Origin of the sequence: Actinoallomurus sp. NBC_01490, assembly GCF_036227085.1 — a bacterium.
Classification (GTDB): Bacteria; Actinomycetota; Actinomycetes; order Streptosporangiales; family Streptosporangiaceae; genus Actinoallomurus; species Actinoallomurus oryzae.
The window spans coordinates 6,806,072-6,863,742 of record NZ_CP109433.1; the positions used below are offsets into that span (position 1 = coordinate 6,806,072).

At 72.1% G+C, this 57,671-nt stretch carries 43 protein-coding genes and 1 pseudogene (1 of these 44 cut by a window edge); 16 read left to right on the forward strand and 28 right to left on the reverse strand.

Annotated elements, in window-relative coordinates; genetic code table 11:
- Positions 1-151 precede the first annotated feature (151 nt).
- From OG417_RS31810 to OG417_RS31820, 3 genes are all read left to right on the forward strand, one after another.
- The gene (locus tag OG417_RS31810) at positions 152-1,555 is read left to right on the forward strand and encodes an FAD-binding oxidoreductase (RefSeq protein WP_329236363.1); all 1,404 of its coding nucleotides are present in this window, start codon (positions 152-154) and stop codon (positions 1,553-1,555) included.
- Between the two features lie 27 nt (positions 1,556-1,582).
- Positions 1,583-2,536: a YhfZ family protein gene (locus OG417_RS31815; protein ID WP_329236365.1), complete on the forward strand. Its 954-nt coding sequence runs from the start codon at positions 1,583-1,585 to the stop codon at positions 2,534-2,536.
- A gap of 137 nt (positions 2,537-2,673) precedes the next feature.
- Complete coding sequence (locus tag OG417_RS31820) at positions 2,674-3,732, forward strand: 4-oxalomesaconate tautomerase (RefSeq protein WP_329236367.1); 1,059 nt, start codon at positions 2,674-2,676, stop codon at positions 3,730-3,732.
- Between the two features lie 34 nt (positions 3,733-3,766).
- Here the strand turns inward: OG417_RS31820 and OG417_RS31825 are convergent, their stop codons facing one another.
- The 10 genes and pseudogenes from OG417_RS31825 to OG417_RS31870 all read right to left on the reverse strand — a co-directional run bounded on the left by OG417_RS31825 (position 3,767) and on the right by OG417_RS31870 (position 13,052).
- A complete protein-coding gene (locus OG417_RS31825; protein ID WP_329236369.1) occupies positions 3,767-4,432 on the reverse strand; it encodes a GntR family transcriptional regulator in 666 nt (221 codons plus the stop codon).
- Positions 4,433-4,513: 81 nt separating this feature from the next.
- Positions 4,514-5,386 (reverse strand): ABC transporter ATP-binding protein, encoded by an 873-nt coding sequence (locus tag OG417_RS31830; RefSeq protein WP_329236371.1) that lies wholly within the window; start codon positions 5,384-5,386, stop codon positions 4,514-4,516.
- Positions 5,383-6,171 carry an ABC transporter permease gene (locus OG417_RS31835; RefSeq protein ID WP_329236373.1) on the reverse strand — a complete coding sequence of 263 codons (789 nt, stop codon included), beginning with the start codon at positions 6,169-6,171 and terminating at the stop codon, positions 5,383-5,385. Before OG417_RS31835 ends, OG417_RS31830 begins: the two co-directional genes overlap by 4 nt.
- A complete protein-coding gene (locus OG417_RS31840; RefSeq protein WP_329236375.1) occupies positions 6,168-6,986 on the reverse strand; it encodes an ABC transporter permease in 819 nt (272 codons plus the stop codon). Before OG417_RS31840 ends, OG417_RS31835 begins: the two co-directional genes overlap by 4 nt.
- Positions 6,983-7,702, reverse strand: coding sequence for an ABC transporter substrate-binding protein (locus OG417_RS31845; protein WP_329236377.1), 720 nt, complete (start codon positions 7,700-7,702; stop codon positions 6,983-6,985). The genes OG417_RS31840 and OG417_RS31845 overlap by 4 nt, the downstream gene beginning before the upstream one ends.
- Positions 7,703-8,262: 560 nt before the next feature.
- Positions 8,263-8,523, reverse strand: a pseudogene (locus tag OG417_RS31850) (ester cyclase); the annotation flags it as partial.
- 588 nt (positions 8,524-9,111) lie between these two features.
- Positions 9,112-10,110 (reverse strand): helix-turn-helix transcriptional regulator, encoded by a 999-nt coding sequence (locus OG417_RS31855; RefSeq protein WP_329236379.1) that lies wholly within the window; start codon positions 10,108-10,110, stop codon positions 9,112-9,114.
- Positions 10,032-11,027, reverse strand: coding sequence for a hypothetical protein (locus tag OG417_RS31860; RefSeq protein WP_329236381.1), 996 nt, complete (start codon positions 11,025-11,027; stop codon positions 10,032-10,034). The genes OG417_RS31855 and OG417_RS31860 overlap by 79 nt, the downstream gene beginning before the upstream one ends.
- Positions 10,961-11,941 (reverse strand): ATP-binding protein, encoded by a 981-nt coding sequence (locus OG417_RS31865; protein ID WP_329236383.1) that lies wholly within the window; start codon positions 11,939-11,941, stop codon positions 10,961-10,963. The genes OG417_RS31860 and OG417_RS31865 overlap by 67 nt, the downstream gene beginning before the upstream one ends.
- Positions 11,942-12,230: 289 nt before the next feature.
- On the reverse strand, positions 12,231-13,052 hold the full coding sequence (locus tag OG417_RS31870; protein WP_329236385.1) for an oxygenase MpaB family protein: 822 nt from the start codon (positions 13,050-13,052) through the stop codon (positions 12,231-12,233).
- Positions 13,053-13,128: 76 nt separating this feature from the next.
- Between OG417_RS31870 and OG417_RS31875 the strand changes: the two genes are divergently transcribed.
- A complete protein-coding gene (locus tag OG417_RS31875; protein WP_329236387.1) occupies positions 13,129-13,755 on the forward strand; it encodes a TetR/AcrR family transcriptional regulator in 627 nt (208 codons plus the stop codon).
- A 15-nt stretch (positions 13,756-13,770) separates the two neighbouring features.
- Here OG417_RS31875 and OG417_RS31880 read toward each other — a convergent pair whose 3' ends face one another.
- The 3 genes from OG417_RS31880 to OG417_RS31890 all read right to left on the reverse strand — a co-directional run bounded on the left by OG417_RS31880 (position 13,771) and on the right by OG417_RS31890 (position 16,518).
- Positions 13,771-14,193, reverse strand: a complete 423-nt coding sequence (locus OG417_RS31880) for a hypothetical protein (RefSeq protein ID WP_329236389.1) — start codon at positions 14,191-14,193, stop codon at positions 13,771-13,773.
- Positions 14,194-14,365: 172 nt separating this feature from the next.
- Complete coding sequence (locus tag OG417_RS31885; RefSeq protein WP_329236391.1) at positions 14,366-15,538, reverse strand: amidase; 1,173 nt, start codon at positions 15,536-15,538, stop codon at positions 14,366-14,368.
- A 14-nt stretch (positions 15,539-15,552) separates the two neighbouring features.
- Entirely contained in the window at positions 15,553-16,518 is a 966-nt protein-coding gene (locus OG417_RS31890) for a DMT family transporter (RefSeq protein WP_329236393.1), read from the reverse strand.
- A 117-nt stretch (positions 16,519-16,635) separates the two neighbouring features.
- Between OG417_RS31890 and OG417_RS31895 the strand changes: the two genes are divergently transcribed.
- The gene (locus OG417_RS31895; protein WP_329236395.1) at positions 16,636-17,220 is read left to right on the forward strand and encodes a CGNR zinc finger domain-containing protein; all 585 of its coding nucleotides are present in this window, start codon (positions 16,636-16,638) and stop codon (positions 17,218-17,220) included.
- 77 nt (positions 17,221-17,297) lie between these two features.
- Here OG417_RS31895 and OG417_RS31900 read toward each other — a convergent pair whose 3' ends face one another.
- A complete protein-coding gene (locus OG417_RS31900; RefSeq protein WP_329236397.1) occupies positions 17,298-18,722 on the reverse strand; it encodes a glycoside hydrolase family 28 protein in 1,425 nt (474 codons plus the stop codon).
- Between the two features lie 165 nt (positions 18,723-18,887).
- Between OG417_RS31900 and OG417_RS31905 the strand changes: the two genes are divergently transcribed.
- Positions 18,888-19,946: a LacI family DNA-binding transcriptional regulator gene (locus OG417_RS31905; RefSeq protein WP_329236399.1), complete on the forward strand. Its 1,059-nt coding sequence runs from the start codon at positions 18,888-18,890 to the stop codon at positions 19,944-19,946.
- A gap of 171 nt (positions 19,947-20,117) precedes the next feature.
- Positions 20,118-23,978, forward strand: coding sequence for a glycoside hydrolase family 2 TIM barrel-domain containing protein (locus OG417_RS31910; protein ID WP_329236401.1), 3,861 nt, complete (start codon positions 20,118-20,120; stop codon positions 23,976-23,978).
- Positions 23,979-24,177: 199 nt separating this feature from the next.
- Here OG417_RS31910 and OG417_RS31915 read toward each other — a convergent pair whose 3' ends face one another.
- The 3 genes from OG417_RS31915 to OG417_RS31925 are packed head-to-tail and all read right to left on the reverse strand — an operon-like array spanning position 24,178 to position 31,588.
- Entirely contained in the window at positions 24,178-27,861 is a 3,684-nt protein-coding gene (locus OG417_RS31915) for a glycosyl hydrolase (RefSeq protein ID WP_329236403.1), read from the reverse strand.
- Positions 27,862-27,891: 30 nt separating this feature from the next.
- Positions 27,892-29,109, reverse strand: a complete 1,218-nt coding sequence (locus tag OG417_RS31920) for a hypothetical protein (RefSeq protein ID WP_329236406.1) — start codon at positions 29,107-29,109, stop codon at positions 27,892-27,894.
- Positions 29,110-29,113: 4 nt separating this feature from the next.
- Positions 29,114-31,588: a pectinesterase family protein gene (locus tag OG417_RS31925; RefSeq protein ID WP_329236408.1), complete on the reverse strand. Its 2,475-nt coding sequence runs from the start codon at positions 31,586-31,588 to the stop codon at positions 29,114-29,116.
- 422 nt (positions 31,589-32,010) lie between these two features.
- On the opposite strand from OG417_RS31925, the gene OG417_RS31930 reads away from it, so the two are divergent.
- From OG417_RS31930 to OG417_RS31940, 3 genes are all read left to right on the forward strand, one after another.
- Positions 32,011-33,480: an ABC transporter substrate-binding protein gene (locus OG417_RS31930; RefSeq protein ID WP_329236410.1), complete on the forward strand. Its 1,470-nt coding sequence runs from the start codon at positions 32,011-32,013 to the stop codon at positions 33,478-33,480.
- A 153-nt stretch (positions 33,481-33,633) separates the two neighbouring features.
- Positions 33,634-37,029: a hypothetical protein gene (locus OG417_RS31935; RefSeq protein WP_329236412.1), complete on the forward strand. Its 3,396-nt coding sequence runs from the start codon at positions 33,634-33,636 to the stop codon at positions 37,027-37,029.
- A gap of 80 nt (positions 37,030-37,109) precedes the next feature.
- Positions 37,110-38,681, forward strand: a complete 1,572-nt coding sequence (locus OG417_RS31940) for an FAD-binding oxidoreductase (protein WP_329236414.1) — start codon at positions 37,110-37,112, stop codon at positions 38,679-38,681.
- A gap of 25 nt (positions 38,682-38,706) precedes the next feature.
- On the opposite strand, the gene OG417_RS31945 is transcribed toward OG417_RS31940, so the two are convergent.
- From OG417_RS31945 to OG417_RS31995, 11 genes are all read right to left on the reverse strand, one after another.
- Positions 38,707-41,241, reverse strand: coding sequence for an amylo-alpha-1,6-glucosidase (locus OG417_RS31945; RefSeq protein ID WP_329236416.1), 2,535 nt, complete (start codon positions 41,239-41,241; stop codon positions 38,707-38,709).
- A gap of 66 nt (positions 41,242-41,307) precedes the next feature.
- Positions 41,308-41,709 (reverse strand): cupin domain-containing protein, encoded by a 402-nt coding sequence (locus tag OG417_RS31950; protein WP_329236418.1) that lies wholly within the window; start codon positions 41,707-41,709, stop codon positions 41,308-41,310.
- Positions 41,706-42,119: a cupin domain-containing protein gene (locus OG417_RS31955; protein WP_329236420.1), complete on the reverse strand. Its 414-nt coding sequence runs from the start codon at positions 42,117-42,119 to the stop codon at positions 41,706-41,708. Before OG417_RS31955 ends, OG417_RS31950 begins: the two co-directional genes overlap by 4 nt.
- Before the next feature lie 11 nt (positions 42,120-42,130).
- Positions 42,131-42,952 (reverse strand): phosphoenolpyruvate hydrolase family protein, encoded by an 822-nt coding sequence (locus OG417_RS31960; protein WP_329236422.1) that lies wholly within the window; start codon positions 42,950-42,952, stop codon positions 42,131-42,133.
- Positions 42,949-44,190: a Tm-1-like ATP-binding domain-containing protein gene (locus tag OG417_RS31965; RefSeq protein ID WP_329236424.1), complete on the reverse strand. Its 1,242-nt coding sequence runs from the start codon at positions 44,188-44,190 to the stop codon at positions 42,949-42,951. The genes OG417_RS31960 and OG417_RS31965 overlap by 4 nt, the downstream gene beginning before the upstream one ends.
- Position 44,191: 1 nt before the next feature.
- Complete coding sequence (locus tag OG417_RS31970) at positions 44,192-44,593, reverse strand: carboxymuconolactone decarboxylase family protein (RefSeq protein ID WP_329236426.1); 402 nt, start codon at positions 44,591-44,593, stop codon at positions 44,192-44,194.
- 21 nt (positions 44,594-44,614) lie between these two features.
- Complete coding sequence (locus OG417_RS31975) at positions 44,615-45,394, reverse strand: SDR family NAD(P)-dependent oxidoreductase (RefSeq protein ID WP_329236428.1); 780 nt, start codon at positions 45,392-45,394, stop codon at positions 44,615-44,617.
- A gap of 10 nt (positions 45,395-45,404) precedes the next feature.
- Positions 45,405-46,217 carry a carbohydrate ABC transporter permease gene (locus OG417_RS31980; RefSeq protein ID WP_329236430.1) on the reverse strand — a complete coding sequence of 271 codons (813 nt, stop codon included), beginning with the start codon at positions 46,215-46,217 and terminating at the stop codon, positions 45,405-45,407.
- Positions 46,214-47,155, reverse strand: coding sequence for a carbohydrate ABC transporter permease (locus tag OG417_RS31985; RefSeq protein WP_329236432.1), 942 nt, complete (start codon positions 47,153-47,155; stop codon positions 46,214-46,216). Before OG417_RS31985 ends, OG417_RS31980 begins: the two co-directional genes overlap by 4 nt.
- 37 nt (positions 47,156-47,192) lie before the next feature.
- Positions 47,193-48,509, reverse strand: a complete 1,317-nt coding sequence (locus OG417_RS31990; protein ID WP_329236434.1) for an ABC transporter substrate-binding protein — start codon at positions 48,507-48,509, stop codon at positions 47,193-47,195.
- Positions 48,506-51,220: an alpha-L-rhamnosidase gene (locus OG417_RS31995; protein WP_329236436.1), complete on the reverse strand. Its 2,715-nt coding sequence runs from the start codon at positions 51,218-51,220 to the stop codon at positions 48,506-48,508. The genes OG417_RS31990 and OG417_RS31995 overlap by 4 nt, the downstream gene beginning before the upstream one ends.
- Before the next feature lie 181 nt (positions 51,221-51,401).
- On the opposite strand from OG417_RS31995, the gene OG417_RS32000 reads away from it, so the two are divergent.
- The 6 genes from OG417_RS32000 to OG417_RS32025 form a co-directional block, all read left to right on the forward strand.
- Positions 51,402-52,406 carry an aldo/keto reductase gene (locus tag OG417_RS32000; RefSeq protein WP_329236438.1) on the forward strand — a complete coding sequence of 335 codons (1,005 nt, stop codon included), beginning with the start codon at positions 51,402-51,404 and terminating at the stop codon, positions 52,404-52,406.
- A 25-nt stretch (positions 52,407-52,431) separates the two neighbouring features.
- Entirely contained in the window at positions 52,432-54,255 is a 1,824-nt protein-coding gene (locus OG417_RS32005) for a hypothetical protein (protein WP_329236440.1), read from the forward strand.
- A complete protein-coding gene (locus tag OG417_RS32010) occupies positions 54,248-55,294 on the forward strand; it encodes an NAD(P)-dependent oxidoreductase (RefSeq protein WP_329236442.1) in 1,047 nt (348 codons plus the stop codon). The genes OG417_RS32005 and OG417_RS32010 overlap by 8 nt, the downstream gene beginning before the upstream one ends.
- A 2-nt stretch (positions 55,295-55,296) precedes the next feature.
- Positions 55,297-56,055 (forward strand): HpcH/HpaI aldolase family protein, encoded by a 759-nt coding sequence (locus OG417_RS32015; RefSeq protein WP_329236444.1) that lies wholly within the window; start codon positions 55,297-55,299, stop codon positions 56,053-56,055.
- Entirely contained in the window at positions 56,048-56,467 is a 420-nt protein-coding gene (locus OG417_RS32020) for a VOC family protein (RefSeq protein WP_329236446.1), read from the forward strand. The genes OG417_RS32015 and OG417_RS32020 overlap by 8 nt, the downstream gene beginning before the upstream one ends.
- A 64-nt stretch (positions 56,468-56,531) precedes the next feature.
- Positions 56,532-57,671 carry the 5' portion of a four-carbon acid sugar kinase family protein gene (locus OG417_RS32025; RefSeq protein WP_329236448.1) on the forward strand. 99 nt of this gene lie beyond the right edge of the window, so 1,140 of the gene's 1,239 nt are visible here — the first part of the coding sequence; it begins with the start codon at positions 56,532-56,534; its stop codon lies beyond the right edge, outside the window.

Genomic DNA, 57,671 nt, shown 5'->3' on the forward strand with positions numbered 1-57,671 from the left:
TCTGCCAGTGTCAAGTACTGGGCTGATGTCGGTTTTTTCCACCGATCGGCATCTGCTTGACAACTCAGAAAGTTGAGTATTAGCTGCCTGGCGTGCCTCGTCCGCAGGCACGTCGACATCGAAGGCCCGCCTCATCGAACCGGGAGCCGCCATGCCTGAGTCCGCCTTGGTCGAGCACCTCCGCCGTGCCGTCGGCACCGAGGCGGTGCGGACCGACGCCGCCGAACTCGACGCGCGCAGCCACGACACGTGGCCGGTCGCGACGGTGTGGGCCAGGCTCGGCCGGCATCCCCACCGGCCCGACGTCGTCGTACGCGCCGACAGCGTGGAGGCGGTCGTGGCGACGGTACGGACCGCGACCGAGCACCGGACGCCCGTCACGCCCTGGGGCCTCGGATCGTCGGTGACGGGGCAGCCGCTCCCGGTGCGCGGCGGCATCGTGCTCGACCTGTCCGGGCTCGTCGGTGAGCCGTCGCTCAATGAGATCGACCACACGGTCACCGTGCCCGCCGGAGTGCGGGGCTCCGACCTGGAGGCCTGGCTGGACCGGCGCGGCTACACGCTGAACCACTCGCCGCAGTCGCTGGCCCGCTCCACCGTGGGCGGCTGGCTGGCCACCCGCGCCACCGGCCAGTTCTCCAGCCGCTACGGCGGCATCGAGGACCTCGTCGTCGGCTACCAGGTGGTCCTGGCCGACGGCACGGTCGCCCAGGTCGAACAGCGGCCGAGGGCCGCGATGGGGCCGGACCTGCGCGCCGTGTTCCTCGGCTCGGAGGGCACGCTCGGCATCATCACCGCGGTGACGCTCAAGATCTTCTCCCGGTCGCCGTACCGGTCGCTGGAGGCGTTCACGCTGCCCTCGGTCACGGCCGGTCTCACGGTGATGCGCACCATCGGCCAGGCCGGTCTGCGCCCCGCGCTCGTACGGTTCTACGACGCCGCCGAGGCGCGTCACGCGGTGCCGCACGGCCCGGACGGCTCACCGGTGCTGTTCCTCGGCCACGAGGGGATCGGCGACGTCGCCCGCGCCGAGCACGCGGCGTCGGCCGACGTCGTCCTGGCCGCCGGCGGCGTGAGCCTCGGCACGGAACCGGTCGACGCCTGGATGGCCCGCCGGTACGACTTCTCCACCATCGAGGCACGTCTCGCCGAGCCCGGCGGGTACGCCGAGACGATCGAGGTCGCGAACCTCTGGTCCCGCCTGGAGCCGATGTACGACGACCTCCGGCGCGAGCTGACCCCCCTGGCGGAGGAGACCCTCGGCCACTTCTCCCACATCTACGACCAGGGCTCGTCGCTCTATCTGATCCTCCTCGGCCGCGCCGAGGAGGATCAGGCCGCGCTCTCGCGGCTGGAGGAGATCTGGGCCCGCGCGATGAAGGTCGTCGTGGCGCACCACGGTGAGGTCTCCCACCACCACGGCGGAGGGCTCGCCCGGCAGCCCTGGGTCGTGCGGTCACTGGGCGGCGGACATGAGATCCTGCGACGTATCAAGGACGCGCTCGATCCCGGTCATCTCCTCAACCCCGGCAAGCTCGGCCTTGACTCGGAATAGGAAACGACGCCAGCCACGATGAGGTCCATGACCACCCGGAAGACCGCGAACTCCTTCACCAAACCCGATGTCGTCGTCGCCGTCGCGCGGATGCTGCTGACCCGCGAGGTCGGCCAGCGCATCCCGACGCTCGCCGAGCTGCAGACGCGTGCCGGAGCCGGCACCGGCACCGTCGTGAAGGCTCTGCGGGCCATGGAGGACGACGGCGCCGTCCGGCTGGAGCCGCGCGGCCGCCACGGCACCATCGTCGTCGGCCGGGACGTCGGCCGGCTGTGGAACGCCGCCGACCTCGGCAACTTCCGGCTGGTGATGCCGCCGCCCGGCCCCGTCGAGCAGCAGGGCACGCTCGAGGTCGTCCAGGACACACTGCGTCGCCTCGGCGTGGCGCTCGTCGTCGACTTCCTGCGCGGCGCGGAGAACCGGTTGACCGAGGTCCACCAGGAGCGGGCGCACGCGACGCTCACCTCGGCCGGCGCGCTGGAGCACCACCGCGAGACGCTGCCCGGGCTGCTCGGCGCCGACCTCGGGCCGAACACCTTCTACTCCCCCGGCTCACTGGTCGTCGTCGAGCACCGTGACCGGCCGCCGCGCGACCCGCTCGTGGTGGGCATCGACCGCTCCTCCTACGACCACGAACACCTCAGCCGCCAGGCCTTCGCCGGACGCAGCGTGCGGTTCGCCGACTGCTCGTTCGTGCGCGCCCCGGCGGCGGTCCTCGCCAGCGACATCGACACGGCGATCTGGCACGCCATGCCCACCGTGATCCCGCCCGAGCTGGCCGGCCTGACGCTGCGTCCGCTCGACCTCGGCGGCGGCCAGGAGGGTTCGGACCGCATCTGCCGCGCCGTGCTCGTCACCCGCGCGAACGACGCTTGCACGAACGCCCTGCTCCGGGCGGTTCGCCCGGCGTCGATCACCCGGCGCCAGAACGAGCTGCTCCAGGCCGCCGACGACGAGCCCGGCCGCCTCTGGCCCCGCTGACCCCAGGACCCGGCCTCGTAGCGGCCACCACCGACGCCAGGATCGCGAGCAGGATTGTTGACAATTTTGCAGCCAGATTGGCATCATGAGCCGGGACGCTCGGCCTGTCCCGGACCTGTGGCGAGGAAGGGGTCGCGATGTGTGCCGACGGCATCCGTTGCATGGTGATGCGCGGCGGGACGTCCAAGGGCGCCTACTTCCTGGCCGAGGACCTGCCCGCGGACCCCGCCGAACGTGATCGGCTGCTGCTGCGGGTGATGGGCACGCCCGATCCCCGGCAGATCGACGGCATCGGCGGCGCGCACCCGCTGACCAGCAAGGTCGCGGTCGTGTCCCGGGCCGGTGAGCCCGGCGTCGACGTCGACTACCTGTTCCTGCAGCTCGGGGTCGACGAGCCGACGGTGTCCGACCGGCAGAACTGCGGCAACATCCTGGCCGGCATCGGGCCGTTCGCGGTCGAACGCGGGCTGGTCGCGGCCGGGCCGGAGCGTACGAGTGTGCGGATCCGGATGGTCAACTCCGGCGGCGTCGTCACCGCGACGTTCCCCACGCCCGGCGGCTCGCCCCGCTACGACGGGGACACCGCGATCTCCGGCGTACCCGGGACGGCGGCCCCGATCATCCTGAACTTCGAGAACACCGAGGGCTCCGCCTGCGGCGCGCTGCTGCCGACCGGGAACGTCCGCGACGAGGTCGACGGCGTCCAGGTCACCTGCGTCGACAACGGCATGCCCGTCGTCGTCGCCGCGGCGTCCGATCTGGGCATCACCGGCCATGAGGCCGCCGACGAACTGGCGGCCGACGCGGCACTGCGCGAGCGGATCCAGTCGCTGCGGCTGCGAGCCGGGAGGCTGATGGGGCTGGGTGACGTGTCCGCCGGTTCCGTCCCCAAGACGACGCTGGTGGCGCCGCCCCGCGAGGGCGGGATGATCTGCACGCGCACCTTCATCCCGCTGCGCGTGCACACCTCGATCGGCGTGCTGGGCGCGGTCACGGTGGCGACCGCGCTGCTGATGGACGGCGCCGTCGGGCACGACCTCGCCCGGCCGCCGGCACCGGGAGCGCCGATGAGCATCGAGCATCCCACCGGCCGGCTGGACGTCGAGGTCGAGCTCGACGGGACGTCGGTACGGCGGTCCAGCATCGTCCGCACGGCCCGCAAGCTCCTGGACGGCACCGTCTTTCCCCGGAGGTAGACGCCGGCGGACACGCGCCGATCGGCGGATCCGGTCAGGCCGGGACGGAGCGCAGCGCCTTGATGACGCTGGTCAGGTGGGCACGTGCCGCCCGCTCGGCCGCCTCCGGCGCGCGGGCGCAGATCGCTTCGATGATGGCGTGGTGCTCGGCCAGCGAGACGTTCGGGCGGCCGGGCACCAGAGCCAGCTGGAACTGGTGCCGGACGTTCTGTGCGCGCAGCCGCCGCAGCACCTCGGCGGCGGTGTGCTGACCGCTGATCTCGATGATCCGCCTGTGCAGGGCCTTGTTCAGCTCGGAGTACTGCAGCACGTGACCGTCCGCGACGGCGACGCGCATGGCCTCGTCGATGCCGCGCAGGTCGGCGATCTGCTCGTCGGTGGCGTGCTCGGCGGCCTTGGCGGCGCACAGGCCCTCCACGACCCTGCGGACTTCGGAGATCTCGATCGCCTCGTCGAGGGTGACGGCGCGGACGCGGGCCCCGCGGTGCTGGATCCGCTCGACCAGGCCCTCGTTGGTCAGCTCGAACAGCGCCGCGCGTACGCCGCCCCGGCTGACGCCGAACTGCTCGGACAGGTCCGCCTCGACCAGGCGCTGGTTGGGCGCGAAGTCCCCGCGGACGATCGCCGTCCGGATCGCCGCGGTGATGTCGATGCGTTCGGCGTTCCGGTCGGCGGCCGTGGTCTGCTCGTGCGTTGGCATGCTTCCTCGCTCGCGGGCACGTCAGCGACCCGCCCTGTGTCCACCACGTGGGCCGTCGGAGGTCTCGAAGATCGAAGGCGATTATAGGAACCGGCCGCTCCGGCGGAGCCCGCCGTCGTTTCCGGGCCTTCGGTCCGCCGGCCGATGGCCTTCCTTCGCCTGCTGGATGAGTTGGTAGATGTGGGCCCGCAGTTCGGCGAAGCGGGGGTCGGAGCGCGTGGTGAGCTGGTCACGCTCGTCCGGCAGATCGATACCGACCTCCTCCAGTACGACCGTCGGCGAGCTCGACAGCACGATGACGCGCCGCGCCAGGTAGACCGACTCGTCGATGTCGTGGGTGACGAACAGGACCGTGACTCCGAGGCGCTTCCAGAGGGCGCGTACGAGGTCTTCGAGCTCGGCGCGGGTCTGGGCGTCCACGGCGGCGAAGGGCTCGTCCATCAGCAGGATGCGGGGTTCGTAGGCGACCGCCCGCGCGATGGCCACGCGCTGCTGCATGCCTCCCGACAGCTGCCAGGGGTGGGCGTCGTGCACCTCGGCCAGGCCGACGGCCTCCAGCGCCTCCCGTACGAGCCGCTGCCGCTCGGCCCTGGGGACCTTCTTCTCCTTCAGCGGACGCTCGACGTTCTGGCGCACGGTCATCCAGGGAAAGAGGCTCCGGCCGTACTCCTGGAAGACCACGGCCATTCCCACCGGCGGGGCGGTCACCTTCCGCCCTTCGAGCACCACCTCTCCGGACGTGCAGTCCAGGAGGCCGGCGACGCATCGCAGCAGGGTGGTCTTGCCCGCGCCGGACGGCCCGACGATGCAGACCAGCTCGCCCGCGCCGACGGTGAACGTCAGGTCGCTGACCGCTTCGACGCCGCGGCCCCTGCCCGGGTAGACCTTTCTCAGCGCGCGGACGTCCAGCAGCGTGGAGGTGCCCTCCGCGGTCCCGGTCGGTGTGGTCGTCATCTCGGACCCTTTCGCTGTGCGCGGCGCAGACCGGTGTACCAGCTCAGCACCCGGGCCTCGATCACCTGGAAGACGGCCGACAGGGCGATGCCGATCAGCCCGAGCAGGATGATCCCGCTCCACATCTGCGGGATCGAGAAGCTGCGCTGGAACTGGATGATGGTGAAGCCCACGCCGTTGCTCGCGGCGAACATCTCGCTGATCACCATCAGGATGATCCCGATGGACAGCGCCTGCCGCGCGCCGGCGGCGATCTGCGGGCTCGCTCCCCGCAGGACCAGGTGGACGAGCCGCGCGTGCGGGCGCATCCGGTAGCAGCGGGCGGTGTCGCTCAGGACCTCGTCGAGCGCGCGCACGCCCTCGACGGTGTTCAGCAGGATCGGCCACACGCATCCCGAGACGATCACCAGGACCTTCATCTCGTTCCCGATGCCGGCGAACAGCATCAGGATCGGCACCAGGACGGGCGAGGGGATCGCCCGGAAGAACTCCAGCACCGGCTCCAGCAGGGCGCGGAGCACGCGCACCGAGCCGATCGCGACGCCGAGGCCCACCCCCAGCACCAGCGCCAGGGCGTAGCCGGCGAGCAGCCGGAGCACGCTGGGCAGCACGTCGGTGGTGAGCCGGCCGTGGAACCAGGTGTCGTCGAACGTGCCCAGGATCTGGCGCAGCGGCGGCCAGAAGAAGTCGGTGCTGTGCGCCGTCGCCAGCCACCACGCCGCCACGAGGAGCACCGGGACGGCGAGCAGGAGGACGCCCCTCCGCGCCAGGCTCACGACACTCACGAGACCACCTCCCGCCGGACCGACGGATGCCACCGCAGCACCCGGCGCTCGACGGCGCGCACGCCCACGTTGACGACGACGCCGATCAGCCCGACGACGATCACCAGCGCGTACATCGTGGGGACCGCGTCCGAGCTCTGCGCCACGGCGATCCGCTTGCCGAGTCCCGGCGACCCGATGACCAGCTCGCCGGTGATCTCCAGGATCAGCGCGACGGCCGCCCCGAGCCGGAACCCGGTCATCGCGTACGGCAGGGCGGTCGGCCAGATGACCGTGCGCACCTGCGTCAGCGGGCGGAAACGGTAGGAGCGCGCGGTCTCGCGGGCCACCGGGTCCACGTCCCGCACGCCGTACAGGACCTGCACGAGCACCTGCCAGAAGGAGGCGTAGACGACCAGCAGGAGCGTCGAGCGCATGGCGGTGCCGTAGAGCAGCACGGCCAGCGGAATCAGCGCCACCGACGGGATCGGGCGCAGGAACTCGATCGTCGAGGTCATCGCCGCCCGCACTCCCGGAAGGCCGCCGATCAGAATGCCCAGCACCACGCCCGCGACGGTGGCGATCACCAGTCCGATCGCCCAGCCGCGCAGCGTCTCCAGCAGGGCGCGCCAGAACCCTCCGGTCCCGGCCTCGTCGGCCAGCGCGGAGACCATCGTGCTGAACGGCGGCAGGAACCGCTCGCGCACCAGGCCCGTCCGGGGCACCAGCTCCACGACCGCCATCAGCCCGGCGAGGCCGACCGGGCCGAGCGCCCAGGCGGGCACGGAGCGGTGACGGCGTCCGCCCCGGCCGTCGCCCGTCGCGTCCGCCGTCACGGCAGCAGGTCCTTGACGTCCGGCGTCTTGGTGATCAGCCCGTCCTGGGCGGCGAGCCTCTCCAGGGTCTGCAGCCCGGCGCCGTTGACCTGCGCCGGATACTTCGGCAGCGTGAGCGCGCTCGCCACCGACGGGTCGATCTTCGTGTAGCCGCCCAGGACCTTGCGCACCGCGTCCGGATTCGCGTCCGCGTACCGCAGGGACTTCTGCATCGCCGCGGTGAACCGCTTGACCAGGTCGGGCTTTGACCCGGCGGTCTTCTGCGAGGTGAAGTACGCGGCGATGGTGAGGTTCGGGGCGGTGTCGACGTAGTTGGAGGCGACCAGCCGCCCGCCGTTCTTCAGCGCGGTGGTGAGGAAGGGCTCGACGACCTGGATCGCGTCGACGTCGCCCTTGTCCAGGGCGGCCTGCATGTCCGGGAACGCCAGCTCGGTGAACTTCACGTTGTTCGCGTCACCGCCCGCGGCCCGGATCGACGCCCGGACGGTGGTGTCGTTGATGTTGTTCAGGGTGTTGACCGCGACGCGCTTGCCGACGAGGTCCTTGGCCGTCTTGACCGGGCTGCCGGACTTCACGACCACCCCGCCGAAGTCCTTGCCCTTGACGCCGGTCGAGGCGTTGCCCGACGCGACGACCTTGAGCGGCAGCCCCTTGGACCGGGCGATGATCAGCGACGTGTAGTTGCTGAACCCGAAGTCGACCTGCCCGCTGACCACGGCCGGCACCATCGCCGCGCCCCCCCTGGGCCGTCTCGATCCGGAGTTTCAGCCCCTGCTCGGCGAAGAACCCCTGCTGGTTCCCCAGGTAGACCGGCGCCACGTCGACGATGGGAATGACGCTGACCTTCACCGTGGTCGGGCCCTTGCCGGAAGAGTCGGAGCCCTCCCCCGATCCGCACGCGGCGAGGAGGAGTACGGAGGCTGCGGCCAGAGCCGCGCGGATTCTTGTCACGGTGCTCTCCGGGACGTCGGTCGAGAGGAGTGTTGACGTCGGCAGTCGGCACGACCGGACCTCCGGGTCGGCGTGTCGTCGGCCGCCCCACCGGCACGGAGCGGCCTCAGCCGGACGGCCGGCCCGCGAGAGCCGATCGACCGGCGGCCGCCCTCCCCGATGGCACCGTTGGCGTGACGATGATGCTAGAAATCTCCAACAGGATTGTCAACGATCTATTCGCCAAAGTGGTACGCCAGCTTGGCGTAACGAGGTCGCCGGACGAATTCGCAGCTCACCGGCTCTGTCGCCGAACTCGACGCCGCCGGGAACGGCGGCGTCTTCCTCACCGAGGTTCGACCGTCCGCACGCCGAGTTGGGTGAGCAGCTCCACCTGGTCGTAGTACAGCCGGATGGAGGAGACCACGTCGTCGCGGACCACCCAGCGCTCGGCGTAGTGCAGAACGACCCGGTTGCCGGTGGGCGCGACGACCCGGCCGTCGGCAAGCTTCAGCTCGCCCCGGTGGGTGCCGCTGAACGTCCCCTCGACGAAGCCCTGGTCGCCGTCGGTGACCATGTTCTCCGGCCGCAGTTCGCAGTCCGGGAACGCCGAGTGGGTAGGTGTCGTAGAAGAGCGCGGCGCCCGCCACGCCGCTCAGCGTGGACCCGCCCGGGCCGGTGAACCCGGAGCCGGGGCCGTACCGGGTCAGGAACGACTCCTTGTTCCCGGCGTTCCAGTCCTTCACCCCGGCCAGTACGAACTCGCGGAACTCCATCCGCTCCTCCCTCTCGGTCAGGCCCGATCGTGCTCATGGACGATCACGTTGCGGACGCCGTGCCCGCGCGGTCCTCGATAGCCCTCGCTGATCTCGGCGAGCCGGTACCGGCCGCCGACCAGGTCGTCCAGCCCGCCACGGCCACGTTCCGCCCCCGTCCGTCGTCCCGACCCCGCGGCATCGCCCGGGATCGCGACAAAGCCGATTTTCGACCTGCCGCCGGACCATCGTGTTCGTGCGCCCCGGCCTGTGCATCGGGGACCGTCCCGTAGTTCTAGACGGCGTTCGCGGCCCGGCCCGGCCCCGGGCCGAGCGGCACGAACCGGCCGTACGACCACCGGGCCGACGTCCACGTCCTCCGGGCCACGGGCTTCGATGCCCATGGAGTGCGCCGGCGCGTCGGGGTCAACCCCTGATCCTTAGCCGAGCCCGGACCGGCGATCGGCGTGCTCCGGCCGAGCGAGACGGGCCCGCAGCTCTCGCTTGGAGCGGACGCTGAGCTTGCGGTAGATCCGGGTCAGATGCGTTTCGATCGTCTTCACCGACACGGACAGCCGGTGGGCCACCTCGGCGTTGGTCAGACCCTGTGCGGCCAGCGACGCCACTCGCGCCTCCTGGGCCGTAAGGTGCCCGCGCGGCTCCCGCCGCGTCCGGCGACGCCCGCCGGCCACCCGCAGCTCGGCCGCGGCACGCGTGGCGAGTCCGAGCGCACCGGCCCGTTCCGCGATCTCCAGCGACTCGGCGAGGGACTCGCGGGCCGCCAGCGGCCGGTTGACGCGCCGCAACCAGGACCCGTGGTCCAGCAGCACGCGGGCACGTTCCAGCGGCAGCGGAACAGGAAGGGCCGCCGCCTCGGTGTACAGCGCCATCGCGCTCTGCCGATCGCCCCTGGCCGCGGCCAGCCCCGCCCGCCCGGCCAACGCGGTCAGGCGGGGCCACGTGCCGGGCAGATCGCGCGTCACCGCCTCGATCCGGCCGCAGACCCGCTCGGCGGCCTCGTGGCGGCCCGAACGCAGGTGGGCACGGATGGCGAACGGCGCCCACGGAACGACGCACGGGTCCCGTACCCCCAGCTCGTCGACCACGCGCTCGAGCTCGAGATAGGCCGCGGAGGCCGCGTCGGTGTCCTCGTCGGACAGCCTGATCACGGCCTCCAGGTGCGCCGCCCACAGCCGGCTCATCCACATCAGATGCGACGGACCGGTCAGGAGTGCGCGGGCCGGTTCGATGTCCCCGACCTCACAGGCGAGGGCGGCACGGCTGAGGTTGATCGTCTCGTGCATCAGGGGCACCACGTCCGCGACCCGCTCGACGTCGTCGAGCACGTCTCGCGCCTCGGTCAGCCGGCCCTGGCGTACCAGGCTGTCGACCTTGGAGATGTCCAGGGCGACCTGCGCGTGGATGAGCCCTCCGGCCACGGCCCGCTCCCGGGCCCGTCTCCACACCCGCTCCTCGTCGTCGAACCGCTCGCTGAGGCGGTGCCGAGGTAGAGCAGCGCGGGGTCGAAGGGTGAGTTCGGGTCATCGCCCGCGCTCGGCTCCGTATCGTCGCCCACGAGCGCGCTGAGCTCGTCGAGCGCGCCGGCGTCCGCACGCGCGTAGTAGTTGACGTAGCTCCGCACCGCGCGCAGCCCGGCGTCGCGAAGCTCGCTCTCTCCGCAGAGCGTGTCGATCAGCACGGACGCCGGCGCCGGCCCGGTGGTCTGCCACACCGCGTGCACCTGCTCGACGATGACCGGGCCCACCGCCTCGGGAGCCGACCGGCGGGCGTACACCAGCGCCTCCCTGGCGGCCCGCCCGGAGCTCGGGATGTCGCCGGCATAGGCCATCGCCCTCGCGAGAAGCCGCAACGCGCGCACCCTGGGCGCGCCGGTCAGGTCCGGGGCCGAGGCGGCCGCGCGGAAGCGTCCGGCGGCTCGCGCCGGCCGCCCGGCCGCCAGCCACGCCTCCCCGAGCCGCAGCCAGAGCATCCCGGGAACCTCGCCCGCGCACAGTTCGACGGCGGCCTCCAGGTGCTCCACCGCACGGAGCACCGCGCCGGCGGCCATCGAGGCCTCACCGGCCGCGGTCACCGCCGCGATCGCGGCCGGGTCGCCCACCAGGTCGGCCGCGACCGCGTGGTGCGCGGCGAGAGAGACCTCACCCAGGCCGGCCAGACGTTCGAAGGCGCGCGTATGGAGCCGGACCCGACGCACCGGGGAGAGGTCCTCGTAGACGGCTCGCGCGATCAGTGGGTGCACGAAAGCCGCCCAACCGCGTCGGGTCTCGGTCAGCAGGCCGCTCCCGAAGAGCGCCTCGAGACCGTCGGCCGTCCGCTCGGGGTCCAGGTTCGCCACGGGTGGTACGAGGGCCATCCGGAACTCGGTGCCGAGCACCGAGGCGGCACGCGCGTACTCGATGGCCTGCGCGGGCAGCGCCGCGAACGTCGACAGCAGTAACACTCTGCGGAACTCGCCGAGATCGAGGCCGTCGGGCTCGGGCAGGCCGCCCTCCGCGACGACGATCTCGGCCAGCCGCTCGATGAGGAACGGATTCCCCCGGCCAGGGTCCACGCCCGGTCCGCGAGGTCCCCGCCCTCCGGCCCGTCGACCCCGACGCGAGGTGACCCGCCGTCGCGCCGGACGTCCGGATCATCCGGCCGCCGTGAGAGCAGCTCCGCGAGCATCCAGCGCGCGCCGGGCCGCGACAGCGGTGCCAGCTCGACGGCGTCCGCGGCGCCATCGGCCACCAGCCGATCCACCAGCTCCCGCGCGGCGGGCGGCCACGGCCGCAACCCGGCGATGATCCCGACCGGGGCCGCCCGGATCCGCCGGCTGAGGAACGCGACCAGCTCCAGTGAGTCCGGGTCGGACCACTGCAGGTCGTCCAGGAGCAGCAGAACCGGGGTGGCCGACGCGGTCGCCTCCAGCCATTCCCGCACGCGAACCCATACCGCCACGCGGGACTCGGCCGGCTCCGCCGCGCTCCCGGCCCGGCAGAGGCGCGGCCCGCCCAGCGGTTCGAGGGCCTGGGCGGCCAGCCCGAGCGGGAGCTCGACCTCCATCGCCTGTCCGCGTGCCCGGCCGACCCGCACCCGCGGCCCGGCGTGGTGCGCCGCGAGACTGAGCAGCGTGGTCTTGCCGAGCCCGGCGTCGCCGGTGAAGAACAGGGCGCCGCTGCCGCCCTTCCCGAGCTCCTGGAGCAACCGGTCAATCGCACGAAGGCCGGTCGACCGCTCATACAAGCGGGCCGGTGAATCCGATTGATCCATCAGCTATAGATTCTGCACCCGATGCCCGGTGCGGTTAAGATCACATCTCGGGTTTGTTGTGCCCGGCGCAAGCGAATTGCCCTTTATACACGAGAATGTCATCGTCTCGGGAATTCACCCGGCAAATATCGACGTTCCGGCTTGGTGCACACCGACAGGCCGGACGGTAGAGGTGAATTCACGCTCTGCCGGGATGCTCATCACGCACTGACGCAATAGCGTATTCCCACCCAGGAGGGCGCGTATCCGGCCGGTTCCCGGCGCTCGTACGAGCAGGTGCGCGCGGCGGTCACACCAGTGGACGGCCCGTGCGGATGCGCCGGCGTACGTCCCACAGCAGCAGGTCGAAGGGGAATCGCCGGACCGGCGGAGGCTGCACGCGCACCATCGCCCGGACGGCGGCGATGAACCGGTCGAACCACCGCTGGTCCCGCTCGCTCCAGGAAAGACGCATCTCCTCGCGGAAGTCCGGGGGCAGGAACCCGGTCGTGACGAACCGGTTGAACCCCCCGAACGCCATGCTGATCGGCCGGGGCAGGAACCGCAGGTCGGCGATTTCCAGCAGATATTCGCGGACCGGCTCGTCGATCGAGACCTGTTTCATCTCCTCGCGCCAGTAGTCCTCGAAGGCCTCCCGGTCGGCGGGCCAGGCCTCCGGCGGCACCTGCAGCGTCGTGCCCAGGGTCGCCGCCGCCTTGTACAGCCGTTCCTGGTCGGCGGGCGCCAGCGGGCCGACGAAGGCCCGGTACGTGTCCTCGAACCCGCGGTAGAGACACGCGGCGACCCAGAGTTGCAGGCCGGAGTCGAACGCGTTGTACCGCACCGGACTGGACGGGCCCGAGCGCACCCGGGCATGCGACCGGTTCACCGCCTTGCGGTAGGCCGCCTTCTCCTCCGGGCTGCCGAGCAGGGCCACGGCCAGGTAGCCGAAGGTCGTCCGGGATCGCTTGATCGGGTGACGGTGCAGCTGCCCGCTCTCCACCTTGCTCTCGATCACGCCGTGGCCGACCCCTGGGCGGGCCAGCTGCATGATCACATTTGCGGCGCCCGCCATGAGGGCGGCGCCGACGATCACCTTCTTGTCCAGCGGATCCGGCTCGGTGGTCGCCATGGCATCTCCGGGGGGAGTATCTGACAACGCTTGTTATCAGATTCCTCGCCACGGGACGAGCTGTCAAGATGGCCGCATGGCTGCTGCGGAGATGCGCACCTACGGAGGGGTCAGCGGCGCCGACCGCAAGGCGGAGCGGCGGGCGCAGCTGATCGAGGCCGGCCTGGACCTGCTCGGCGGAGCCGAGGGCGACCAGCTCACCGTGCGCCGCGTCTGCCAGCGGGCCGGGCTGACCGCGCGCTACTTCTACGAGAGCTTCGCCGGCCGTGACGAGCTCGTGGCGGCCGTCCACGAGCACGTCGTGCAGACCGTCGCCGCCGCCGCGCTGTCGGCGGTGGAGGCCGCCGGGCCGGAGAGCGACGCGAAGATCCGCGCCGGGCTCGAGCACCTGCTCCGCGCCGTGGCCGGCGATCCGCGGCACGGGCGGGTGCTGTTCTCGGTCACGCTGACCGACCCCCTGCTCGCCCGGCGACGGCTGGAGTCCTCCACGTTCTTCGCGCGGCTGCTCAGCGGGCAGGCGCGGGAGGTCTACGGCATCGGGGACAGCCCGGGACTCGACCTCGCCGCCCAGTTCGTCGTCGGCGGCCTCGCGCAGACGCTGACCGCCTGGCTGTCCGGCACTCTCACGATGACCGAGGAGGAGCTCGTGGCCGAGTGCGCGAAGATCTTCATCGCCATCGCCGACCGCGAGGGCCCCGGCTGATCGGGCGGCCGTCCCTCATCGGGCGTGCGTGTCACCCTCGCCGGCGATGACCTGGGGCAGCACGGTGGAGATGATGTGCAGGAGCGTCTCCTCCAGCAGCAGGTGGGCCTGGCGGCGCGTCACGCGCCCGCGCCTGAGCCCTTCCTGGGAGATCGACTCCGCCATTCCGGTATAGCCGCGCAGGACGGCGTCGACCTCCGAATGCTCCGCCGCCAGTGCGGTCACGCCCACGAGTGGCGGTCGAGGAGCTCCAGCCAGCCGTCGACGCTCGCCGACACGCGTTCCCGTACGCCGGCGCCCTCCACGTACGGCGTTGGAGACCTCTTCGTAGGGCCGGTCGCGGAACGGCGCCCTGGCGCAGGCCAGGATCTGCCCGCGCCGCTCGTCGTAGTCCTTGTGGACACAAGTGCGTGGCCGCTCCGTCCCCTCGTCGCCCACGGCGTTCCCCGTCGCGCGAAATGGGACCGAGCGGTCATGCGCTCGGTCGCGAAAAGCACGTCCTAGTCATGCCGTCCGCTTCGTCGCACCCGAGGCGCCATGCTCATCACGGATGTCCCCGTGGCGATCGTCGGAGGCCGGCCGCGGCGGCCGGGCGATCACGACGCGGTGCTCACCGGCGCGTGCGCCGCACGGCGGTGGCGTCGAAGCCGAGCACCCGCTCGCACCAGACGCCGGCTCCGAGCAGCCTCGCCTCGGCGTCTCTGGCCGCGACGAGCTGGACGCCGAGCGGAAGGTGCCCGGCCATGCCGGCCGGCAGCGCGAGCGTCGGCAGGCCGCACAGGGTCCACGGGATCTGGAGCCGGGAGTCACCCGTGGTCTCGCGCGCGGGCGCGGGCTCGGACGTCGCCAGGACGAGCAGGACGTCGAGGCCCTCCAGCAGCGCGCCGAGCCGTTCGGTGGCGTCCCGCCGCACCCGGTCGGCCTCCAGGTAAACGTGCGCGGGCGTGCTCAGTCCCCGTTCGATCAGCTCCCGGGCGCGCGGGCCGTAGCGCTCGGCGTGGTCGCGATGGCGGCTCAGATGCCGGGTCGCGCATTCGGCGAACGTGAGGACGCGGTGCGCGGCGTGCACGGCGGCGAGGTCGACGCCGGTCGAGACGTCGTTCACCTCGGCGCCCTCGGCGGCGAGCGCGCGGACCACCTCGGCGAGGCTCGTCCTCACGGCGTCCCCGACCTGGTCGGTGAACGGGTCGCGCAGCAGACCGACGCGAGGCGCCGCGACCGGCCGCGCCACCCCGAACCGGGCCGGAGCGTCGGCCATGGCGGACGCCACCGCGGCGGCGTCCGAGACGCATCGGGCGAGGACGCCGAGCGTGTCGATGCTCGGCGCCACCGCCCGGCTACCCTCGGCCGGCGCCCACCCGGCCGTCGGTTTCAGCCCGACGATCCCGTTGTAGGCGGCGGGCCGTACCACGTCACCGGCGGTCTGGGTGTCCACGGTGGCGGTGCAGTCGCCGGTGGCGACGGCGACCGCGGATCCCGCGCTCGACCCGCCCGGCGTACGGGCGGGATCCCAGGGGTTGATGGTGGGGGCCGGGTCGTTCAGCGCCCACTCGGTGCACCGCGTCTTGCCCACGATCACGGCTCCGGCGGCGCGCAGGCGGGCCACCGCCGGAGCGTCCGCGGCGGCCGGAGCGCCGTCGGTGAGCGGTGACCCGCACCGGGTGGGCATTCCGGCCACGTCGATGACGTCCTTGACCCCCAGCACGAACCCGGCCGGCGGGCCGTCCGTTCCGGCGGCCGGCGGCGGTTCCGGTCGCCACGCCCAGGCGTGCAGGTCGTCCACTGCCCTCTCCTCCCTCAGTGGCGGACGGATTCTTCTCTGGGGCGCCGCGCCCCGGCTTCCTTCCCGGGCGGTTCCGCGGCGCGCGCCTCCTCCGTACGGTTCGCTCCGGCGCGCAGCACCAGCACCACGCCGGCTCCCGACACCGCCATCCCGGCGAAGACACTCCAACCGGCGCCCTGGCCGAGCAGCGGCATGCCGAGCAGGGCCGTCACCGGCGGAACCAGGTAGAGCAGGCTGGTGGCGGCGCCTCCGCCCCGCGTTCGCAGCAGGACGAACAGGAGCGTGAAGCTCCCGATCGAGTTCACCGTCGCGAGCCAGGCCAGCGAGCCGATGGCGGGCGCGGTCGGCGGAAGGCGCATCCCGCCGTGCAGCAGGGCGAGCGGAACGCCGGTCACCATCGCGCCGAAGAGCTGAACGGTGGTGCCCGTGCGCAGATCCGTCGTGAGGCCGACGGCCTTCTGGTAGAGCGTCCCCGCGGCGAAGGCCGCCAGCGCCAGTCCGACCAGCGCGTACCCGGCCGGCTCGCCACCGCCCGCGAGCTTCTCCGTCAGCGAGATGCCCACGCCGGCAAGGCCGAGCGCCAGCCCGAGCCACTGCGGTCCGGTGAGCCGCTCGCCGAAGAGCGGGACGGCTACGGCGCCGACCACCAGCGGGCACGCACTGATGACCAGCGAGGACAAGCCCGCCGGGACTCCCCTGCCGAGGGCCAGGTAAAGCGTGCCGAACTGAACCGTCTGCAGCAGGATCCCGATCGCCAGCAGGTGCAGCCAGGTGCGGGGCTCGGACGGCCAGGGCGCCCGGGTCGCCAGCGAGATCGCGGCGAGGACGGCGAAGCCGATCGTGAACCGCCATGCCAGCAGGCCCAGCGGCGGCCCGGCGTGGGCACCGACCGTGCCGACAAGGTAGCCGCTGCTCCAGATCAGCACGAAGGCGACCGGGAGCGCCAGGCCGGCCATGGATCGGATCTTGGCAGTGATCACCGCGCGCCCTCCTTGTAACAGGTTGAGCTGTTACATGAGGAACCTACCCGGGCGGAGAGGCTTATGCGCGGCCGTCGCCGGCACGACCCGTAACGGTTCGAGGCGTATCATCGGACGATGGCGTCCGGAGACGGGGGCACGCGCATCAGACGGCTGCGCTTCGACACCGGGGCGACGTGGCTCGACCTCGTCGCCACGGTCGGCGACGCCTACGGTGAGACGCCGGTGGAACGCCTGTACGACCTCGCGCGACTCCGCGAGTGGCTCGGCGCCGAGGGCCTGCTCCCGCGGCACGACCCCGGCGAGGACGACCTCGTCCGTGCGCACGCGCTGCGTGAGTCGCTGCGGAGCCTGGCGCTCGCCACCGTACGGGGAAACGCGTGGCCGGCCGGCGACGTCGCCCGCGTCAACGAGTTCCTTCGCGCCGACGAGCCCGTCGAACTCCAGGCCGAGCCGGCCGGGCCGCGCGTGCGGCCACCGGCGACCGTGCGGGAGTCGCTGGGCCGCGTCGCGCGGCAGGCGGCCGAGCACCTCACGGGCCCGGAGGCCGCGATGCTGGGCACCTGTCCCGACCACGACTGCGGAATGCTGTTCCTGGACCCCACCGGCCGCCGCGTCTGGTGCGCGGCCGAGATCTGCGGCGTCCGTCACCGCGTACGCGAACACCGCCGCCGCCGCGCCGAGGGACGCGACGACAGCTGAGCCCCTCGGTCTCGATCGGCCGTCGGCGAATGAGATGACACGGCCCGGCACCGGCGAGGCCGGTGCCGGGCGGTGGGTCAGCGGACCGCTTCCTCCAGCGGTTCGCCGTTGACGGTGACGTCCTTGAGGACGAGCCCTTCGACGTCCTCCACGATGTCCGTGCCGGTCCGCTTGTCGAACGTGCAGTGGGTGAGAGTGATGTCCCGGATCGGGTCGTCGGGGTATCCCCGCATCTCGAACACCTTGTTGGTGGTGCCGACGTGCAGGTTCTCGACGTTGATGCCGCTCACCGACGGGTTGAACGGGTGGCCGGGGCCCTCGTCGTAGTAGAAGTCGATCTGTATCGCGGCGTCCGCGATCTGGGTCACCTCGACGTCGCGCATGTGGACGTCGTGGATGTAGCCGCCGCGTACGGAGTTGGTCTTGAGCCGTAGGCCGTACCCGAGGTTCGGGCTGGTCATCCGCAGGTTCTGGGCGAAGACCCCGCTGATGCCACCGGTCTCCTCACTGCCCATCGTGACGCCGCCGTGGCCGTCGCGCATCTCGCAGTCCTCGACCAGGATGTTCCGGCTGGGCACGTTGACCCGGCGGCCGTCGGCGTTGCGCCCGGACTTGATGGCGATGCAGTCGTCGCCGGTGTCGAACGTGCTGCCGGTGATGACCACGTCGGTGCACGACTCGGGGTCGCAGCCGTCGTTGTTGGGCCCGTGGCTGGAGACCGTGACGTTCCGTACGAGCACCCGCTGCGAGAGCACCGGGTGGATCTCCCACATCGGCGAGTTGACGATGGTGACGCCCTCGATGAGCACGTCGCGGCAGCGGTACGGCTGGACCATGTTCGGGCGGAGGTAGTGCCCGGGGCCGAAGACGCGTTCGCGCACCGGGACGCCGCGGTCGGCCATGTCCTGCAGCGCGTCCCAGTCGTCGCCCTGCGTCGGAATGCCGTCCGTCCATCCGTAGCGCGTGTTGCCCGTCCAGGGCCACCAGGCGTTGTTGCCGGCCTGCCCGTCGAGCGTGCCCTGCCCGGTGATCGCGATGTTGCGGGCGCCGTACGCGTAGATGAAGGGCGAGTAGTTGTAGCACTCGATACCCTGCCAGCGGGTGAAGACCGGGGGGTACTTCGCGGGGTCCGTGCTGAACAGGATCGTGGCACCCGCGCTCACGTGGAGGTCGATAAAGCTTTTCAGGTGGATCGGCCCGGTCAGGTACCGGCCGGGAGGCACGATCACGTGCCCGCCGCCGCGGCGGGCGCAGGCGGCGATCGCCGCCTGGAACGCCCGCGTGCAGTCGGTGACTCCGTCGCCCTTCGCGCCGAAGTCGGTGATCTTGTACTCATGGTGCGGGAACCGCGGCGCGCGGACCCTCCGCCGGATGGCGTCGGCGGCCTTCCAGGGGTCCTGCTGGGCGAAGGCCGGCCCGCCGACCGTCGCGGCCAGCAGCCCACCGCCCAGTATCGCCCCGCTCATCCCAATGAACCGGCGTCGTGGCCAGTTTTCGGTCATCGTGTCCTCCTGAGACGCAGGTTGCCGGTCTTCGGGAGATCATGGGCCTCCGCCGGAAAACCTTTTCCCAAAAAAATCACACGGAGGGCCGCAGTCGTCAACCGTCCACCTTCAGATGACCGGCCGCATGCGCCAGGTGGGCCCGCCGTGTGGTCCAATGCCGCCATGGACAGGGTGCGAACCGACGCGGGGGCGCGGCCGCCCCGAGCGACCATCATCGATGTCGCGCGGGAGGCCGCCGTATCGCCGGCAACCGTCTCACGAGTCCTGACCGGCACCAAGCCGGTCTCGGCCGACCTCGAACAACGGGTGCGCGCCGCGGTGAACCGGCTCGGGTACCGGCCGAATCCGGCGGCGCAAGGACTGCTGCGTGGCGCCACCCACGCGGTCGGCGTCGTCGTTCCGGACGTCGGCAACCCGTACTTCGCCGAGGTGCTCAAGGGGGTGACGAACGCCGCGGAGGAGTCGGATTTCCGCACCCTGGTCGCGGACACCGGCGAGAAGGGGGGCGCCGAGCACGACGCGGCACTCGAGCTGTCCCGATGGGCGGACGGCGTGGTCCTGTGCTCACCGCGGATGCCCCAGCGGGAGCTGGCGAAACTCGCGCAGGCCGTGCCGCACCTCGTCTGCGTGAACCGCGTGGGCCGCGGCGGCCAGGTGCCCGCGGTCGTGGTGGACTTCGAGGCGGGCATGGCCGCGATCTGCCGGCATCTGCGGGAGCTCGGCCACCGCCGGATCGCCTACCTTCGCGGCCCGGCGCGGGCGTGGTCGGAGCGGGCCAGGCAGCGGGCACTGCGCACGGCGTCCGGCCCGGACTTCGAGGTGCTCCAGGTGCCGTGCGGCTCCAGCAGCGCCGACGGGCGCCGCGCCGCCGACGCCGCCCTCGCCACCAGGGCGACCGCCGTGATGGCGTTCAGCGACTACGTCGCTCTCGGCGTGCTCGCCCGGTTCGACGAGCTCGGGGTCTCGGTGCCCGGTGACGTCTCGCTCACCGGCTTCGACGACATCGCGCTGAGCGAGCTGTTGCGCCCCCGCCTCACCACGGTGAAGGTGAGCAAGCAGGACCTGGGCCGCCGGGCCTGGGAGCTGTTCGCCGCGGGCGGCGACGTGGGCGGCGGCGAGTCCGGCCGGGTCGTCACGGCGATCCCGGAGCTGATCACCCGCGACTCGACGGCCCCGCCGGCGACCGCCACCACCCCGCTTCCGAAGACCGCGAAGGCCTGACGGACCGACACGCCTCCGCCGCACGACGGCCCCGGCCGCGAGCGGACGCGCCGCCGCGCCAAGACGGTGCCGGATGACTGTTGACCGTGCGTTCGTCTCGGGCCTAATTTGAGGAAAACCTTTTCCCGCGCACGGCCGGGATGCCGACGGGCCACCCGGAGAGGACGGCGGATGTTCAGCCGGAGGACGGTACTCAAGCTCGGGGCGCTCGGCGTCGCGGCGACGCCGCTGGCCGCGCAGGGACGGGCGTCGGCCGCCGCCGACGGCGACGCGTCGGCGACGAGGTCCGAGGTCGCCTACCTGTCGGGCACGGACAAGGATCACGTGGTCGACTGGCGTTTCATGCTGACCAGCGGGCGGAACTCCGGCAAGTGGACCACCGTTCCCGTGCCGTCGAACTGGGAACCCCAGGGCTACGGGACCTACGACTACGGGGACTTCGTCGACGACCACCCGGACCAGCCGAACGAGCAGGGCGTGTACGAGCACACGTTCACGGCCCCCGCGGCCTGGCGCGGTAGGAAGGTGTTCATCGTCTTCGAGGGCAGCATGACGGACACCCGCGTGTGGATCAACGGGTCGTCCGTCGGTTCGGTGCACCAGGGCGGCTTCGTCCGCTTCACCTACGACGTCACCGACGTGCTCACCTTCGGTGGCCGGAACCGGCTGAAGGTGACCGTCGACAAGGAGTCCGCCAACGCCTCGATCAACGGCGCGGAGCGCAGGGGCGACTACTGGATCTTCGGCGGCATCTACCGGCCGGTCTACCTGCTGGCGCACCCCGCCGAGTTCGTCGACCGCGTGGCCGTCGACGCGCAGGCCGACGGGTCGCTGTCCGTCGACGTCTTCCTGGGCGCCATAGCCGAGGCCGACGGTCTCCGGGCGCAGGTCAAGTCCATGGACGGGAAGAAGGTCGGTCGCGCCTTCTCGGCGGACCTGCGCGCCGGCGCGGACAAGGCGACGCTCTCCACCCGGGTGGACGGCCCGCGACTGTGGACCGCGGAGACCCCGAACCTCTACCAGCTGGAAGTGACGCTGACCAAGGGCGAGGAGGTGCTGCACCTGGTCACCGAGCGGTTCGGCTTCCGCACCGTCGAAGTGCGCCCGGGCAAGGGCATCTTCCTCAACGGCAAGCGGATCATGCTCAAGGGCATCACCCGGCACGCCGAATGGCCGGACTCCGGCCGAACGACCAGCCCGACGATCAACCGCGACGACATTCTCCTGATGAAGGAGATGAACATCAACGCCGTCCGGCTGTCGCACTACCCGCAGGACCAGAACTTCTACGACTACGCCGACGAGCTCGGCCTGTACGTGCTCAACGAACTGCCCGGCTGGCACAATCCGTACGACACGCCGAGCGCGAAACGGATCGTCGAAGAGATGGTCGTCCGGGACGTCAACCATCCATGCGTGATCTTCTGGGACAACGGCAACGAGGGCGGCTGGAACACCGCCGTGGACGGCGACTTCGCGACCTACGATCCGCAGCGGCGGACGGTGCTGCACCCGTCGAGCGAACCGTTCAACGGCATCAGGACCACCCACTACCCGTCGTACGCGGACACGCAGGGCTACCTGGAGAACGAGCCGGGTTCGATCTACCTCCCGACGGAGTTCCTCCACTCGATGTACGACGGAGGCGGCGGCGCCGGGCTGGCGGACTACTGGAACCTCATGACGAGCCGGCCGAACTCCGGCGGAGGATTCATCTGGGCGCTCTTCGACAGCGGCGTCGTCCGTACCGACCAGGGCGGCCGGATCAACGTCGCGGCCGACCGCGCCCCGGACGGCGTCGTCGGGCCCTATCGCGAGAAGGAGGGCAGCTTCTCCGCGATCAGGGAGATCTGGTCACCGATCCTCGCCACCCTGCGCGGCTCCGACACCGGTCACACCCCGGCGGTCTTCGACATCGAGCTCACCAACAGGTACGAGTTCACGAACCTCGGCGAGTGCCGGTTCGGCTGGAAACTGATCAGGTTCCGCGGGCCGTACGAGGACTCCACCGGGCACACCGTGGTGGCGAGCGGCACGGCGAAGGGCGTACGTGACGCCGGGCCGGGCGAGAGCGCGACGCTGACGCTCCGGCTCCCCTCTCCGACGGTGAAGCGGTCCGACGCCCTGGCCCTGACCGCCGTCGACCCCGCGGGCCGCGAGGTGTGCTCGTGGGTGTGGCCGATCACCCGGGCCGCGGACCTCAAGGACCGCATCGTGTCGGCGGGCACCGGCGCCGTGACGGCGACGGAGACGCCGGACGCGATCACCATGACCGCCTCGGGAACCGAGGTCACGATCAGCAAGCGCACCGGCCTGCTGACCGGGGTCCGGAAGGACGGCTCCGCCCTGTCGCTCACCAACGGGCCCGTGGCGACCGCCGGGAACCCGGCGCTCTCGGGCATCACCCATCGTCAGGACGGCACCGCCCACGTCGTCCAGGCCGACTTCGCCGGCGATCTGTCGTACGTCACCTGGCGCATGCTGGCGAGCGGGTGGCTGCGGATGGAGTACCGGTACCGCGTGACCGATGACCGCGACTTCTCGGGCGTCTCATTCGACTATCCCGAGAACCAGGTGGGTGCCGTCAAATGGCTCGGAAAGGGGCCGTACCGCGTCTGGAAGAACCGGATGCAGGGCCCGGTCACCGACACCTGGTACAAGAAGTACAACGACACCTCGACCGGCGCCGACCTCTGGAGAGCCGATCACTGGAAGTACCCGGAGTTCAAGGGCTACCACGCCGCGACGTGCTGGGCGGTGCTGAACGCCCGCGAGGGCGACATCACGATGGTGGCGGAGGAGGACATGTTCCTCCGCCTGTACACGCCCCTGTTCGGGCCCAATCCCGGCCACGCGACGGCGGCCTTCCCGGGCGGGAACATCTCGTTCCTCGACGGCATCGCCCCTATCGGCGACAAGAACCATGAGCCGCCCCAGACCGGGCCTTCGGGGCAGCCGAACTCGGGGGCGGGAGACTACCGGCGAGCGGTCTGGTTCTCCTTCGAGCGCAAGACGGCGCAGCTGGCGGTCGACGACGTCGGCGAGGTCGGCCTCAACAAGTCCGCGCAGATCACCGCCAGGTTCTCGAACGACGCCAAGGGATCTCCCGCCCGCGACGTCCGCCTCACGCTCGACGTGCCGCGCGGGTGGACGGTCAAGCCGCGCACGCCGGATCGCTTCGGCCGGGTCGCCCCCGGCACGACCGTCAAGACCACCTGGACCGTCACGCCGCCGGCCGGCGGCTTCGGCAGGTTCTCCCTGAAGGCCGAGGCCGACTACGCCGACCAGGCGGCTCACCGGCGACTCCAGGTCTGGAGCGAGCCGGCGGACGTGGTCGTGGCCAGCGGCCCCGAGCCGCCGGAGACGGTCGCCTGGTACAAGTTCGACGAGACCGCCGGGCGGACCGCGGGCGATTCGAGCGGCCGGCGTGACCGGGACATGACGGCGACGCTCGCCGGCGACGCCACCTGGGGCGCCGGCCGGATCGGCAACGCCGTACAGCTCGGTGGCACGGACTCCGGCGGTGGCCACATCCGGCTACCGCAGGGGGTCCTGGCCGGGGCGCGCGAGGCCACCGTCGCCTGCTGGGTCAAGCTGACGTCCTCGCCACGGTGGCTGCGGGTCTTCGACTTCGGCTTCGACCGGGTCACCTACATGTTCCTGACCCAGGGCACCAAGCTGCGTCCTCCGGAGCTCACCGACAACATGCTGATGTTCGCCATCACGATAAACGGCTCGGGCGCCGAGCAGCGCCTGCACGCACCCCCGTTGCCGACCGGCGAATGGAAGCACCTGGCGGTCACCCTGTCCGGCACCGACGGCGGCGGCCGGCTGTACGTGGACGGCGTCCAGGTCGACGCCAACCCCGCCATGGACCTCGTCCCGATGTACCTGGGCGACACCACGCGCAACTACATCGGCCGGTCGCAGGTCGAGGGCGACCCCTACCTGCCCGGCGCCGTGGACGACTTCCGCGTCTACGGACGTGCGCTGCCCGAAAGCCGGATCCGCACGCTCTACGAGGGGTCGTAGCGACTTCTCGGATCGCATCGAGTCTTCGCCCCGGCGGTCGCCGGGGCGAAGACTCGATTTCCGTTGGCCCGACTCGCCCGCCGGCCGGACGACATAAGAGCCTGCGGTGGCTCTTGACGCCCACGGGGACTGTTGAAGCCCGCGCGGACAGGACCGCGCCGCTGGCGCGCCGTCCGCGCGGGCTCGGCCCGGGTTCGGGTCACTTCGTGGTGGTCAACCTCACCGGTCCGATCAGACCGTTGTCCGTACGCTTCCGGCCGGCCGCGCCGGTCCCCGGGGCGACGCGTACCGCGTTGATCAGTGGGGTGGCGACCCGCACCGTGATCGTGTTGTCGCCCGGCCGCAGGTAGCGGCCGATGTCGATCCGGCTGAGGTCGAGATCGTCCTGGGGCGGTAGCGCGTGGCCGTTGACGGAGACCCGGGAGGTGTCCACGACGGCACCGAGATCGAGGTGCACGTCCTGTCCCTTGTTCTCGAGCCGTACGTGGGTGGTGTAGGTACCCACTCCCGCCACGTCGGCCAGGTCCACCGGGTACCCCGCCGACCTGGTGATGTGCGTCCAGGCGGGCAGGTCTCCGGCGGAGTCGGCGGTGACCGCGACCGGACCGATCCGGGTGTGCGCCGTGTCGTCGGGACGGCCGGACGCACCCGGCGTCCAGCTGTCGACGGTCAGCTCCCAGTCCGTCAGCCCCTGGACGGCGGCCGTTGCGCCGGGCGCACGGGCCGCTGCCGCCGCGCCGCCGAACCGGCTCCCGCGGGCCACCGCGATGACGGTCGCGTCATGCGCGGCGAGCCGCACCGGCAGCGTCACCGCGTGCGAGCGGGTGGCGCGCTCGGCGAGCCGGGTGACCTGCCCGCTCCAGGTGTCGAGCCGGTACGCGGTGCCGTCGCCGGTCAGCCGTACGGTCTGGTCGGCGGCGGTGTCGGAGTCGTTGTAGAGGAAGTAGTAGTCGGCGTCGGCGGTGTGGCGGCGCACGTCCACGATCCGGCCGGACGGGGTGCCGACATGCGCGGCCGCCGCGGTCACGCCGAGGGAGGTCAGCGCCGCGGGGACGTCGTCCTGCGTCGCGGCCCGCGCGACGTGGTGCCGTCCGTCGCCGATGTAGGAGTACAGGGTCGCGATGTCCTTGCGCACCGCGGCCTCGTCGCCGGGGCCGTAGCCCGGGGTGGTGACGGCGGGCGGCCGGTCCGAGCCGACGATGACGATCGGCAGGCCCTTCCGCGCGAGGTCGAGGATCTTGTCCGCGGCGTCGCGCCGGTAGGCCTGCTGGTTGTTGAGCAGCAGCGCCCGGTAACCGGACTTGCCCGGGAACAGCTGCCCGCCGGTGTACTCGGCCGCGGGCGCCTTGAGGAACTCCGGGCTGATGTAGCCGTAGGTGTATCCGGCGGTCGCCATCGCGGACGTGTTCGGGATGACCGTTTCAGGCCGGTCGTTCGCCTGCCCGGACAGGCCGAGGTTCTGGTAGTAGACGCCGACGTCGAACTGCGGCGTGCCCTGCCGCAGCACGAGCGACAGCCGGGCGAGGTGGTCGTTGACCGCCTTCATGTCCGACCACTGCGGCATCCGCGGGCCCCATGCCTCCGCGAAGCTGGTGTTCCCGCCGTAGCTGAACCCCGGCCACCGCGTCTGCTCGCCGGAGCCGGCCGGCGACTCCAGGTACGGGAACCCGTGCCAGACGATCTGGTTGTCGCCCCCGGCCAGACCGTCGTAGAGCTCGGTGGAGAGGTTCTCCGCGACGGTCGTCCCCCACACCTTGCCGGAGATCGCGCAGCACTCGCTGGAGACCACCGGCGCCCCGCTCATGTAGGCCCCGGAGGCGATCACCTTGAACTGCTGGTCCGCGTTGTGCCCGGAGAACTCCAGCCCCTCCCCCTCGGGGATGCCGATGTGCTCCGCGGCGTGCGCCGCGTCGATCGGGTCGCCGTACGGCTGCGCTCGCAGCGTCATGCCGTGGCTCTCCGTCCACTGTTGCAGGGCGGGCAGGTACCGGTCGGAGTACAGGTCGCTCCAGGTCTGCGCGTAGTCCCAGCGCACCTTGTCACCGCTGCCGTCGGAGAAGTCGAAGGCGGCCGGGTAGACACCCTTGCGGTGGATCGCGTAGCCGGCCAGCGCCGGCAGGAACGTCGTCAGGGAGTAGCCGCGCAGCTTCTGGAACCGCTGGGCGAAGTCGGAGGTCCAGGTCTCGTTGTAGCCGAGTTCGAGGGAGTCCTCGAACATGGCGCCTCCCGAGGTCCTCGGACCGTCCGACCCGCCGAAACCGGGAGGTCGGCCGGGATGGGTCGGTCGGGGAAAAATCGACCGGTCCCAGAAGTCGCCGGTGGCCTCGGCGCCGGACGCGCTCAGGTGGTCGAGGGCGTAGTCGGGTGACTTGGCGGCCGTCGTCGACTGCAGCCGCCCGTCGGCGGTCTGGTAGAAGTCCATCAGGACCCAGGGGTGACCGTTGCCGGCCGGGAACGTGTAGTGGAGCCTGCCGCCGGTGTCGACCAGTTTCGTCACGTCGCGCGCTGACGCGCGGTCGAGCTTCTGCGGGCCGGTACCCCCGGGGGCGCAGTCGGCGCTGCACTGGACGGCCACCACCGCCACGAGGGAGGACTTCGCCGTGTCCATGGCCTCCGCGCCCGCGGAATGCGCATGGGCGGCCGGGGTCACCACGGTCGGAGTCGCGCTGACCCCGTCCCGCCGGACCAGTTCCCCGGCCGGATGCGGGTGGGCCGGCGCGGGCTTGACCGTGATGCCGCTGCCGGGAGTCGCCGTCGCGGCACCGCGGGCGTGAGCGCGTTCGAGCGGGGTGTCGAACGTCAGCGTGCCCGGCTTCCCGCTGCCACTGGACGCGACCTTGGTGAGCTTTCGCGTCTCCTGGCCGGATCCGAAGCCGATCACGACCGTGCCGCCCGGATCGAGGTTCATGTCGTTGGCGACCATCACACTGGTGGCGCCCGCGGCGGCCGCCGCGTACAGGGTCGACTTCATGCTCTGCGTGCCGAGGCCGGTGACGGTGGCGACGTCCTGGTCCGCGCCGGAGCCGAGGACGATCCGGTCGCCGGTCCGCAGGCCGTCCGGCACGTCCGCGACCGATACGGCGGTCGCGCCGGCCGCCGTGTCCGTCGCCACGGTCGTGCAGCCCGCCGAGGTCCCTACCCGTTTGATCGTGGCGGTGTCGGCGTCCGCGCCCGAACCGAGCGTGATCCGGTCTCCGGCGGCCAGGCCGGCGATGTTCGAGAGCTGAACGTCCGTCGCACCGGACGGCGTCGCCGCACAGGCGAGGGTGTCCACGGTGGGCGGGTTCGTGGTCGTCGGCGGGAGCGCCCCGTCGCGGCTACCGCCGGCCGCGGTGAACTCGGCGCCGTAGATCAGCTGCTGCTGCGCGGACGGCTGGTTGAAGTTGTGCACCGACGGCACGACCACCGGCCAGGTCGGACCGAGGGCCATGTCCAGGGCCACGCCGTCCTTGCGAGCGGCGTCGGCGATCACCTTGAGCTTGTGCTGCCACTTCGGCGAGCCGAAGCCGTTCTCATCGAGGTAGCTGTCGCTGCCGAAGACCGGATCGGTGGTGGCACCCGGCACCGGGAACGCGGTGACCTCGACGCCACCGCCGCCGGCCTGGGCGATCTGGCCGATCTCCCGGCGCAGCTCGTCGTCACTGGTGTTGGCCCCGGGAAGCCACCACCGGTACTTCGGGCGTACCGCGGTCGGCGGATCGGCGAAGGTACCGGCGGTCAGCGCGGGCGCGGGATCGCCCGCCCGCGCCGACCCGCCCCGGTCCGGCGCGCCCGGAGAGGCCCCGGCGAGCGCCGATGGCGCCGCCAGGCCTCCAAGCAGGGCCGCCGTGACGAACGCGCGGAGGCTCAGGTTCGCTCTCCGTCTCGCTGTCCGTCCACGCATGGGTCGTCTCCTATCGCCGCTGCCGTTGGTCTAGGGAAGGTGGGCGCAGTTGGTGTCGAGGTCCCAGAGGATGACCGACAGCGCGAACGGGCTGATCTGGTGTTCGCCGTGGGTGGCGTCCTCCAGCAGCTCCCAGTGGCCACCGGCGCCGTCGCCGCCGCCGATCACGGCGATCCGCTGCCGTACGGCGGCCTCGTAGCTGCGGTGCCCGACGCCGTTGAAGCAGCACTCGTCGAAGCGGTTGAGGAGCTGCATCTGCCGGCGGTGCGGTCCGACCGAGCCGAGAGCGTAGATGTCGGGGAAGTCGGCGACGCCGTAGAAGCCGGGCTGCATGTCCTGGCGCTGCTCCCAGTCGCCGCGGGTCGGGCTCGGCTTCGGCGATCCGGGGCGGACGAAGAACGGCAGGGAACCGGCCGTCGGGTAGGAGCGGGTGATCCGGGGGTCCAGCGCCGGATAGACTGTGGTCGCCCATCCCCCGCCGGACAGCCCGACCATCTGCACCGACGACGGCCGGTACACCGCCTGCACGTGGTTCATCGCCACCGCGAGCGGCTCCAGGAAGAACGCCAGCGGCGAGAACTTCGCCGACTCCCACAGGCCCAGGTCGTTGTGGGACGGCTTCTGGATCACCGTCGGGTCGTTCGGGTCCTGCAGCGTCGTCGGGTTCCAGTGGTAGAACGGCATCGCGAACAGCAGCACGACGTAGCCGTGGTCGAGCAGCCCCTGAGCGGTGCGCCGCATGACGTCCAGCGGCTCTCCGTGGCCGTTGTGGTAGAACGCGACCCGCCTGTGCGGCCGGCGGCGCGGCTCGAGCACGAACACCGTCGAGTACAGCCCGAACGGCATCCGGACGGTGAGCCGGTCGTACCGTCGTACGCCCTCGAACGCCGGCAGCTCCGCCGGAGTGCCGACGCCGCGCTGGACCTCAGGCCGGCCGGCCGGCAGCCCGCCGGTGGACTTCCAGACCTGGGCGACGAGCCGGGGCCGCATCGCCTCGACGTCGGCCGCGGTGTGGATCGTCATCAGTTCCTCGACGTCGACGCCGACCACCACCTGCGGCAGCGTTTTGTACGCGGCGCTGTGCGCGGCCGCCACCTCGGCGTTGACCGGTGCCACCGGGCGTGCCGCCGGGTTCGGCCGGTCGCCTCCCCCGGTGCCGGCGGCGGCCGGGAGCGTCCAGCCGACGGAGGCGGACGCGGCGGCGGCGCCGAGCGTGCCCAGCATCGCTCTGCGATTCACGGAGGTCATCGGTTCACCTTTCTCGGAGGGCCTGGAGCGCGTGCTTCGGGTTCCAGCCCAGGACGTAGGCCGGGTCGCGCAGCCGGGTCGCCTCGTCGCCGGTGAGCTGCCGCGAGCACGCGAGCCGGGAGCTCGTGTCGAGCGGCTTCCCGGCCAGGTCGGTGCTGTGGTACTCCCAGAACCGCAGTTGCCCGGCGGCCGCGCAGTCGTTCGGGCTGGTGATCTGCCAGCCGGTCCGCTTCACGTGCGCGCCCATCGCGGAGTCGATGAACACCACCTGGCTGGTCGGGAACCGGCTCAGCTCGATCCGGCCGAGGTAGACGCTGTCGTCCGGCACGTCCGGCCCGCGGGTCAGCCGCACGTTCACGAACACGTTGCCGGGTCCGGTGTCGGTGTTGCGGACCTGGTTGTAGTAGCCGGCGTGCAGCGCCTTCAGCTCCGAGTCCCGCATGAACACTCCGCCGGTGCCCCAGACGAAGTCGACGTCGCCCTCGACGTAGCCGCCGGTCACGAACGCCTTCCCCTGCAGCCGCAGGCTGTCCTGGTAGCCGAGGATCCGCACCCGGGCGAGCACGATCCGGTCGCCGTTCCCGCGGAACGCCTCCGCCTGCGAGCCGTGGTACGGGGTCAGGTTCCGCACGGTGAGGTCGGACATCGCGAAGTCGTCGGCGTCGACCCCCATCGCGGCCCGCCAGCAGTTGAACCGGTCCGGGTCGGCCAGCACCCGCCGCGGGCAGTACGCCTGCTCGACCGGCACGTTGGCCATCGCGTAGTCGCCGTTCAGCAGGTTGTTGTTCGGATAGCCGACCGTCGTGCGTCCGGCGCCGGCGCCGCGGATGGTGATGTGCGGCTTCGTCTGCGGGACGTACACCATCTCGCGGTAGAAGCCCGGCGCGACGTCGATCCGTACCGGCCGGTCATTGCCCTCCGCCACGAAGTCGACCGCGCCCTGCACGGTGCAGAAGTCGGCGCCGCCGCGACCGTCGACGGTCAGCCGGGCGGTGCCGGGCTTCGGGTCGTGCCGGGTGCGGAACGTCCAGGCCGTACGGGAGGCGATGCCGCCGTTGCCGACGAAGAAACCGGGGTCGACGGTGACGTAGTAGACCTGGCCGGGCCGCAGCTTCGCGTGCGGGTGGACCGTGGCCGTACGCCCCTCGACGACCACCGGCTGGTAGGCCCACCGATGCGTCTCGCCGAAGTCGGAGCGGGCGCCGCCGACGGTGCGCTGGTAGGTCGCCGGGTCCGCGAGGTCGACGGTGTCGACCACCGTGCCGTCGGCCCGGTGCACCTGGAGCCGGCCGCGCACGCCGAGCTCGGCCGGCCCCGCGAAGGTCAGCCGCAGCGGACCGTCGGTGCAGGTCGCGCGCTGCACGCCGTCCGGAGCGGGCCGGGGGTCCGCGTCGTCGCCGGGCCGGGCCGCGCGCCAGCCGGTCAGCCGTTCCATCACCGCGATCAGTCGGTCGGCGGCCTTGCGGTGCCCCTGGACGTTCGGGTGCGAACCGCCGCCCAAGTCGCCCTCGCCGAGCCAGCCGGTGGTGTCGACGTACACGGTGTGCCGGTCGTGCAGCGCCCCGACGACGCCGGCGATGTCGGAGGCGTGGGTGCCGTCGAAGGGCCGCATCGCGAGGATCAGCGCGTCCGGGTTCGCCGCCCGGACCTGCCGCAGGTACGCCCGGTAACGCGGCACGAACTGCTCGGCCGGGTAGGGCGCGTCGTTGGCGCCGAAGTTGACGACCACGGCGTCGGGGTCGGACGGCGCCGCCGGGTAGCCGGACAGGTACCAGCCGAAGGACTCCGAAGCGGTACCGACGTTGCCGTGGCCGGGCTGGATGACGCCCTGCTTGCCGAAGCCGACCTGGTCGGTGTCGGCGTCGAAGGCCCTGCCGACCAGGTAGGCGTAGTCCTTCGTGCCGTCGGCGCAGTCGACTCCGAGCGTCGGGCACAGCGCCATCACGCCCTCGGTCACCGAGTCGCCGTAGAACTCCAGCCGGTGCTGCGCGGTGCGCGGCAGCGACACCAGCGTCGCCCCGGGCGCGAGCTCGATCTTCGACAGCACGATGCCGGACTGCAGCGGCATTATCCAGCGGTTCTCGTACTCGTCGACGTCCTTGACGACGATCTCCGCGGTGTGCGTCGTCGCCGGATCGAGGCCCTCGGCCAGCACGATCCGGTCGCTGTCGACCTTCACAAGCGACGGCTCGCCGCGGTCGACGGAGACGTAGACCTGCGACGGCACGGTGATGCCCGTGGTCTTGAACTGGGCGGCCAGCGTGCCGCCGGTGAACCGGAACCGCAGCGACGAGCCGGAGTTCACGGTGATCGCCAGGTCGTCGTCCTTCGCCCAGCGGCCCTCGAACTCGATCCGCGGGTCATTCGGCCCGAACGTCGCCGGGCTCGATGCCGCGAAGGCCCTTGGTCCGCCGGGCACGACCGCCAGCGCCGTCGCGCACAGACCCACGACCATCAGGAACCGCAAGATGAGTCGCACGACGGCCTCCCTCGCACACGCCGACCCGGCCCTACCAGCACGGGTCGCAGGAAATCCTTTTCCCGACGAAGAGTCGCCGGGCGAGGCGGAGGCGTCAAGACCTTGACGCTAGATGGTTGCGGCGTCTAAGGACGGTTTTCGGTCATGACCGACCCCGCCAGAGGTGGTCGTCGGGACACTGCGGCCGCGGGGTCATGACGTCACCGGCGGTGGGCGAGGCGTGCGTGGACGTCGTCCGGACGCGGCGGCGAGGACGGCTCGCGATCCCCACGCACGCGCCGGTCGCCGGCCGCGCCGGCATCCTCCGCGGCCCGTGGCCGGGATCGGCCATCCGTTCAAACGATTGACGAGAGTCTGATTGTCGGGTTACACACTGTGGGAAAAGCTTTTCCTAACGTCATGTCCATGGAGGTGCGACGAACGTGAAAGGCAAGTTCGCGAGACGGCTGATCGCCTCGGCCGTCGCGGCGCTGCTGCTCGGCTGGGCGCCGCAAGCGGCGGTCGCCGGCCAGAAGGTGGGCACAGCGGCGGATGACTGCACCGACGGTGTCAACGTCCCCAACCGCTACAACAAGCCCTTCTGCGTCAAGAAGGACGAGATCTTCATCTTCGCGGCCAACTACAAGCCGTTCGAGGCGTCGGTCGACGATCAGCGCCAGGCCGGAGCGGTGTTCGACACGGTCATCGGCAACAAGCTGCGGCAGGCCTTTCCGAACCTCAAGATTAAGTACGCCACCTGGGACTATCCGGTGCGCTACGAGGATCTTCAGGCGGCCGGGGTCGTGCCCGACATCATCCTCGACAACCCGTACCAGCGCATCGCCCGGGACCTCGAACCGCGCGGCTGGGTTCAGGACATGACGCCCATGATCCAGCAGGGCGGACTGGACCTCAGCAAGCTCAACCAGGGCGCGGTCGAGCAGGTGAAGTCGCGGTCCGCCGGCAAGATGTACGGCGTTCCCGTGTTCGAGAACGACTACGTCCTCTACTACAACAAGAAGATCTTCGACAAGTTCGGGGTGAAGTACCCGAAGTCCGGGATGACCTACGACCAGGTCTACAAGCTGGCCAAGAAGCTGACCCGGCAGGTGGGGACCGACGCGTACAAGGGGTACATGCAGCACCCGGACACCTACCTGCAGTACAACCAGTCGGGGCTGTACCCGTTCGTGCCGACCGACAGCTGGACGCCGAAGCCCGAGGACGCGAAGGTGGACCTCACCACACCGGGGTGGGAAGAGCTCGGCGACAACCTCGACCGGTTCCTCACGATCCCGCACAACGGATTCACCACGGTCGACGACTTCCTCAAGGGAGACATGAGCCGTCCGGGCCATCTGGCGATGGCCGTGGACAGTCTGAGCAGACTGCCCACCTACGCCGGCAGCAACGTGTTCATCAAGCCGGACGACGCGCCGGAGTACGACGAGTTGCGGAAGTCCATCGACGTCGGCGTGACCTCGGTTCCGGTGCTCAAGAAGGGCTCGAAGGCGACGTACCAGCCCAACCAGACCGCGGCCTTCATCCCGCCGCAGTCGAGCCACCAGCAGGACGCGTTCAACATCGTGAAGTGGCTGGTGTCCGAGCAGGGGCAGACCGAGTTGTCGAGCCACGCCATCAAGGGAGTTCTGCAGACCCCGGCGGTCGAGGACAGCTTCGGTAAGGCCATTCCGGAGCTTTCCAAGGTCGACACGTCCGGCGTGTACTGGGGCTCGAACGCGGTGCTGAAGAATTACCAGAACACCAAGTACTGGGACATCCCGATGTACAAGGTGTTCCGTCAGCACGTGCTGACGGACGGCATGAACGTGAGCTCGGCCCTGTCCGTCGCGGAGAAGGAGGACATCCCCGCCTACATCAAGGCCCAGACCGACGCCGGTCTGGACTGGTAACACCGTCCAGATCCGCATCACTCCGGTGGCCGCGGCCCGCCCACGAGAGACAGGGCACCGCGGTCACCGGCGTGTCGCGCGACGATCCGGCGCCTACGACAATGGCAAAAAACGGTCGTATCGCCGGGCGATGGTCCGGCAGGATCTTGGGTCATGCATGCGGACGAGCTGCTGGCCGAGATCGAGCCGATGACCTATGGGGCACGGTGCGCACGTCTCGCCACGCTCCCGATGGGCCCCGCCGAGCGGGCTCGCCTGCTCGGCGAGCTGGGCGAGCGCGGCGCCTATGAGCGCTCGGTGGGCCTGCTCATCGCGGCGGCCGCGCGTGACACGGCTTCGCTGGAGTACATCGCCGCCGCGGCCGGAGACGCCGACGCCGACGTCGCGGCCACGGCGATCGGCCTGGTCGTCCGGCTCGGTGCCGCCGGCGCGGCGGCGTTGACCGCGTTCGTCGGGGACGCTCCGGCGGAGTCGCGCGCGCTGCTGTACCGGGCCGTGCGCCGTTACCGTCGTACGGACCTCGCCGATGACCTGATCGGGCCGGTCCGCGAGCGGTGGGGAGACCGGGAGGCCGCGGCGTTGCTGCCCGCCTGCGGTGCCGCGTCGGTGGACCGCCTGCTGCCGGAGCTCGCCTACGCCGCTGCCAACTGGAGCATGCTGGGCCATGTTCATCCTCGGTCCGTGCTCGACCAGGCCGAACGGGAACTCGCCGAGCTCCCCGGGCAGCTCCGCCGGGCCTGGTGGATCTCGCGTGGCGCGGGCCTGGCCGAGACCGTGGATCACTTTCCGCTGCGGGTGATCGACCTGCTGGAGCGGCACTGGGAGCCGATCGGGCCGGGGAGCGCGCTCGTGCCCAGGCTTGCCCTGCTGATCGCCGCCGCTCCCGAGCGGATGTGCGACCTGTTGCTGCGCCCGGAGGTCCGCCCCTCGCTGGGCCGGCTGCTCCGGGCCAGAAGCGTGCGCGAACGGCTGGTCCGGCTGTTGCCCGAACCTCGGCTCGCCGAGCTGCTGAAGGCCGTACGGGAGGACGACACCGCGCTGGTCCTGCTGCTCAGGACGTTCCCGCCCGCCCGCAGGGAGCCGGTCTTCGACGCGGCCATGGACGGGGTCGACCTCTCCGCCCGGGAGCTCGCTCCCGCGGTGCTCGACGTGCTGCCGCTGGCCCGGCGTGGCCGCGAGGCCCGCCGGATGCTGGGGTTGCGCAAGGTCGCCGACGACCCGTGGCGGACGCTCGAGGTCACCGCCTTCCTGCCCTACGAGCAGGCCGCCGAGACGCTGCGCGAGGTCACGCGGCGGGCCGACGCCGATGAGCGGGGACGCGGCTACGAGCTGCTCATCGGCTGTGCGGGACGCAGCCGCGACCCGGAGATCTTCGGCGACGCGCTCGCGTCGCTGGCGAGGCTGCGCAACGAGCAGGACCCGGTGCGGCAGAGGGCGCTGCGGGCGCTCACCGAGGTGCCGCCGGGCCTGTTGCGGGCCGGGCACGCCCCCGTGCTCGGCCGGTTCATCGAGGACGCCCTCAGCGCACGTGACCTGTCCCACTCGACCGTGCACGCGCTCTCCCGGCTCGTCACGCTGGCCTTCCGGCAGGGAGCCTCCCGCGGCGACCGTGACCTGACGGCCTTCGCGGTCGATGCGATCGGCACGCTCGCCGACCGCGGCAGCGGTGTCCTCGTCGGCCGTCTCGACGACTGCCTGCGCCGCGGCGACGAGTACGAACTGGTGCGCAGCCTCGCGCCCTGGCTGGAGCGGGACACCGCGAGGGACGAGTTCCGGCTCACCTTCGTCCTGGCGGAGGCGCTCGGCCGCCGAGGCCACGACGTGCCCGAGTTGCAGGCGGCCCTGGAGCGGGCCCTGCACGCCAAGCGCGACAGCGTGATCAACCGGGCGATCGGGTACTGGCTCCGCCCGCCGCGTACCCGCGCCGAACGCGTCGAGCACGTCATCGGGGTGGACCGTTCATCGGTGGTGCTGCCGGCGGTGTTCCACGTCCTCGCGACGGAGCGGACGGACCTCCTCCAGAGCGCGCTGTCCGGCGCCGTCCCGGGCGGCCGGTTCTGGCGCCACTCGATCGTCTTCGTCCCGTACGTCCGGCGTCCGTGGCCGCGGCGGTGGACCGCCGCGCAGCGAGCGGCCTACCTGCGACTGCTGCACCGGGCCGCCACCGACCGCTCCGTGCCCGAGAGCGAACGCGCCCGGGCGGTGCGGCTGATCGGTGACGTACCGTCCGCCTCGGCCGAGGAGCTGCGCGGCTACCTGCGCGCGAAGGAACCCCTCGTCCGGCGGGCGGCGCTGACCGCCGCCGCGTGGACCGCGGACCCGCGATCCGTGCTCGGCGAGCTGCTCGGTCAGGCCACCGGCGATGACGCGCACGTCGCCGTCTACGCCGCCACGCGGGCGGCCAGGTTCACCCCGCCGAGCGTGCTGCCGGCGGCGCTCGCCCCCGTCCTCGCGGACGGAAAGATCACCGCCCGTAAGGAGGCGGTTCGGCTGATCGCCCACCATCGGGCGCCCGACGCCGGGGTCATCCTCGCGCGGGCCTGGGACCAGGAGGGACAGCACCGCGACGTCCGTACGACCATCGTCTCGGCCGCCCGGCGGCTCCTCGACCTGCCGGGCAGTGAGCGCATCCTGGCCGAGGCGGTCAGGGGTCCCCGCGACCTGGCCCGGCAGGTCCTCGGAGCCGCGCCGCTCACCGTCGAGCCGCGCCACCGCGCGCGGTACGCCGATCTGGTGGTGGACGCCGCACGCTCCGCCGACCCGACCGTACGGGGCGAGGCGCTCGGCCGGCTGCCCTCCTGGGCGTCCTGGTCGCCGGAGGCCACCGGCACTCTCGCCGCGCAGTTCCGGGACCTCACCGAGACCGTCACCTGGCGGATCGCCCTCGACGGGCTCATCACCTGCGCGATGAGCGGTGACGGAAGGACTGAGCCGCGGGACGCCGACGCGCGGACGGAGCTGCGAAACGCGGTCGCGGCACTCGCCGCCGCCGACGAGCCCGCCGACGCCGAACCGGAACGCGACCTGCCCGCCGCGCAGCGCCTCGACGCCGCCGTCCACGCGCTCGCCCGGGCGGCGCGCGCCGACCGCGACCGCGCCGATCCCGTCCTGGCGGCGATGGACGAGGTGCTGCCCGAACCACTGGGCGCACTGCTCGCCGCCTCCACTCTGCGCTGGGACCGGCCGGGAACCCTGGCCGCGCTGCTCGACCGGCCGATCGGCTCCGCCTTCGCGATCGCCGAGGTCGCCGGGGCGCTGGCGCGGCGGCTCGGCGACGGCGGCCCCTTCGCGGGGACGTCCACCCGGTACGGGGTCGGGAGATTCCCGCACGCCGACGTGCCGGACCCCGCCGACGTGCTCCCCCACGCGACCGCCGCGGCCGAACGCGACGACCTCGCCGCCGGTGCCGCCGCCGTGGCGCTCACCCGTGCCTGCGGACCCCGCGCCGGATGGTCGGCGCCCTGGCGCGGGCTGCTGCGCCGCCTCCGCGCCCACCCCCACCCGGACGTCGCCTACCTCGCCCGCCGGGTCCACACGAGCAGCGAATAGCGCGACAAACAGGGTTCTCGGCGATAAACCCGTGACGTACGAACCCCTCCGGGCTCGGCCGCATCTACACAGCTATGCACATGAGGCGGAGAGAGTTCATACGGGCCGCAGGGCTCACGGCGCTCACGACGGCCGTCGGGGGCGCGTGCAAGCCCACCGGCACGAGTGCGACGTCACCCGGTCCACGCCGCGCGTCCTCCACGCCGAAGAACGCGGACTGGTCGGCGCTCAAGGAATCTCTGCAGGGCCGGCTCATCCGGCCGGATGACATCGCCTACGCGACGGCACGCAAGAACTTCAATCCACGCTTCGACATGATCCGGCCGTCGGGAATCGCCTATTGCGAGAATCCGCACGACGTCGCGGAGTGCGTGAATTTCGTCCGGCGTTATGGCCTGCCGGTGGCGCCGCGGTGCGGAGGGCACAGTTACACCGGTGCCTCGCTCGTCGAGGGCCTGGTCATCGACGTGAGCCCGATGTCGTCGATCCGGGCCGACACCTCGTCGGGCACCGCGCGGATCGGTGCCGGGGCGCGGCTGGTCGACGTCTACGACCGGCTCGCCGCCCAGGGCGTCGCGATACCGGCGGGCTCCTGCCCGACCGTCGGCATCTCCGGCCTGACCCTCGGCGGCGGCGTCGGCGTGGTCGCCCGCAGATACGGGATCCTCTCCGACCGGCTCCGCGCGATCGAAGTGGTGACGGCGGACGGGCGGCGGCTCACCTGTGACGACCGGAACAACTCCGACCTGTTCTGGGCCTGCCGCGGAGGTGGCGGGGCCACTTTCGGCATCGCGACCGATTTCACCTTTGCCACGCATTCCACCTCCGACATCGTCGTTTTCTTCATCAACTGGCCGTGGTCGGTGGCCAAGTCGGTGATCGACGCATGGCAGCGTTGGGCGCCGTTCGCGCCGGACGAGCTCTGGTCGAATCTGCACGTTCTGGACGGCCAACGTCAGTCCAGCCCCACGGTCCAGGTCGGGGGCACCTACCTCGGCGCCCTGGAGGACGCCGAACGGCTGATCGAGACCCTGAAGTCCCGCATCGGCGCGGAGCCCTCCTCCCAGGTGATCGAGCCGACCACGTACGGGCACGCGATGATGATCGAGGCCGGTTGCACGACGCTCACCGCCGATCAGTGCCATCTGCCGGGCGGCCTTCCCGGGCAGACGTCCGCAGGCAGGGAGACCCGCGAACCCGAGTACGCGGCGTCGCACATTTTCACCCGCCCGATAACGGCGGCGGGCATCGACGCGATCCTGTCCGCGGTCCGGGTACGCGGCGGCCTCGCAGGCGGTGGCCAGGGCGGGATCGCCTTCGACGCACTGGGCGGCGCCGTGAACCGAGTACGCGCCGACGCCACGGCGTTCGTCCACCGTGACGGCCTCTTCAACGGGCAGTTCACCACGACGTGGGATACGACGGCGCCGAGCACCGCGACCCGGGCGCAGCAGACCTGGCTGCGCGCGTTCCACACGGCGATGAAACCGTACGCGAGCGGACAGGCGTATCAGAACTACGCCGACGCCGGGCTCACGAACTGGAAACAGGCCTACTTCGGCGACAACTACCCACGACTGCTCACGGTGAAGAACCGATACGACCCCGACCGTCTCTTCCGCTCTCCCCAGACGGTCGGCGCGTCCGCCTGACGAAGTACGTGCCGGCGCCGCGAGGTCACAGCTCGACGTGGTGGTGTCCGGACGGCACCCTGGCGGAGCGGGTCCGGCCGCTTCCGGTGGCCACCTCGACCTTCGTGGGGGCGTCGGCGGTGATGTCGAAGGAGGCGCCCTTCTCCGAAAGCACGAAGGCGCGTACGGCGACCCGGCCGCCCTCGCTGCGGAAGAACGGCCGTCCGTCCCTGGTCACGGTCGTCGTCCGGGGACCGGCGGTGACCGCGTAGCGGTGGCCGCGCAGGACCAGGTTCGACACCGAGTTGGTGCCCGGGAGCGTCAGGCTGCCGAACATCAGCGCCTCCGGCTCGCCCCACGGCTCGTCCGACAGCAACTCGTGGATGGTCTGGACGGCCATCGCGTTGCTCCACGAGTAGGTGCGCCACGCGGTGTCGACGGCCGAGTCCATGATCGACTGACCGGGTTCCGGGTCGAACGACTCCGGGAACCACCCGTCGCGGTCGTAGGCGTTCAGGTACATGGCGGTGCTGCGCGCCGCGAGCTCACCGGCCTCCCGGTCGAAGCCGTACCGCTTGAGCCCCTCGTAGACGGTGAAGTTCATCGGCGGCCACGCCGCGCCCTTCCACTCTTCCGGGGCCCCCTTGTCGTCGTAGTTCTTGAAGAACTTGAAGTGCTCCGACCGCGGATGCACCGGGCCGCCCGAGCAGTACTTCGGGTCGTTGCGCGCGACGCTGGGGATGACGTACTCGCCCCAGAACTCCTTCGGGTCGAGCAGGTGGTCCTCGACGAGCACGCGGGCACGCTCCGGCGTCGCGAGCCCGGCGAGCAGCGGGTAGAAGACCGTCGGTGTCACGACCTCGTTCCAGCCGCCGTCCAGGTAACGGCTCAGGTAGAGCCCGCGCTCCTCGTTCCAGAGCTTGGCGTTGACACCGGTCTTGATCCGCTCGTGGATCGCCTCGAACCGGGTCGCGTCGGCGGTCTTGCCCTGCAGGCGCGCCATCTTGGCCAGGAGCTCCGCCATCAGCGCGTAGTAGGCGTTCAGGGCGACGTCGGTCAGGTTGGTGTTCGGGCGCGGATCGCCGCTTCCCCCCTTCTTCGGGACCTTCCGGTAGTCGGCGTAGACGGGGCTGTCGTCCAGCCCCAGATGGTTGCCGCGCCCGCTGATCCGGTCACCGAAGTAGGGGGACTCGAGCAGGCCGTCGCCGTCGGCGTCCCACTCCGGCAGCAGGTCGAAGAACGCGACCAGCTGGGGATACGCGGTGGCGACCAGGTCCCGGTCCCCGAGCCTGGTGTACAGCCGCCACACCGCGTACGCGTGCATGGGACCGGAGTTCTGCTGGTCGTAGCGCGGCCCGTTGATCTTCACCTGGTCGGGCGGTGGCGGAGCGGCGAAGATGTCGCGTTCGTGCTGCATGGCGAGATCGGCGCTCACCGACGTGGCCTCGATCGCGTCGAAGGCGGAGTCCCAGCCGGTGAACAGGCCGCCGGCGCCGCTCCAGCCCCACATCACGAAGTTGCGCAGGGTCGTCCGGTCGTAGTTGGTGTTGAGCGACAGCGCGTCCCGTACGGCGTCGGCGACGCGCCCGACCGGCCCGGATCCGGTGAGGTAGCCGCGGGTGACCCGCGCCTGGGCGGAGTCGAGCAGGGCCGTGGCCCGGTGCCGCGGCACGGGTTTGAGCGTGACCGGCTCGTCGCCGCAGGTCGCCGTGAAACTGATCGTCTGGCCCTTGGCCAGGTCGTAGCGCAGCGCCGCGACGGCGGTGCCGGCCGCACCGGACCCACCGGTCTCACCGGCGACCATGTCGCCGACCGAGGCGTAGAGCGTCGTACGCTCGGCCGGCTCGTCCGGCGCGAGTGCGAAGTGGCCGGTACGCGACGGGTTCGCCACGCCGGGTTCGGTGCCGAGCACGCATCCGTTCGCCACCTGGAACTTCGGGGTCTCGGTCCACGGCGCCGCGACCTCGAGCACGATCGACAGGTCCGCGTCGAGCGCCGTCACCGCCGCGACGACGCCGCGACCGCCGTCGCTCCGGGCGTAGCGGACGCGGATGCTCCGCTTCTGGTCCTGGGCCGTCGCGTACTTCTGCTCCAGCTGCGGGAGCGTCGCCTGCGCGTCGGTGACCTCCTCCGCGGTGTACCAGTCGGGATGGGCGATCACCTCGCGCAGCGCGTCGAGGTGCGCCGGCATGACCTTGCGGTCGTCCGAGCTGACCACGACCTGCTTGTAGACGCCGTCGGGCGCCGAGGGGCCGAACCGCCACAGGTTGTTGGTCATCTTCTCCCGGATGAGGGTGCCCGCGGCCGTCAGCAGGCCCACCCGGACCGCGAACCGGGCCTCGTCGCGCGTGACGAACAGCGCGCCGCTCCAGTCCTGGTCCTTCACCCCCGGCATGGCGAACGGGCGGGCGAGCGTCGGGTACGGAATCGCACCGGCCCCGCCCGTACGGCCCGCGGCGGCCGGTGCGTCATCGGCCGGAGTCGCGGCGCGGGCCGTCGGTCCGAACGACCCCGCGGCCAGTCCACCGAGCCCGGCCAGTCCGGTGCCGGCCAGGAACCGCCGGCGTGCCATACCTGTCATCGCGGAGCCTTTCGCATCGCTTCGTCAACGCTCGTCAATCGGCCGCCGGCCCGGGGGCCGGACCGGTCAGGTGGTACGGGGGAGGCCGCCGGGTGGGGCCGGGCGGCAGGGGACGTCGTGGCCGGCGGCCTGGGCCGGGTCGCGGTGCAGGTGACCGGGGCGTCCGCCGGGGCGCAGCGGGCCCTCGAAGAAGAAGCCGGTCAGCTCCCCGCGGACCTCGACGATGTCGTGCTCCTCGCCGGCCGGGGTGCACAGCAGATCCCCCGGCCCGACGAGGTAGGTGCGCGGGCCGCTGGTCACGGTGGCCCGGCCGGTGATGATCAGCCAGTACTCGTCGCAGTCGTGGTGGTGGCGGTCGAACCGCCCGCCGGCGGCCGGCACCCGGAAGGGGCCGGCCGCGGTCAGGTCGGACCACGCGGGGCGGTCCCGGCTCCAGGTGTCGCCGTGGGCCGTCCTGATCAGGGTCACCGGCCCGCCTGCGACCATTCCGGGACGGTGCCGGCCTCGTGCAGGCAGAAGTCCGGGGCGCTCTCCAGCGCCTTCTCCTCACCTCCCGGCGTGTAGGTGACGATCAGGCGCAGCGGGCGCCACGTGGTGTTGTGGGTGGAGTGGTAGGCGCCCTTGGGGATGTGGACGGTGTCGCCCTCGCGGATGGTGAACGGCTCACCGTCGTCCACCATCTGCGTGGCCTCGCCGGAGACGACATAGATGATCTCTTCGGCGCCGGGATGGTTGTGCCGCTCGTGGCCGCGGCCGGGGTTGATGATCACCTCGCCGAAGGTGCTGCCCGCGCCGGGCACGCGGGACGGGGTGACGAACCACTTGATCGATCCCCAGTCGAAGGACATGGTGGTGACGTCGCCGGGAGTGACGTGCATGAACGGTCCTCTCAGATCTGCAGGGACTTGAAGGCGGACACCTGGGCGGTGATGGCCTGTTCGGTCGGCAGCCGTTCGACCGAGGAGGCGCCGAAGAAGCCGGCCACGCCCGTGGTGTGCTCCAGGACGTACGCGGCGTCGGCGGGCTCGGCGATGGGGCCGCCGTGGCACAGCACGATGACGTCCGGGCGGACGGCCACCGCCGCGTCGCGCATCGCCTGGACGCGTTCGGCCGCCTCGTCCAGGCCGATCGCGGTGCTCGCACCGATGGTGCCCTTGGTGGTCAGGCCCATGTGCGGGACCAGCACGTCGGCGCCGGCCGCGGCCATCGCCTCGGCCTGGGCGGTGTCGAAGACGTAGGGCGCGGTCAGCAGTTCCCGCTCGGCGGCGAGCCGGATCATGTCGACCTCCAGCTCGAAACCCATCCCCGTCTCCTCCAGGTTCTGCCGGAACACCCCGTCGATCAGGCCGACCGTGGGGAAGTTCTGCACCCCGGTGAAGCCCGTCTCGGCGAGCCGGTCCAGGAACCGCGGCATCAGCCGGAAGGGGTCGGTGCCGCACACGCCGGCCAGGACGGGGGTGTCGCGCACCACCGGCAGCACCTCGCCCGCCATGTCCAGGACGATCTGGTTGGCGTCGCCGTACGGCATCAGCCCGGCCAGCGAGCCCCGGCCGGCCATCCGGTAGCGGCCTGAGTTGTAGATGATGATCAGATCGGCGCCGCCGGCCTCGGCGCACTTGGCCGACAGGCCGGTGCCGGCCCCGGCTCCGATGATCGGGGCGCCTGCCGCGACCGTGGCGCGGAGGCGGTCCAGTGCGGTGGTGCGGTTCACGCGGTCCCTTCCTGATCTTTGATCATTCGGTCCAGCCGTTCGGCCATGGCCCGGCCGAACTCCGGGTCGTTGATGTGCAGGTCGAGGTCGGCCAGTTCCACCGGCGAACCGGCCACGCCCTTGGCCAGCTCGGCGAAGCACTCCGCGTCCGCCTCGGGCCGGCGGAACGCGGCGCCCTCGGCGTCCAGCGCGGACACTCCCCGGCGCGGCAGGTACAGCGCGACCGGGCCGCGCGCCGCCGTCAGCTTGCCGGCGATCCGCCGGCCCAGCTCGGCCATCTCCTCGGTCGTGGTGCGCATGAGCGTCACCGTCGGGTTGTGGACGTACAGGTCGCGGCCCTCGAAGCGGTCCGGCACGGTGTCGCGGGGGCCGAAGTTGACCATGTCCAGGGCCCCCGGCGCGACCACCTGCGGAATGCCGTGCGCGCCCGCGGCGGTCAGCCGGTCCGGGCCCGCCGACAGCACCCCGCCGACCAGATCGTCGGCGAGTTCGGTGGTGGTCAGGTCGAGCACCCCGGCCAGCATCCCGCTCTCGGCCAGCCCCTCCAGCGCCCGGCCGCCCGCTCCGGTGGCGTGGAAGACCAGCACCTCGTAGCCGAGCTCCTCCAGCCGGGCCCGCGCCGCCTCGACGGCGGGTGTGGTGACGCCGAACATGGACGCGGCGACCAGCGGACGCTCGTCGGCGCCGCCGGGGACGGACGTCGTGCCGGACGACGCGGCGGCCATGCCGGCGACGGCCGCCGCCGCGTTGCCGAGGATCCGCCGCGACACCCGGTTGACCCCGGCGATGTCCACGACGCTGTACATCAGCGTGACGTCCTTGGCCCCGACGTACGGGGAGACGTCGCCCGACGCCATGGTCGACACCAGCAGCTTCGGCACGCCGACGGGCAGTTCCCGCATCGCGCGGGCGGCGATGGCCGAGCCGCCGCTGCCGCCGACGGCCAGGACGCCGTCGACACGGCCCCCGGCGTACAGCTCGGTGAGCACCGCGGCGGCGCCTTCGGACATGGTCGCGACGGCGGCCCCGCGGTCACCGGCCGCGCGCAGCGCCTCCAGGTCGGCCCCGGCGGCCTGGGCCACCGCGAGGTTGGTCACGTCCGGGACGATGCCGTCCGGCTCCCCGGTGCCGGCGTCGACGACGAACGGCCGGCAACCGTGATCCCGCAGCCGGTCGCGCAGCCAGGCGTACTCCCGGCCCTTGGTGTCCAGGGTGCCGATGAGAACGATCGTGGTCACCTCAGCCGTCCTTCCCACCGGTGGCGGCGGCGCGCTCCGCGAAGACTCCCCTGGCCACGTTCGCCGCGTTGATGGCGCGCGGGAAGCCGACGTACTGGACGCAGTGGATGATCACCTCGACGATCTCGTCCTCGGTGAGGCCGACGTTGAGTCCGGCCTTGATGTGCCCTTTGAGCTGGGGCGCGCAGTCGCCCATGCCGACCAGCGCGGCGATCGAGGCGATCTGCCGCTGCCGCAGGTCCAGGCCGGGACGAGAGTAGATCTCGCCGAAGTTGAAGTCGATGCCGTAGCGCCCGAGAGCGGCCCCGGGGCCGCTCAGCGCGGCCAGGAGCCGGTCGGCCGCGCCCTCTCCGTACACCTCGTCGTAGCGGTGCCGACCCCGCTGCGAACCAGAACCGTCCATTCGTTCCCTCCCGCTGGGCTTTCAGATGGAGTGTCCGCCGTCCTGCGGCAGAATGACACCGGTCAGGTACGCGGCCGAGGGCAGGCACAGGAAGACGATGGTCTCGGCGAGGTCCTCGGGACGGCCGAGGGTACGCGTGGGGATCTGGGCGAGCAGCGCCTCCCGGACCTCGGGGGTGTCCCGGTCCCGGCCCGGAGTGTGCTGCGCGCCCGGGGCGACGCAGTTCACCGTGATCCCCTCCTCGGCCAGTTCGATGGCCAGCGCCTTGGTCAGCCCGACCACCCCGGCCTTGGCCGCCGCGTAGCCGGTGGCGTTGCGGACGAGCCGCCCGCCGCGCAGTGCGGCGATCGAGGCGATGCTGACGATCCGGGCGCCGTCCCGGCCCCGCATGGCCGGCAGCGCCGCACGCGTCATGTTGAACACGGTGGTCAGGTTGTTGTCGACCATCCGCTGCCATTCCTGCGGCGTCATCTCGGCGAACGGCCGCACCATGCCGCCGCCGGCGCCGTTGACCAGGATGTCGATGCCGCCCCAGGCGTCCCGGACCTGGCCGGCCGCCCGCTGGACGTCGTCGAAGTCGGTGAGGTCGGTGTCCAGTTCGAGGGCCTCGCGCCCCAGCTCCCGCACCGTCTTGCCGAACCGGGTCAGCCCCTCCTGCGCCAGGTCGACCCCGGCCACGTCGCAGCCCTCCTGGGCCAGAGCGCGGCTGATGACCTGGCCGAGCGCACCGCCCGCGCCGGTGACGACCGCCTTCTTCCCGGCGAGCCGCATGGCCGATCCCCTTTCGTCGATGTGTGTCATGGCACGTGCCTCACTTGAGGGCACCCGACGTCATGCCCTGGATGAAGTGCCGTTGCAGCACCAGGTAGACGACGATGATCGGGACGCTGGCCAGGGTGACCCCGGCCGCGATCATCGACCGGTCCACGCTGTACTCGCCGATGAAGAACATGATCCCGGTGGACACCGGGCGCAGGTTCTCGTCCTGCCCGTACAGCAGCGGGATCAGGAACATGTTCCAGGTGAACATGAACTGCAGCACCACCATGGTGATCAGCCCCGGCCGGGCGAGGGGCAGCATGATCCGGCTGAACACCCGCCACTCCCCCGCGCCGTCCAGCCGGGCCGCGTTGCCGATCTCCTCGGGCAGCTCGCGGAAGAACGAGCGCATCAGGAAGGTCCCGAAGGCCAGGCCGAGCGCGATGCTCGGCACGATGACGCCCCAGTAGCTGCCGAGCAGGTCGAGGTCGCGCACCAGGTAGTACTGCGGCACCATGATCGACTGGAACGGGATCATGATGCCCAGCAGGAACACGCCGAGCAGGTACTTCTCGCCGGGCAGCCGCCGGGTGCCGAGCGCGTAGCCCGCCAGGCAGGACAGCACGGTCACGCCGGGCACCACGAACGCGCAGTACAGCACGGTGTTGCCGAGGTACTTGCCGAACCGGCCGGTGGTCCAGGCGTCGGCCAGGTTCCCCCACTGCGGGCTGGTGGGCAGCCCGAACGGGTCGGCGTTGATCTCGCTGTTGCTCTTCAGCGCCGACGACCAGATCCACACGAACGGCAGCAGGAAGAGCACCAGGAACATCGAGAGGATGACGTACCGGGCGGTGCGAGTGATCATCGCTCGCCCCTCTCCCGGAGGCGGACGACGGCCAGCGACACCACCAGCGACAGGACGGTGAGCACCAGCGAGATCGCCGCTCCGTAGCCGACCTCGTTCTCCATGAAGGCCTTCTGGTAGGTGTAGGTGGCGAGCAGCTGGGTGCTGTTGTCCGGACCGCCCTTGGTCATGATCCAGACGTGGTCGAACGCCTGGAACCCGTGCACCAGCAACAGCACCGTCACCAGCGTGACCGCGCTGGACAGCTGCGGCACCACCACGTGCCGGAACCTCTGCCAGGCGCCGGCGCCGTCCACCCGGGCGGCGTCCAGCAGGTCCTGGTCGACGTTGTGCAGCGCGGCCGTGAAGATCACGAAGGCCAGCCCGACCGTGGCCCAGACCGAGGCCACCAGCACCGCGTAGAGCGCGAAGTCCGGGTCGCCCAGCCAGCCGTGGCTCCACGACCCCAGCCCGACCGCGGACAGGCCGCGGTCGAGGATGCCGAAGGCGGGGCTGTAGATCCAGCTCCACACGATGCCGACGATGATGGCCGGGAGGATCTGCGGCATGAAGTAGACGGTGCGGAACAGCGTGAACCCGCGCGGCCGGCTCCACACGAGCATGGCCAGCAGCAGGCTCACCGCCATCGCCGCCGCCGTGCCGAGCACCACCCAGATCAGGTTGTGCCCCAGCGCCCGCCAGAACAGGGAGTCGTGCACGAGCCGGTCGAAGTTGCCCAGGCCGATGAACCGCTTGTGGGGCCGCGCGCCGTCCCAGTCGGTGAGGCTCAGGTAGACCGACTGGACCAGCGGATACAGGATGAACACCGCGTACACGGCGAGGGCGGGGAGCACGAACAGGTATCCGGACACGCGCCGGTCGCCGGGCCGGCGGCGGGCGGCGGGCGCCGCGGAGCGCCCGGCGAGCGGCGGCCTGGCCCGGGTCATCGTGGTCGCCATGCCGCCTCCCTCCGCGGGGCGGGGAGGATTCGCATCACTACAGTCCCTTCTCCCACGCCTTCTGCAGGTCGTCGGCCTGCCGCGCCGGAGTCTTGCGGCCCTGGACGACCGCCTGGAAGCCGCTGGTCATCGCATTGAGGAAGCCGGGTGCCGCCTTGCCGTGGTTGACCGAGTAGCCGAGGTTGCGGGTGGCGTCGCCGCCGCCGTTCTGCGCGGCGGTGAGCGCCTGCTTCTGCAGGGACGACAGCGTCCAGCCGGACGGGTCGAACGGCACGGGCGGGAAGATCTTGCCCTGCTCCACCCAAACGCGCAGCGCCTCCGGCTGGTAGAGGGAGTCCAGGAACCTCCCGGCCTCGTCGGCGTGCTCGGACTTGGCCGAGATGTAGTAGGCCGAGCCGGTGCCCGCCGGGTAGACACGGTCGCCGCCGTCGATGGAGGGCATCGGCATGATGCCGACCTCCTGGCCCTTCAGCCCCTTCTCGACCGCGCCGACGGCCCAGGTGCCGTTGATGTTCATCAGGGCCTTGCCGGCCAGGAACATCGACTGCGCGTCGGGGCCGTGCAGGGAGTTGAGGTCGTCGATGAACCCGCCCGCCTTGACCAGGTCGACGAAGAACAGCTGGATGGCCTGCCTCATCTGGGGTGTGTTCCAGCCGCCCCTGCCGTCGAAGATCAGGTCGCCCATGGCCCGGCCGCCCACGATGTTGTTGGTCATCAGGGAGAAGGCCCACCAGCACGGGTAGACGTCGGCCTGTCCGTAGGCGATCGGGACGTACTTCTTGGCCTTGGCCTTGGCGCAGAAGTCCAGCAGCTCGTCGAACGTCTTCGGGACGGTCAGTCCGGCCTTGTCGATCAGCGTCTTGTTGTAGAAGAGAACGGTGGTCTCGGTCTCGTTCGGCAGCCCGTAGAGCTTGCCGTCCAGCCGCGCCTCCCGGGCGGCGAACGGCGTGATCTTCTTCAGCCAGCCGTACTTGGCGGCCAGGTCGTCCAGCGGGCGGAGCAGTCCGGCCTCGGCCAGCACCCCGGCGTTGCCCTTGCCCACCTCGTAGTAGATGACGTCGGGGCCGGTGCCGGAGGCCAGCGCGGTCTTGCCCACGGTGGCCATCTGGTCGCCGGGCTGGGTGGTGCGGTCGATGGTGACGCCCCCCGACCGCCGGTAGAGGTCGTAGACCTTCCTCACGGCCTCGTTCTGCGGGGACGTGGTGAACTGGTCCCAGACCTTGAGCGCGGTGCCGCCGCCGCCCGTACGGCCGAAGCCACAGGCGCTCAGCCCCAGCGCCGCGACGGCCGCGCCGCTCAGCCGCAGGAAGTCGCGGCGGCTCGGACCCGGGGCGGTTCGTCTGCCGTTGTTCAAGGGATCCTCCGTGTGGTGGGGTGCCAGGCGGCCGTGAAACGGTGGCGGCCGGGCGGAACGGCGCAGACCAGCTCGCCGTCGTGCCGGGCGAGGACGTCCACTCGTTCGGTGGCGGGGCCGCCGTCCACCAGCACGCTGCCGGGGTCGGTGGTCGGCACGTGGACGGTGGCGGGTTCGCCCGGCGGGATCAGCACGTCGAGGGCGATGCCGTCACCGGTCAGCGACCAGGCCGACTCGATCCGCCCGCGTACGGTCTCCTGAGCGGCCGAGGCCCAGGTCAGCGCGCCGCCCGGATGCGGGCGCAGGACGATGCGGCGGTAGCCGGCGGAGTCGGGGGCCTGCGCGATGCCGGCCACTCCCCCGTACAGCCAGTCGCCGACGGCGCCGAGGCTGTAATGGTTGAAGGAGTTCATGGTGGCGGACTGGAAGCCGCCGTCCGGGGTCCAGCCGTCCCAGCGCTCCCAGACCGTGGTGGCGCCGTGCCGTACGGAGAACAGCCAGCTCGGGAACGTGTCCTGGTGGAGCAGGGCGTACGCGAGGTCGGCGCGGCCGGCACGGGTCAGCACCGGGCACAGCAGGGAGACGCCGATGAACCCGGTGGTCAGGTGGTGGTCGTGCTTGCCCACGTCGTCCGCCAGGTGCCCGGCGGCGGCCCGTTCCAGCTCCGGCGGGAGGAGACCGAACTCCAGGGCCAGCAGGTAGCCGGTCTGGGTGTCGCCGTGGACGCGGCCGTCCGGCTCCACGAAGCGGTCGATGAAGGCCCGCCGTACGTCCGCCGCCAGCGCCTCGTGCCGCTCCGCGTCGCCGGTGCGGCCGAGCACCCGCGCGGCCTTGCCCACCAGCTCGGCCGACCGGGCGAAGTAGGCGGTGGCCAGCACCTCCCGAGGAGTCTCGGCGCCGATCTGCAGCCAGTCGCCGTAGTGCCGTCCCGTACGGCGGCGCCAGACCAGGTCGGGATTGTGCCGGCGGATGTGCTCGACCCAGAGCACCATCGCCGGGTAGGAACGCTCCAGGATCCGCTCGTCGCCGTACAGCCGGTACAGCGTCCACGGGACGATCACCCCGGCGTCGCCCCAGCCGGGCGCGCCCTCGCGCAGGATCGACACCTTGGGCGCGACGTCGCCGAACGCGCCGTCCTCGTCCTGCCCGGCCAGGACGTCCTCCATCCAGCCGGCGAAGAACGCGGAGACGTCGGCGCCGCGGGCCGCGGTGGGCAGGAAGACCTGGGCGTCGGCGAGCCAGCCGAGCCGCTCGTCGCGCTGCGGGCAGTCGGTGGGCACCGAGACGAAGTTGCCGCGCTGCCCCCAGCGGATGTTGGCGTGCAGCCGCTCCACGTCGGGGTCGCTGCAGGAGAACGCGCCCGTCCACGGGGTGTCGCTGTGCAGCACCGCGCCCACCACGTCGCCCGGTTCCGGGACTCCCGGGTAACCGGACAGCTCGACGTACCGGAAGCCGTGAAAGGTGAAGGCGGGTTCGTAGACCTCGACCGGCGCGCCCGAGCAGACGTAGACGTCGCGCGCCTCCGCGCGGCGCAGGTTGTCGGTGTAGAGGCGGCCGTCGGGGTCGAGCATCTCGGCGTGGCGGAGCACGATGTGAAGGCCGGCCTCGGCGCCGCGTACGGTCAGCCGGACGCGGCCGACGATGTTCTGGCCGAGGTCGGCGATGACCGTGCCGTCGGGCCGGGCCGACACCTCGACGGCCTGCATGCGGGTCGTGACGCGCACGGGCTGGGCGCGGGCGGCCCGCAGCTTCGTGGTGTCGCGGCCGGCGACGATCGCCCGCGGCCAGCCGGCGTCGTCGAACCCCGGCCCGTCCCAGCCGTCGTTCGGTATCCGGGCGTCGTGGTACTCGCCCATCAGCAGGTCGGAGTGGCGGATCGGGCCGGGTGACTCGCGCCAGCGCTCGTCGGTGCCGAGCCACATGCGCTCCCCGTCGGGGAACTCCACGAGCAGCCGCGCGATGAACGCGGGCCGGTCTCCGTAGATCTTGCCGGCCCGGCGCGGGTCGAAGCCGACGAAGCCGCTCCACCAGCCGTCCCCGACGAGCGCCGCGAGCACGTTCGGGCCCTCGCCGAGCAGGGCCGTGACGTCGTAGGCCCGGTACTGAACGCGTTCGCGGTAGTCGCTCCAGCCGGGTTCCAGCTCCGCGTCCGAGACGGGCCGGCCGTTGACGCTCGCCCGGTAGACGCCGTGCGCGGAGGCGTACAGCCGGGCACGCGCCGGCCGCCGGGGCAGCGCGAAGGCCCGGCGCAGCCGCAGGCAGGGCGCCAGATGCCGGGTGTTGAGGGTGCGGTGGTCGTCGCGAGGCGGCTCGAACAGCGGCAGGGTGTTCTCGTCCCGGGTGATCCAGGCGGCGCCGGCCCAGCCGTCCGGGCTCATCAGCCCGGTCTCGAACCAGGACGACGCGTGCCCGTCGAGCCGGCCGTCGCGGTCCCGGACCTCGACGTCCCACCGGTAGCGCGTGCACGGCCGCAGCTCCGCTCCGCGGTAGGCCACCGAGGTGGCGTCCGACTCGGTCCGGCCCGTGTCCCAGATTTCGGTCGCACCGGAGGGTGCGGCGGGTTCGGCGGTGACGCGGAGCCGGTAGGCGCTCTGCCGGTCGGCGACGCGCGAGGAGCGCAGCCGCCAGGACAGCCGGGGGGACTGCTCGTCGACGGTGGTCGGTTCGGTGAGGAATTCGCAGGCCAGGCCGTAAGGAACGAGGCTCGGCACGGATCGGCCACCTCCTTTCGGACGCACCCGGCCGTCGGTGAAGGGACAACGACGGGTGATCCAGGTCACGTACCGGCCGTGATCGTAAGACGCGTTTTTCGGATTGGTCAACCGGTTGACCAATTTCAGGGAGCGGTTTACGGTCCGGTCGAACCCAGGCATTCAGAAGGGCGGCGGTGCGGTGGAGTACTCCCTCCTCGGTCCTTCGGGCATCCGGGTGTCGCGGATCTGCCTCGGCACGGCGACGTTCGGCGTGGCCCCTGCCGCGGCGGACGCCACCCGGCTCGTACACGCGGCCCTGGACCGCGGGATCAACTTCGTCGACACCGCGAACTCCTACGGCCATCTCGCGCACTTCGACCGTCCCGGCGCGCCGCCGTCGGCGGCGCGCGAGCCCGCCGAGGAACTGGTCGGCCGGGCGCTGCGCGGGCGGCGTGACGAGGTGGTGCTGGCCACCAAGGCGGGCGAGCCGGTCGGGCCGGGGGCGGGCGACCGGGGGCTGTCCCGGCGGCACCTGTTCCGCCAGCTCGAGGCCAGCCTGCGCCGGTTGCGCACCGACCACGTCGACCTCTACTACGCCCACCACCCCGACCCGGACACCCCGCTGGACCAGACGCTGCGGGCGTTCGACGACATGGTGCGGCAGGGCAAGGTCCGCCACGCGGCGCTGTCGACGTACCCGGCCTGGCAGCTGACCCACGCCCTGTGGATCGGCAGCGACCTGCGGCTCGACCCGCCGGTGTGCGCCCAGGTCCGCTACAACCTCGTGGACCGCGCGGTGGAGCGGGAGATCGTGCCCGCCGCCCAGCGGTTCGGGCTGTCGCTGGTGGCCTTCAGCCCGCTGAGCGGCGGGTTGCTGGCGGGCGAGGACGCGGCCTCCCGCGAGTACGCCGGCGAGCGGCGGTGGGGCGGGAAGGGCTACTCGGCCCGGCAGCGGGAGGCGGCCGGACGGCTGTCCGCGCTGGCCCGGGAGTGGGGGCGACCGCCCGAACGGCTGGCGCTGGCCTGGCTGCTGGCCCGCCCCGGCGTGGCCAGCGCGATCGTCGGCCCCGAGACCCCCGCCGAGCTGGACGCGAGCGTCGCGGCGGCCGGGCTCGCCCTCACCCCCGAGCAGGTCGCGGCGCTCGACGCGATCGGCGAGAGCGGCCGGGACCTCGTCGAACCGGTCCGCCGGTCGGCCAGATGAGCGCCGATCGGAAGGGTGACCGCCCGTGACAGGAGCCGCCTCCACGGAGCCCGCTCCCCGGCCGCTCGGCCATGGGCCGCTGCGCGCCGACCTGCTCGGCGCGGCGCTCGACCACGTCCGGTTCGCCGGCACGCCGGTGCTGCGGCGGGTCTACGTCGGGGTCCGCGACCGCCGCTGGCGGACCGTACCCGCGCGGGTGCTCGGCGTCGAGGAGACCGGCGACCGCACCACCGTCGAGGTCCGGCACGACAACGGCGACGTCGGCTTCCGCTGGACCGGCACGATCATCCTCACCGATCGCGAGCTCACCTTCGCGATGGACGGGCGGGCCGAACGCGGCTTCCTGCGCTGCCGCGTGGGGCTGTGCCTGCTGCACCCGCTGCGCCTGGCCGGCACGTCCGTCCGCGTCCGGGGACCCGGCGGCGAGCACACCGGCCGGTTCCCCGAACGGATCAGCCCCCACCAGCCGCTGCGCGACATCGTCGCGATGCGGTACCACGACGGCGGGCTGGAGGTCTCGATCGAGCTGGACGGCGACGTCTTCGAGACCGAGGACCAGCGCAACTGGACCGACGCCTCCTACAAGACCTACGGCACGCCGCTGGCGCTGCCCTTCCCCGTCCGGTTGCGCCGTGGCGAGCGCGTCCGCCAGCGGATGCGCCTGCGCGTCACGGGCCGGCCCGGCCCCGCCCGGGTGCCCGCCCGGGGCCCGGCCGGCGTACGGCTCGGCGCGGACGGACCGCCGCTTCCGGCGATCGGGTTGCAGCACCGCGGCCCCGTCCCCGGCGAGGCGTCGCTCCAGGCCCTGGCGGAGGCCGGACCCGCCTTCGTCCACGCGGACGTCCGGCTGGATCTGGACGACTGGCGGGAGCGCGTCGCCGAGGCCGGCGAGGTCGCGCGGAGGCTTCGGGTCCCTCTGCGGGTCGGCGCGGCGCGCGCGACGCCCGGGCGGATCGCCGAGCTGGCCGGAACGCCCATGGACACGCTCCTGGCGTTCGGGCCCCGCATGACCACGACACGGGAGCTCGCCGAGGCGGCACGGCGGGCGTTCGCGGGCACCGGCGTACGGATCGGCGGCGGCAGCCGGGCGCACTTCGCCGAGCTGAACCGGGCGGACGGGCTGCCGGTGGAGCTGCTGGACCTCCTGTGCTTCCCGATCACGGCGACCGCGCACGCCGACGACACCGCCAGCGTGCGGGAGACCCTGCGGGTCCATCCCCAGGTGGTGGCGCAGGCCCGCGAGCTGGCGCGCGGGCGGCCGGTGCTGGTCGGCCCGGTGAGCCTGCGGCCGGCCTGGGACCCCTGGGCGCCGGACGCACCGCCCCCGCCGCCCGACCCCCGGCACCGCGGCCTGTTCGGCGCGGCCTGGACGGTCGGCGCGCTGGCGGCGCTGGGCCTCGCGGGCGCGGCGGAGATCTCCCTGTACGAGACGGTCGGCCCGCGCGGTGTGGTGGGGGCGCCGGTGTGGCACGTGCTCGACGCGCTCCGGCCGTACGCGGGCGGGCGGCTCGTCCGGCTGGACCTGCCGGAGGGGCTGACCGGGCTGGCCGTCCGCAAGGACGCCCGCCACCTGATCATCGTCGCCAACCCGTCGGACGAGCCCCGGGCCCTCGACCCCGGCGGGCGCGACTGGGCACTGCCGGAGCCCGTCGCGGCGTCCGGCGCCGCCCGGCCGGGCGGCGGGACTCCGCGGCGGGCCCGGGGCGAACGGCCGGTGCGCGACGGCCCGCTCGTCCTGCCCGGCCCGTCCGTCGCCATCAGCCCCCCGGCCGCCGCGTTCAGCCCCCCGGCCGCCGCGTTCAGCGCCCCGGCCACCCGCACCTGCCAGGAGAGGACTCCGGATGCCTGAGCCGTTCCGCGTCGGCCTGACGCGCGACTTCCTGACCGACGACGGCCGCATCGGCTGGGGCGACATCGGCCTGCGCAGGCTCGACCAGGCCGACAACGTCGTCTGGGACTTCCTGCCCGCCGCCGAGGGCGGAGAGCTCACCGCCGCCGACGTCGCCGGGTACGACGCGCTCGTCGTGCTGGGTCCCCGCGTCACCGAGGCCACGGTCGCGGGCGCCGACCGGCTCGCGCTGGTGGCGCGCTTCGGCGTCGGCTACGACAACGTGGACGTCCCGGCCTGCACCGAGGCGGGGGTGCTGGTGACGATCACTCCCGACGGTGTCCGCCGGCCCGTCGCGGTGTCCGCGCTGACCATGCTGCTCGCGCTGTCCCACCGGGTGCTTATCAAGGACCGGCTGGTACGCACCGGCCGCTGGGACGACAAACTCGACCACATGGGCGTCTCCACGTCCGGGCGCACCCTCGGGCTGGTCGGGTGGGGCAACATCGGGTCCGAGGTGTCGCGGCTGTGCGAGCCGCTCGGCATGACGCAGCTGGCCGCCGACCCGTACGCCGATCGGCGGGCCGCCGCCGCGCGGGGCGTCGAGATCGTCGGGCTGGAGGAGCTGCTGGCCCACGCCGACTTCGTCGTCGTCACCTGCGCGCTCACCCCGCAGACGCATCACCTGCTCGACGCCGGCCGGCTCGCCCTGATGAAGCCCACCGCGTTCTTGGTCAATGTGGCGCGCGGGCCGATCGTCGAGCAGGGCGCGCTGACCCGGGCCTTGGCCGAAAGGCGCATCGCGGGCGCCGCCCTCGATGTCTTCGAATCCGAACCGCCGCGCCCCGACGACCCGCTCCTGTCGCTGCCGAACGTGCTGCTCGCCCCGCACGCCATCGCGTGGACCGACGAGCTGGCCCGCGGCAACGGCGAGGGCGCCATCGCCGCGGTGCTCGACCTGGCCGCCGGCCGGGAGCCGGCGCACCCGGTGAACCCGCGGGCACTGGACCATCCCCGGCTGCGGGCACGCATACACCACTCACGGAAGGCCGTTCGCTGACCATGACCATCAAGCAGGAACTCCGCGACGGAGACCTCATCCTGGGCACCTTCGTCTTCGAGTTCGCCACCCTGGGCATCGGACGGCTGGCCGCCGGGGCCGGGGCGCGGTTCGTCATCTACGACGCCGAGCACACCGGCTGGGGCTGGGAGAAACTCGGCGGGCTGGTCGCCACCACGCGCGGCGCCGACGCTCTCATCCGCGTACCGCACGCCGCCCGCACCACGATCTCCCGCGCGCTGGACACCGGGGCGCGCGGCGTCATGGTGCCGATGGTCGAGTCGGCCGAGCAGGCCCGCGACATCGTGCGCTGGGCCAAGTACCCGCCGGACGGGGTACGCGGCGCCGCGTTCGGGGTCGCCCACGACGACTACTCCGCCACGGACAACGTCGCCTACATGCGGCGGGTCAACGACGAGCACCTGGTCATCACGCAGATCGAGACGGCGGCGGGCCTGGCCGCCGTCGAGGAGATCGCCGCCGTCGACGGGGTGGACGTGCTGTGGGTCGGCCACTTCGACCTGACCAACAGCATGGGCATCCCCGGGCGGTTCGACCACCCCGACTACCTGGCGGCGCTGGACCGGGTCGCGGCGGCGGCGCGGGCGGCGGGCAAGCACGCCGGGTTCATGGCCGGCGGCCCGCAGGAGGCCGAGATGCTGATCAAGCGGGGCTTCCGGATCCTGGCCTACGGCGGCGACCTGTGGATCTACCAGGCCGCGCTGCGGTCCGGGCTGAGCGAGGTCCGGGCACTTGTCTGAGCTGCCCGGCCGCCCGCCGCGGGTGGACTTCGTCGACCACGTGGCGGTCGCGGTGCACGACGCGGACGCGGCGCTGCCCTTCTACGTGTCCCGGCTCGGGTTGATGGTCGTCGGCGACGAGGAGGCCGACGACCCCGGCGTCCGGCTCACCTACCTGGACGGCGGCAACGTGCTGATCCAGCTCGTCCAGCCGCTGCGGCCCGGCCCGGTCGCCGATTTCCTGCGCACCCGCGGCGAGGGACTGCACCACCTGTGCTTCAACGTCGAGCGGATCGAGCCGGTGCTGGGCGCGCTGTCCGGCGAGGAGGGCGCGAAGATCTTCGCCGGAGGCCGGGGCCGGCGGGCCTGCTTCCTGCTGCACGAGCCGAACGGGGTCCGCGTGGAGCTCACCGAGCGGGAGCCGCTCGCATGACCGAGCGAAGCGAGGGAATCAAAGACGCGCCCCTGTGGTCACTCCCTCCGACGAAGGAGGGCTCATGACCCGCCGGATGACCGTCGTGCTGGACGACGACCCGACCGGCACCCAGTCGGCCCGGGACGTTCCGGTGCTTCTGGATCCGGAGGCCGACCCGACCGCCGGCGCCGACGACGTGGTGTACGTGCTCACCAACACCCGGGCGATGGAGGAGGACGAGGCCGTGGCTCTGCTGCGGCGCCTTCGCGCCCAGATCGACGCCACCGGGGTGCGGGCGGAGTACGTGCTGCGCGGCGATTCGACGCTGCGCGGCCACGTCTTCGCCGAGTCGGACGTGTTCGCCGGCGACGTGCTGCTGTTCGTGCCGGCGTTCCCCGCGGGCGGGCGGACCACGGTCGACGGCGTGCACTACGTCAGCGTGGACGGGAGGCGGCGGGTGGCCGCCGACACCGAGTTCGCCGCCGATCCGGTCTTCGGCTACCGGGCCCGGACCCTGCCCGGCTGGGTCCGCGAGGTCGGCGGCCGTGACGCGTACCCGGTCGGCCTGGCGGCGCTGCGCGCCGGCGGGCCGGACACGGTGGCGCGGGCCCTGCGCGCGGTGCCGGCCGGCACGGTCGTCGTCCCCGACGCCGAGACCGACGACGATCTGGCCGTCATCTCCGCGGGGCTGGACCGGGCGCGAGCGGCGGGCCGTACGGTGACGCTGCGGTGCGCCGCCCCGCTGGCCGCCATGCGGGCCGGACGGCATACCGCCCGGCCGGTTTCACCCCCCGTACGGTGTCGCGACGGCGGTACCCTTGTCGTCTGCGGCTCGCACACCGACGCGAGCGGCCGGCAACTCGCCGCGCTCTCCCGCGACCTGAAGACACCAGTGCACACCGTATCGACGACAGCCGCTCTCTCCGACCCGGACCGGGAGGGAGCACGCCTGGCCGCGGCGCTGGGCGCGGACCTCGCCCGGGGCGGCACCGCCATCGTGGCCAGCGAGCGGACGCGGCGGGCGGAGCACGGCACCCTCCGGCACGGGGCCCGGGTCATGCGGGCGTTGTGCGGGGCCGTCGCCCCGAACGCCGGGCGGCTGGCGGCGGTCATCGCCAAGGGCGGCATCACCTCGGCGGAGGTGGCGCGCCGCGGGCTGGGCGCACGCACGGCCCGGGTGGTGGGTCCCCTGCTGCCCGGGATCGCCGTGTGGGAGGTCCCC

Coding starts and splice junctions, on each gene's coding strand:
- OG417_RS31810 (WP_329236363.1), top strand. CDS start 152: ATGCCTGAGTCCGCCTTGGTCGAGCACCTCCGCCGTGCCGTCGGCACC.
- OG417_RS31815 (WP_329236365.1), top strand. CDS start 1,583: ATGACCACCCGGAAGACCGCGAACTCCTTCACCAAACCCGATGTCGTC.
- OG417_RS31820 (WP_329236367.1), top strand. CDS start 2,674: ATGTGTGCCGACGGCATCCGTTGCATGGTGATGCGCGGCGGGACGTCC.
- OG417_RS31825 (WP_329236369.1), bottom strand. CDS start 4,432: ATGCCAACGCACGAGCAGACCACGGCCGCCGACCGGAACGCCGAACGC.
- OG417_RS31830 (WP_329236371.1), bottom strand. CDS start 5,386: ATGACGACCACACCGACCGGGACCGCGGAGGGCACCTCCACGCTGCTG.
- OG417_RS31865 (WP_329236383.1), bottom strand. CDS start 11,941: ATGGATCAATCGGATTCACCGGCCCGCTTGTATGAGCGGTCGACCGGC.
- OG417_RS31870 (WP_329236385.1), bottom strand. CDS start 13,052: ATGGCGACCACCGAGCCGGATCCGCTGGACAAGAAGGTGATCGTCGGC.
- OG417_RS31875 (WP_329236387.1), top strand. CDS start 13,129: ATGGCTGCTGCGGAGATGCGCACCTACGGAGGGGTCAGCGGCGCCGAC.
- OG417_RS31895 (WP_329236395.1), top strand. CDS start 16,636: ATGGCGTCCGGAGACGGGGGCACGCGCATCAGACGGCTGCGCTTCGAC.
- OG417_RS31900 (WP_329236397.1), bottom strand. CDS start 18,722: ATGACCGAAAACTGGCCACGACGCCGGTTCATTGGGATGAGCGGGGCG.
- OG417_RS31905 (WP_329236399.1), top strand. CDS start 18,888: ATGGACAGGGTGCGAACCGACGCGGGGGCGCGGCCGCCCCGAGCGACC.
- OG417_RS31910 (WP_329236401.1), top strand. CDS start 20,118: ATGTTCAGCCGGAGGACGGTACTCAAGCTCGGGGCGCTCGGCGTCGCG.
- OG417_RS31915 (WP_329236403.1), bottom strand. CDS start 27,861: ATGCGTGGACGGACAGCGAGACGGAGAGCGAACCTGAGCCTCCGCGCG.
- OG417_RS31920 (WP_329236406.1), bottom strand. CDS start 29,109: ATGACCTCCGTGAATCGCAGAGCGATGCTGGGCACGCTCGGCGCCGCC.
- OG417_RS31935 (WP_329236412.1), top strand. CDS start 33,634: ATGCATGCGGACGAGCTGCTGGCCGAGATCGAGCCGATGACCTATGGG.
- OG417_RS31940 (WP_329236414.1), top strand. CDS start 37,110: ATGAGGCGGAGAGAGTTCATACGGGCCGCAGGGCTCACGGCGCTCACG.
- OG417_RS31945 (WP_329236416.1), bottom strand. CDS start 41,241: ATGACAGGTATGGCACGCCGGCGGTTCCTGGCCGGCACCGGACTGGCC.
- OG417_RS31955 (WP_329236420.1), bottom strand. CDS start 42,119: ATGCACGTCACTCCCGGCGACGTCACCACCATGTCCTTCGACTGGGGA.
- OG417_RS31970 (WP_329236426.1), bottom strand. CDS start 44,593: ATGGACGGTTCTGGTTCGCAGCGGGGTCGGCACCGCTACGACGAGGTG.
- OG417_RS31975 (WP_329236428.1), bottom strand. CDS start 45,394: ATGACACACATCGACGAAAGGGGATCGGCCATGCGGCTCGCCGGGAAG.
- OG417_RS31980 (WP_329236430.1), bottom strand. CDS start 46,217: ATGATCACTCGCACCGCCCGGTACGTCATCCTCTCGATGTTCCTGGTG.
- OG417_RS31985 (WP_329236432.1), bottom strand. CDS start 47,155: ATGGCGACCACGATGACCCGGGCCAGGCCGCCGCTCGCCGGGCGCTCC.
- OG417_RS32010 (WP_329236442.1), top strand. CDS start 54,248: ATGCCTGAGCCGTTCCGCGTCGGCCTGACGCGCGACTTCCTGACCGAC.
- OG417_RS32015 (WP_329236444.1), top strand. CDS start 55,297: ATGACCATCAAGCAGGAACTCCGCGACGGAGACCTCATCCTGGGCACC.